The organism is Streptomyces sp. NPDC088252 (genome assembly GCF_044740965.1).
In the GTDB taxonomy this organism is placed as follows: domain Bacteria; phylum Actinomycetota; class Actinomycetes; order Streptomycetales; family Streptomycetaceae; genus Streptomyces.
In genome coordinates, this window is the sequence record NZ_JBIURS010000001.1 from 27802 (window position 1) to 85472 (window position 57671).

A 57671-nucleotide genomic window follows, 5' to 3' on the forward strand; every position below is an offset into this window, starting at 1 on the left:
CGTGGGGGGGGGGGGGGGGGGGGGGGGGGGGGGGGGGCCGGGGGGGGGGGGGGGGGGGGGGGGGGGGGGGGGGGGGGGGGCCCCCCGCCCCCCCCCCCCGCCCCTTGTCGTCGGACGGACGTGACCGCGGGCCGAGGCCCCGTCCCGTCCCGGGGCTGTGGGGGAGCGGGTGCTGCCGCGGCTGCGGAGCCGCGGCAGCGGTGCTTCTACCGCTGCCACAGGGTGAGTTCGGTGAAGTAGTCCGGCAGATCGTTGGTGCTGCGCCTCTCCACCTTGGTGATCTTCAGCATGGCGAGATTGCCGTCGGACGTCACCGTGCACAGGCGGGTGCCCACCGGGAGGGTCTGGCCGCGCTGGAGTTCCTTCTCCCTGATCTCGGACGGCAGGACGTCGGACTGCGAGCCCTGAAGGCACTGTTCGGGGGTGGCTCCGGCGCTCTTGCCCATGGGCGTACGGAAGGTCCAGCTGCCGCCCAACACCTCGCTCAGCTCCAGCTCGTCGTCGCTGTCGGTGAATTCGCTGGGGCCCGAGATCCGTGGTTCGTCGAGATCGACTCCGATGACACTCGGCTCGGCGGGTGCCCGCAGCGCGAACGGCCGGTCCTTGAAGATCACCTTGTAGCTGCTCTGCTGCGCGGACGATCCGGACGAGGGGGAGCCCGACGGCTTCGGATCGGATTCGGGATCGGAATCCGGGGCCGAGGGCCGGTCGCTGTGCTTGACGTCGGCGTTCGTGCTGTCGCCGCCCTTGTCATTGCCGCGGGTGGCGATCACCCATGTCCCCGCGACCAGCAGCAGCGCGACCCCGGCGGCCGCCGCGACCCGCAGCGGCTTCCGGGACTTCAGGGCGGGCGCGGTCGCCGGAGCCGGGGCGGGCACCGGCGGCGGCACGGTGGGGTGGCCGGGCTGCGGCGGGGTGTGTGGCGTGGGCGGCTGGTGGGGCAGGGTCGTCGCGAATCCGGTCTGCGCACCCGGCGGCACCGGGTCGGCGGGGGCGGTGGCGCCGGTGCGCGACGGGCCCGTGCCCGGCGGGTAGGTGGGCACCGCCGCCGGGTCCGTCGCCGGCTGCGGGGGCAGTTGCGCTGCCTGCTCGCGGCGGGCGATCTCGGCGGCGAGCGGCTCCGGCAGCCAGTCGGCCGATTCGCTCAGCGGCCGTCCGGCCGACTGCTCGCACAGAGCGGCGAGTTCGGCGGGGGTGATGCGTGCCCGCGGGTCGGCGGCCAGGCAGCGTTCCAGCAGTGGGCGCAGCTCCTGCGGATAGCCGTCGAGCCGCGGCGGCCGGTGCTCGGTGTTGGCGATCTGGGCGGCGACGGTCATCGCCCCGCCCGCTCCGTACGGATGGCGGCCGGTCGCCGCGAGCGCCGCGATCAGACCGAGCGAGAAGGCGTCGGTGGCCGGTCCGACCGGCTCGCCGAGGGCGTGCTCGGGCGACATGAACTGCGGGGTTCCGATGAGCCCGCCGCTGCGGGTGAGCTGGGTGGCGTCGGCGGCGCGGGCGATCCCGAAGTCGATGACGTACGGACCGCTCGCCCCGAGCAGGATGTTGCCGGGCTTCAGATCGCGGTGGACGACCCCTGCCGCGTGGATGGCGGTGAGCGCCAGGGCCGTGCAGCCGATGAGTCGGAAGACCGTGGGCAGCGGCAGCGGCCCGTGGTCCGTGAGCGCCGAATGCAGCGACATGCCGGGCACGAACGCCGAGGCGAGCCAGGGCTGTCGGCCGGAGGTGTCGTGGTCGACCACCGGCACCAGGTGATAGCCCTGCACCCGGCGGGCGGCCTGCACCTCCTGCTCGAACCGGCGGCGGAATTCGGGATCGTCGCCGAACTCGCGGCGGATCAGCTTCAGTGCGACAGCCTGGCCGCCGCGGGTGTGCGAGAGATAGACGGTCCCCATGCCGCCCTCGCCGATGCGGGCGAGCAGCCGGTAACCGGAGGTCTCGCGCGGATCGTCCGGTCCCAGAGGTGTGAGTATGTCGCCCGTGCCGGTACTGATGGGAGCCTCCCCGCTCGCGTGACCGAAATCCGACCGGATGGAGCCTACGATAGGTGGCGGGCCGTCAATTCACCCTTCCCGGTCGGGGCTTCTTCGGATCGGGCGGGGCCGGCCGGCGGCCATCGGATCACGCACGGTCGGCACATAGGTGGGGGTGTACGAGGACGGGCGGGGCCGCGTCGCCGTCTCGATCCGTGCCACGGCCGACGCCACCGGGCCCGGCAGCCAGCAGGTGAACTCCCCCTGCCCCGGACCGTCGTCCCCGCCGAGCGCCTCCCGGCACATCCGGGCGACCTCGCGGGCGGCGGGGCGCTCCTCGGGCCGGGCGGCCAGACAGTCTTCGAGCAACTGCCGCAGCGGCCGCGGGTGATGGTCCAGGCGCGGGGGTTCGCGGTCGGTGCCCGCGATCCGGGCGGCGACCGCGAGACCGTGGCCCCGGCCGTACGGATGCTGCCCGGTGGCGGCCTCGGCGGCCAGCAGCCCGAGCGCGAAAACATCGGATATGGGGGTGAGGTCCCGGCCCAGCGCGTGCTCGGGCGACATGTACTTCGGGCTGCCGATCAGCCGCCCCGCCGTGGTGAGGGTCAGGGCACCGGCGGCCCGCGCGATCCCGAAGTCCAGCAGCCAGGGGCCGCTCGCGGCGAGCAGCAGATTGCCGGGCTTGATGTCCCGGTGGATGACCCCGGCGGCGTGGACGGCGTCCACCGCGCGGGCGAGGGCGCCGGTCAGCCGGAGCACCGCGTCCGTCGGCAGCGGCCCGTGCGCGCCGAGCACGGCGTCCAGCGGCAGCCCGGGGACGTAGTGGGTGGCGAGCCAGGGCCGCGGCCCCTCGACGTCATGGTCGACGACGGGCACCAGGTGGTATCCGGAGACCCGGCGGGCCGCGGCCACCTCACGGGCGAACCGCACCCGGAACTCCGCGTCCCGCGCGTACTCCCGGCGGATCACCTTCAGGGCGACGGGGTGGCCGCCCCGGGTGTGCGAGAGATAGACGCTGCCCATCCCGCCCTCGCCCACCCGGGCCCGGAGGGCGTAGCCGGAGATCTCCCGCGGGTCGTCCGCCCGCAGCGGTCCCGGTACGCCGTCCTGCATGTGTCCCCCTGGGCCGTGTCCGTGAAGTCCCGCCTGCCCCGAGGCGGTTCGAGCGCGAGCCCGTTGTGCGGCAGGGGACTTTATCGCCCGCCGCTACGACCTACTTCTTGCCGGTGAACCTCTCGTACGCGGCCACGACCTCGTCCGCCGGACCGTCCATCCGCAGCGTCCCGGCCTCCAGCCAGATCGCCCGGTCGCAGGTCTCGGTGATCGACTTGTTGCTGTGACTGACCAGGAAGACCGTGCCCGCCTCCTTGCGCAGCTCGACGATCCGTTCCTTGCTGCGGCGCTGGAACCTGGCGTCGCCGGTGGACAGCGCCTCGTCGATCAGGAGGACGTCATGGCTCTTGGCGGCCGCGATCGAGAACCGCAGCCGGGCGCCCATGCCGGAGGAGTACGTCCGCATCGGCAGGGTGATGAAGTCGCCCTTCTCGTTGATGCCGGAGAAGTCGACGATGCCCTGGTAGCGGTCGCGGATCTCGGCCCGCGTCATGCCCATCGCGAGGCCGCCGAGGACGACATTGCGTTCGCCGGTCAGATCGCTCATCAGCGCCGCGTTCACCCCGAGCAGCGAGGGCTGGCCCTGGGTGTGCACCCGGCCCTTCGTCGCGGGCAGCAGGCCGGCGATCGCCTTCAGCAGCGTCGACTTGCCCGAGCCGTTGGAACCGATCAGACCGATCGCCTCGCCCTTGTGCGCGGCGAAGCTCACTCCCTTCACGGCGTGCACCTCGCGCACCCCCGGGGCCTGCCGGCGCGAGACGATCCGGCTGAGCGCCGAGGTGGCGCTGCCCTTTCCGGTGCGGGCGCCGTTGACCTTGTACGTGATGTGGACGTCGTCCACGACGACGGTCGGTACCCGTTCGTTGATGTCGGTCACGTTGTCAGCCACGTCCGTACCGCTCCTCGGCCTGCCAGAAGTACACGAATCCGCCCACCCCGCACACGAGTGCCCAGCCCGCGGCGATCGCCCACACATGCGGCGGCAGATGGGACGCGCCGAAACTGTCGATGAGCGCGAACCGCATCAGGTCGATGAAGACGGCGGCCGGATTGCACTCCAGCATCACCACCACGAAGTGCGGAACCCGGTCTCCCGCGAGCATCCTGTCCACGCTCCACATGACGCCCGAGGCGTACATCCAGGTGCGCAGGATGAACGGCATCAGCTGGGCGACGTCCGGCGTCCGGGCGGCCAGCCGCGCCACCACCATCGAGACGCCGGTGTTGAACACGGCCTGAAGGAACAGCGCCGGAACCGCCAGCAGCCAGGACGGCCTGGGGAACTGCCCGAACCCCACCAGGATCAGCACCAGCGCGCCCAGCGAGAACAGCAGCTGCTGGAGCTGCTGGAGGGCGAGTGCGATCGGCAGCGAGGCGCGCGGGAAGTGCAGGGCCCGTACGAGACCCAGGTTGCCGCTGATCGCGCGGGTGCCCGCGGTGATCGAACTGCTGGTGAAGGTCCAGATGAACACGCCCGTGACGAGGAACGGAACGAAGTCCTCGATGTTGCGCTTCGTGTTCATCAGGACGCCGAAGATGAAGTAGTAGACCGTCGCGTTCAGCAGCGGGGTCATGATCTGCCAGATCTGGCCGAGCTTCGCCTGGCTGTACTGGGCGGTGAGCTTGGCGGTGGCGAACGCCGTGATGAAGTGCCGCCGCCCCCACAGCTGCCGGATGTACGCGCCCAGGGAGGGCCGGGCCCCGCTCATGGTCAGGCCGTGGCGGGCGGCGAGCGCGGCGAGCTCACCCGGCGCGTACACCGGGAGGAGAGCACCGGCGGGGGTGTCGGCCGGGGCCGCTGGGGTTGTTGTCTGGCTCACCACGATCGCTTTCGACGGGAGGGCGGGAACGCGACGACCGACGGGACGGAACCGTATCGTCGCAACGCCGAGGGTAGGGCGCATCCGCGTCGCAACGCAACCGTTTCGTCGTTACGGACTATGATTCGGCCATGACCACCGACCCGGGAACCCGCCGCCGTGTCCCCGCCGGAGCCGCCGTGCTGCGCGAGGACGTCACCGATGCGATTCGCAGCGCCGTCTTCGAGGAGCTGGCAGCGGTGGGCTTCGCCCGGATGTCGATCGAGGGCATCGCCCGGCGCGCGGGCGTCGGCAAGACCGCCGTCTACCGCCGTTGGAAGTCCAAGCTGGCCCTGGTCCTCGACCTGGTCTCCGCCGTCGCCGTCCAGGGCATGCCGGCCCCGGCCACCGGTTCGCTGTACGGGGACGTCCGCGCCGTACTGGAGCTCGCCTCCTACGCCCTGCGCCATCCCGTCGCCTCGCAGGTCATCCCGGACCTGCTGGTCGAGGCGGCCCGCAGTCCGGAGATCTCCGACACGATCAAGGCCGCCCTGCTGGACCCGCAGCAGGGCATCGCCGCCGTCGTCGTGCGGGACGCCGTGGCGCGCGGCGAACTGCCCGAGGACAGCGACCCGGACCGCGCCCTGGACCTGATCGTCGGCCCGCTCTACTGGCGGCTCGCCGTCGTCCGTTCCCCGCTGCCCAAGGGCTACCTCGACGACCTGGCGGCATCCGCGGTCGCCGCGCTCAAGAACCGGTCCGGCTGAAGGATCACGGGACAGCCCTCGGGAAGCCCGGCAGGGCGGGAACCCGGGCCGGGCGGGTCCTACCCCTCGGCGAGCAGCCGGTCCGCCACCCGCGCCGCCGCCCCGCCGTCGTCCAGGTCGCAGAAGTCCCGGCGGAAGCTCTCGTACGCCTCCGCATGCCATGCCGCGGACGCGGCCAGCGTGCCCGGGTCGCGCAGCGTCGCGGCGATCTCGTCCGTGCCGACGAGCAGTGGACCCGGCGCCCGCGTCTCGAAGTCCAGGCAGAATCCGCGCACCGTGTCGCGGTAGTGCTCCAGGTCGTAGGTGTGGAAGAGCATCGGGCGGCCCGTGTGCGCGTAGTCGAACATCAGCCCGGTGTAGTCCGTGACCAGCACATCGGCGATCAGCAGCAGTTCCGCGGCGGCCGGGTGTGCCGACACGTCCCGGACGCCGTGCCCCTCGGGCACGCTCCCGGTCACCCTCGGGTGGCGCCGCACCAGCAGGGTGTGGCCGTCGGCGAGCGACCGTGCCAGGGCGGCCAGGTCGAGCGCCGGATCCCAGCGGTAGCGGGGCCGCCCGCCTCCGGTGCCGGGCGGTTGGGCCAGCTGGTCACGGTAGGTCGGCGCGTACAGCACGACCTGGCGGCCGTCCGGGATGCCGAGCCTGCGCCGTACCCGCTCGGCGGTCTTGGCCCGGTCGGCCGCGAAGAGCAGATCGTTGGCCGGGGAGCCCGCCTCCAGGACCTCGCCCCCGTAGGCCAGCGCGCGGCGCAGCAACGGGGTGGAGCGGCGGCTGGGGGAGACCAGGACGGACCACTGGGCGGCCCGGTGCGGCAGCGAGGCGAGCTGGTGGTGGTCGGCGTACAGGGTGCCGCCCAGGTCCGTGCCGAAGCGGCCGAGCGGGGTGCCGTGCCAGGTCTGCACGACGGTCTGGCCGGGCCGTCGCTCGAACCATTCGGGCAGCTGGTCGGCGGTGACGATCCGGCGGGACCGCGCAAGCGCCTCGTACCAGTCGGCGCTGTGCTCGATGACCGGGACGGCGGTGGCCGGGGTGTGCCCGTGCAGCCCGTCCGTGACCCAGAGGTGCTCCGACTCCACTCCCCGGCGCACGAGTTCGGCGTGGACGGCGCGCGGCGAGTCGCCGCCCGTGTAGAGCACGGCGTCCCGCAGCGGCAGCGCACGCCGGGCCGGATAGTACGTCCCGCGCAGTTCGGCCCCGCGGTACGCGCCCCGCTCGGGGACCGCGAGCACCGACCCGGCCTGTACGGTCAGCCGGTCGCCGAACCTGCGGTCCAGGGCGAACTCCCGGCGGGGCGCGGGGGCCGTGCCGTCCGCGCCGGTGCGGTGGAGCGGCAGCCGGGTGCCGAGCGCGGTCAGCACCCGGACCGGCCGGCCGCCCAGATACGCGTCCCAGCGGCCCTCGTGCAGCCCCGCGGCCACCGAGGGCGCGAGGAACGCGGTGAAGCGGCGCCCCTCGCAGGCAGCCGCGCAGGCCCCCTCGCCAGGCCCTTCGGACGCCTCTTCGAACGTCCCGTCGGACGCTCCGGCGCCGGCCGCGCCGTACGCCCCGGCGCGCGGCTCCTCGTGCGTGACGGGGACCGTCACCGTCACGCGCAGCGCCTCGTGCCGCAGTACGAGCCGGTCGTCCGGGCCGTCGTCCTGCCGCACTCCCGCCCCGGCCCCGGTCATCCCCTCCATCCGCAGCGCCCCCTCCGCCGTCCACGCGGCCCCGTCCACGAACGGCTGCCCGCTCAGGTCCAGCACCAGTTCGCCCGCCGCGTCGGCCACGACCGGCGGCGCCGCCTCCGGGGCCGCGGCCAGCGGTACCCGCGACCCGTCCGCCAGCACCAGCCGGGCCCGCCACCGTCCGCCCGGCTCCGGCTCGACCTCGCGCGGCGCCCGGTGCGGTGCCGGTGAGGCGGCTGCCATCCCGGCGAGGTCGGCGAGCGGAATCCGTACCGTGAAACGACCATCCGCCCGGCACTCGACCGGGTGACCGAACTCCTGGTCCCGCACCCCTTCGCAGGTCAGCACCAGGGCCTTCGGCCGGGCGCTCCCGTACAGCCGGCCGGTCAGCTCCAGGTCCTCGCCGATACGGCGGTCCTCGCACCGGGCCGGCAGCTGGGCCAGCGTCAACCGGAGCCGGCCGCCCAGGTAGTCGAGCACGGCCCGCCGGCCGTCGCCCAGGTCATGGACCAGCGGCTGGACGGCCCCCGCCTCCACGGCGCGCACGGCCACCCGGCGGACCGTGCCCTGAGCGGCCACCATCATGCCCACCAGCCAGCCGCCGGGCCGCAGCCGGCGCGGGTCGAGTGTGAGCTCGAAGCCGGAGTGGTCGTAACTGTGCAGCTGCTGACCGGAGTCGATGGTCGCCTCGGGCGAGGGGACGTTCCGTACCGGCACCGTCCGCAGCTGCTGGCCATGGGTCGAGCGGACCATGCCCACCTTCAGCGACTGACGCGACGACGCGGCCGGCAGATTGCGGATGTACGCGTATCCGCGCAGCCGCAGCTTCCCGTCGTCGTCCCACCGCGCCTCCAGCAGCCGGGCCACGGCAGGGAGATCGGCACGGGCCGGCCGGGTGCTGACAGGGACGCCGGGGAATCCGGCCTGCCGCCGCCCCGGCACGCCGCCGACCATGAACGTTCCGGTGCCGTTCGCCCGTTCGAAGGCGAGCACGGAGAGCAGCTCCGCGAGCCTGCGCTCCTTCACCAGCCGCCACTTGATCCGCAGCTCCGCCGGCAGCTCGTGCGCCACGGCCCGGCCCGATCTGGCCGGCCCGTCCATCCGTTCCATCCGGTCCAGGAACGCCCCCGCGCCCGCCATGAACGCGTCCCGGTACTCGGGCCCGCCCATCGTGAGCCCCTCCAGGAAGTACACGAAGTCGTCGCGCAGGCACGAGAGGTCGTAGCGGCGCCGCGCGGCGCCGTTGGCCATCCCGCCCCTGCCCGCCAGGAACGCGCTGACCTGTTCGCACGCCGAGATCCGGTCCCGTACGCCCCGGACATCCGTACGCCGCCGGGTGATCGACCCCTCCCGCACCCGCCAGTAGTAGACGTGCTCGTGCAGCACGTCGACCGAGCCCGCCAGGAAGTGCGCCGGGATCATCACCGGGGTGTCCTCGTAGAGCTTCCCCTCCGGGAAGGCGAAGGCGTGCCGGTCCCAGAAGGAGCGCCGGAACACCTTGTTCCAGGCGACCCGGTCGGCGAGCAGCCGAGGATCGCGGCTGATGTGGGTGCGTGTCCGGGTGGCGGTCAGCCAGCGGTACTGCCAGGCCTGCTGCCGCCCCCGCTCGTCCAGCCGCCACACATTGCCGGTCGCGAGGTCGGAGCCGGTGGACTCCAGGGAGGCCAGCATCCGTTCGTAGGCGTCGTGGACGACGACGTCGTCGCTGTCGACGAACGCCAGGTACGGCACGTCCGCCGTGGTGTGCCGTACGCCCGTGTTACGGGCCGCGCTCAGCCCGCCGTTGGGCCGGCGGACATAGCGGAAGCGGCGGTCGCGGGCGGCGAAGGCCTGGGCGACAGCGGTGCTGCCGTCCGTCGAACCGTCGTCGACGAGGACCACCTCGATGTCGGTGACCGACTGTCCGGCCACCGACCGCAGGCAGTCCTCCAGACAGTCCTCGACGTTGTGGACGGGGACGACGACACTGAGGCGCGGCTTCATGTCCGGTCAACCGGGGCGGACGCCCCCGGTCACCGGCACTGCCCCGAACGGGTGAACAGGCGATTCGGCGCGCGGTGAGTGCGCGATTACGCTCGGCTGCCATGCTCCTCAGTGTCGTCGTGCCCGTCCACCGCGCTCAGGGATATCTCCGGGCCACCCTGGAGTCCGTGCTCGGCAGGGCCGGCGGCGGACCGGAACTGCTCGTCGTCGACGACGGGTCCCGGGACGGCAGCGCCCGCATCGCCGCCGAGTTCGCGGCGCGCGACCCGAGGGCCAGGGTGCTCACCCTCCCCGGGCACCACGGCGCGGGCGCGGCACGCAACGCCGGGGCGGCGGAGGCGCGCGGCCGGTATCTGCTCTTCCTCGACGACGACGACCTGCTGCGACCGGGCGCCCTGGAAGCGATCGACGCACTCCCGGCCGGGAGCGAGCCGGACGTGCTCCTCCTCGGACACGACCGCGTCGACTGGTGGGGCGACGTCACGTCCCCGGAGCCGGTGCCCGACGCCTTCTCCACCACCACCCCGCGCCTCTTCCGCCGCGCCTTCTGGACCGCGCACGGCCTCCGTTTCACCGACGGTCCGTACGAGGACGTCCTCCCCGTCCTCCGCGCCACCCTCCTCGCCTCCGACGCCGGCACGCTCGCCACCCTCGACCGGATCTGTGTCCGCCACCGCGTCCGCCGCACCGGCACCTTCGCCACCACCCCGGGGCGCCGGCACTTCGCGATCCTCGACGCGTACGAACGGCTGCTCGCCGAGACCGGCCACGACCCGCGCGTCCGGGCGGCCCGCACCCGCCATCTGCGTGCCGTCCTCGCCGACCCCGGCCGGATCGCCCCCGAGGACCGCGCCGCCTTCCACCGCGCCGCCGGCCTCCCCGGCGGCTACGCGGTCGAGCGGGCCCGGGAGGCCGCCCGCACCGGCCGCGCCCGCACCCGGGCCGTGCTGCTCCGTCGGAGGAAGACGCTCCGCGCCCGCGTCATGCGCGCCGCGTACCGCATGGACCTGCACCGTCCCCTGGACCCCCGTCTCGCGGTGTACGGGGCCTACTGGAACCGGGGCGTCGCCTGCAACCCGGCCGCGATCCACGCCAAGGCCCTCGAACTGGCCCCGCACATCCGGGGCGTCTGGGCCGTCTCGTCCCGTCATCGCGATCGCGTGCCGCCCGGCATCCCGTACGTCATCGAGGGCTCGCGCGCCTACTGGCGGGCCATGGCCACCGCCACGTATCTGATCAACAACTCCAGCTTCCCCGGCGGGTTCACCAAACGCCCCGGTCAGCGCTACCTCCAGACCCACCACGGCACCCCGCTGAAGACCATGGGCCTGGACCAGCGCCCCTACCCGGCCCTCACCCACGGCATCAGCTTCGAGAGGATCGTCGCCCACGCCGACCAGTGGGACTTCTCCCTCTCGGCCAATCCGCACACCACCGAGATCTGGGACCGGGTCTATCCCTCCGGCTACGAGCACCTGAACCTCGGCTACCCGCGCAACGACATCTTCTTCACCGCCACCGCGGAGCAGACCGCCGCGATCCGCCGGCGCCTCGCCCTCCCCCCGGACCGGACCGTGCTGCTGTACGCGCCCACCCACCGCGACTACCGCAAGGGCTTCGTCCCCCACCTCGACCTGGACCGGCTGGCCCGCGAACTCGGGCCGCAGTACGTGGTGCTGGTCCGCGCGCACTACTTCTACGGCCGCTCGGCGGGGCTGGGGAACGCCCGGGTGATGGATGTGACCGGACATCCGTCCGTCGAGGAACTCTGCCTGGTATCCGACGCGTTGATCACCGACTACTCGTCGCTGATGTTCGACTACGCCTGCCTGGACCGCCCGATCATCAGCCACGCCCCGGACTGGGCTGCCTACCGGGCCTCGCGCGGCACCTACTTCGATCTGCTCTCGGGCCGCCCCGGCGACACCCCGGGCGCGGTCGCCACCACCGAGGACGAACTCCTGGACCTGTTCGGGACGGGCGAGTGGTGCTCGGCGCGGACGACGGAGCTGCGGGCCGCGTTCCGGCGGCGCTTCTGCCCGTACGACGACGGGCACGCTGCCGAGCGCGTGGTGCGGCGGCTGTTCCTGAGCGACGCGAGGTAGACCCGACCGGCAACGCGGCGCGAGCGATGTCACCCGTTCGGGAGAGACCGCAACCGGTGACCCCCGGCCGTCCCCGGGGTTGAGCCGTACGGACAACCAGGCCCCGATGAACGGACGTGCCCAACATGCCGCCACGGCTCAGTGTCGTCGTACCCGTCCACAACGTCGAGCTCTATCTGACGGACTGCCTGAAGTCCCTCGCGGAGCAGACCATGGCCGATCTCGAAGTGGTGATGGTCGACGACGGGTCCACCGACAACAGCGCGGCCCTGGCAGCCGCGTTCGCCGCGCAGGACGGCCGGTTCCGGCTGGTGAGCCAGGAGAACGGCGGACTGGGGCACGCCCGCAACACCGGGGTCCGCAACAGTGATCCGGACGCCCGCCATCTCGCCTTCGTCGACAGCGACGACGTACTCCCGCCGCGCGCGTACGAACTCCTCATCGGCGCCCTGGACGAGACGGGTTCGGACTTCGCGTCCGGCAACGTGCTGCGGCTGCGGGCCTCCGGCAGGCTCCAGCAGTCACCCAACTTCCGCAAGCCGATGGCGACGACGCGGCTGCGCACCCACATCTCGCGCGACTGGGACCTCGCGGCCGACCGGATCGCCTGCAACAAGGTGTTCCGCCGGTCCTTCTGGGACGAACACGCCTTCGCCTTCCCGGTCGGCGCCCTGTACGAGGACATCCCGGTCGTCCTGCCCGCCCACTTCCTGGCCCGCTCCGTCGACGTGCTGAAGGACGCCGTGTACCACTGGCGCGACCGGGAGGGCTCGATCACCACCCGCCGCGCCGTCGTCCGGGGCGTCCAGGACCGGGCCTCGCACGTACTGGGCGTCTCCACCTTCCTCGACGAGCACCGCGGCGCCGCCGACAAACGGCAGTACGAGGCGCACGTCCTCGCCCATGACCTCTGGTACTTCATGGAGGCCCTGCCCGACGGCGACGAGGAGTACCGGCGCGCCTTCCTCACCTACGCCAACGAGTTCACCGACCAGGTCGACCCCGCCGTCCTGGAGGCGCTCCCGCTGCGGCTGCGGCTGATGTGGCACCTCGTGCGCGAGCGGCGGACCGAGGAACTGCTGGCGCTGCTCGCCTACGACAAGGCGGAGCCGGGCGCGTTCGCGGTACGGGGCGTGCGGCGCCGCAGCGCCTCCTTCCCGGCCCTCACCCGGCCGGTGCCGCGCCCGGTGCTGCGGGTCACCGACCGGGACCTGCCGCTCACGGCCCGGCTGCGGGACGCCCGCTGGCGGGACGGCAGGCTGCACCTCAAGGGGTACGCGTACATCCGGAACCTGCCGGCCACCTCGCGCGGCAGCGAGTTCCGGGCCGGGTGGCTGCGGGCGGGACGGCGGCACGTGGTGCCGCTCCGGCTGCGCACGGTCGTCGAGCCCGAGGCCACCGCCCGGTCCCGGCAGAGCCTGCACGACTACGACCGGTCCGGCTTCGAGACCGTCATCGACCCGGCCAGGCTCCGCATCGACGCGGGCGGCAGTCTCGAACGGCTCACCTGGCGCCTGGAGATCGGCATCGCCGGGCACGGCATGCTGCGCCGCTCAAGCCTCTCGACGAACGAGGCGGCCGCACCACCGCCCGTGCACCGGCCCGACGGCGACCACCGGATCGTGCCCGCCTTCGACGGCGGCAGGCTGGTGCTGCACGCCGAGCGGATCGACGCCCGCTTCGAGACGCACCGCGCGGGCGACACGGGCGACGGCGACGCCACCGTGGTGATCGACGGGATGATCCGCGACCGCCTCGGCGCGGGGCCGCTGCGCCTCGCGTTCACCCACCGGGCCTCCGGGACCTCCTTCGACCGTCCGGTGACCGTGCACGAGGGGACCGTGCCCTCGGCGGCGGGCTGGCGGCGCTTCACCGCGGACGTCCCGCTCGGCGCCTTCGCCGACGCCCGGCCGGGAACGGGAGAGGGGGCGGCGCCCGCGCAGGTCTCCTACAGCCTGCATCTCGTCGGCCCGGACGGCCGCCGGACACCGATCGATGTGCCGGGGCCCGTCCTGCCGGGCCGCTACCCGCTGGGCCGGCACGGCGACGAGCGGCGCGAACTCGGTCTCACCGCCGGCCCCCGGGGCAACCTGCTGATCAGCGACCGCACCGTACAGCCGGCCGTCGACCTGGCGACCTGGACGGAGAACGGGCAGCTCCTCCTGGAGGGCACCTACCCGGGCGACCCGGACCGGCCCGTCGAACTGGTGGCCCGGCACAGCGGGCACGGCGAGGAGGCCGTCTTCCCCCTGGCCCTCTCCGGTGCCGCCGGATCACGCCGGTTCGGGGCGGTGCTCCGGCCGGACGCCGTCGAGGTGCCCGGCGGGGAACTGCCGCTGGGCGAGGGCCACTGGTACCTCTTCCTCCGCGAGAAGGGCGCGCGGGACGACACCGGCGGCACCCCGCTGCGCATCCCGGCCGCCGCCCACCGCACCCTGCCTGCGGCCCGTACCCTCGCGGGCCGGAGGTACGTCATCGAACGGCGCTTCCACGACCAGTTGCTGATCGACTGCGCATCGGTCCTCACCGCCGCGGAACGCGGTCCGCGCGGCAAGCGGCTGCTGCGCGAGGCGTACCGGGGCCGGCGGTCCGTGCCGCTGCGCGACACCGTGCTGTACAGCAGTTTCGACGGCCGTCAGTACTCCGACTCGCCGCGCGCGATCCATGAGGAAGTGGCCCGGCGGGGAACCGGGCTGGAGCAGCTGTGGGTGGTGCGCGACCAGCAGGCCCGGATCCCGGAGGGCGCCACGGCCGTCGAGCACGGCTCCGCCGCCTGGCACGAGGCGCTGGCGAGCAGCCGTCACATCGTCACCAACACCCAGCTGCCGGAGTGGTTCGAGCGGCGCGAGGGGCAATGTGTCGTCCAGACCTGGCACGGCACCCCCCTCAAGCGCATCGGTCTCGACCTCGCGGGTACCGCGCGGGCCAACGCCGCCTATATCGCCACCATCGAGCAGCGCGCCCGCCAGTGGAGCCTCCTGGTCTCCCCGAACCGCTTCTCCACCCCCGTCCTGCGGCGCTCGTTCGGCTACCGGGGCGAGGTCCTGGAGTGCGGCTACCCCCGCAACGACCTGTTCCACGCCACGGACCGGACCAAGGTCGCCTCCGCGGTGCGCGAGAGGCTCGGCATTCCCGAGGGCAGGCGGGTCGTGCTCTACGCGCCGACCTGGCGCGACGACCGGCCGCGGGGCGGCGGCCGCTACGCCCTCGACCTGCGGCTCGATCTGGCCGTGGCCGAGCGTGAACTCGGTGCGGACACCGTTCTGTTGGTGCGTCGGCACTATCTGGTGACCGACCATCTGCCGGACAGCGGCAGCGGCTTCGTCCGCGACGTCTCGCGCTACGGGGACGTCGGTGAGCTGATGCTGATCAGCGACGCGCTGGTCACCGACTACTCCTCGCTGATGTTCGACTTCGCCCAGACCGGCCGCCCGATGCTCTTCCACACCTACGACCTGGCGCACTACCGCGACACCCTGCGCGGCTTCTGCTTCGACTTCGAGACCCGCGCCCCCGGCCCCCTGATCCCCGGCTCGGCCGGACTCGTCGAGGCGCTGCGCGACCCGGAGCGGGCCACCAGGGGACACGCGCAGGCGTACGAGGCGTTTCGCCGGGACTTCTGCGACCTGGACGACGGACACGCGTCGGCGGGGGTGGTCGACCGGATGCTCCGGGAACCGGTCCGGCCCTGATCCGGCCCCGGCCCGCCGGGCCCCGGCCCATGCGGACCGGCCGGTCCCGGCGGCGGCCTGGCGATGCCACCACGCCCCGCTTGAACCGTTCGAGTGATTCATGAATTCGGACGTTTGCGCAGATGCCCAGGGCATGGAAGTCGCGATCCATATAAGTGTGGTTATCGGTGCGTTGTCCGGCGCCTTCGGGTTGCTACGTTCTGCTTTCATGGGTATCCGAATGAGGTGCGAAACCTGGGGCGTGCGGCGGGCAAGAGCGGTGGTGCTCACCGCCGCGGCCGTCGGTCTCCTCACCCGAATGCTGATCGCGGCGAACATGCCGGGCCCGGCCGACGTGCGAATTTTTCACGGTTTCGCCAAGGCCGTCGTGCGATACGGCCCCATTCGGATTTACGAACAGCCGCTGCCGGGGCTGCCCGTCTACAATCATCCGCCACTGGCCGGCTGGATGCTTCTCGGTCTGAACGACCTCTCCGAACTCGGAATCCCGTTCGGAACGCTGATCAGATCACCTGCCTCGATCGCCGACTTCTTCTGCGCGCTCGTCGTGTTCGAAATCATGCGCCGGCGTGGCTCCGTCGGCCTGGCGGTCGCCTGCGGGGTGGGCGTGGCGCTCAGTCCCGTACTGATCGCCACCTCCGGCTATCACGGCAACACCGACGCGGTGGCCATCACCTTCGCCCTGGCCGCCGCCCATCTGCTCGTGGACCGGAAGTCCCCGCTGGCCGCCGGGGTGAGCGCCGCGCTCTCGATCAGCGTGAAGTTCATCCCGGTGGTGGTGATCCCGGCGCTGTTCGTCGTCGCGCTGCGGGCCGGCCGGCCGGTGCTCATCCGCTTCACCGCCGGGTTCGCCGCCCTGATCGCCCTCGTCTGGGGGCCGGTCCTGCTGACCGTGCCGGAGAACCTCAAGGAGAACGTCCTGGAGTACGCGGGCGGCAGCTACCGCCTCTGGGGCATCGTCCGGTTCGCCGATGTGCTCGGACTGCCCCAGTCGTTCATCGCCTTCGTCCAGGGCGAGGGCCACTTCCTCTTCGTGCTGGCCTGTGCGGCGGCCGGGGTCTGGCTCGCCCGGCTGCGTCCCGCGCAACTGCCCGTGGTCGTCGGCGTCACGATGGGCCTCCTGCTGCTGCTCTCCACCGCTTCGGCCCTGCAGTACCTGACCTGGGCCGCCGCCGGGCTGTTCGTCGTCGGGTTCTGGGAGGGCGCCGCGTACAGCTGTCTGCTCGGCGTGACCGCGGTCCTCGGCTACCAGGGGCGCTCCGCCGTGCGCTGGAGCGAAACGGTGCTGCACTTCGGCGAGGCCGGCTGGTTCGTCCTTGCCGTCGGCCTCGTCAGCGGAATCCGCAAGATCCTCGCCGCACCGCCGACCGTGCCGCCCACCGCCGGGCGGGCCGCGGTCATGGCTCCCCGCACCTCGCGGCCCACCGGTTCCACCGTCAACTGACCGTCTCCCCCTCCGAGCACCGAGCACCGAGCACAACTGGAGAACGCCCCGTGAAGGAAAGCCCGAGCCCCAGGATCGGCATCCTGGTGGTCGCGTACAACGCCGAGACGACGCTGGAGAGGACCCTCGACCGCATTCCGGAGGACTTCCGGTCCAAGGTCGCCGAGGTCCTCATCCTCGACGACGCGAGCCATGACGCGACCTTCACCGCGGGCTGCCGCTGGTCGCAGACGGAGGGAATGCCGCGGACCGTGGTGATGCGGCACACCAAGAATCTCGGATACGGCGGAAACCAGAAGGCCGGATACGCGCTGGCCGCCGAACACGGGCTCGACATCATCGTGCTGCTGCACGGCGACGGGCAGTACGCGCCGGAATTCCTGCCCGACATGGTCGCACCCATCGAACGCGGCGAATGCGAAGCCGTGTTCGGCTCCCGGATGATGAAATCCGGATCCGCTCTCAAGGGCGGCATGCCGATGTACAAATGGCTCGGCAACCGCATTCTCACCCGTTTGGAGAACGCCCTCCTCGGCTCGCAGCTCACCGAATTCCACTCCGGGTACCGCGCCTACAGCGTCGCGGCACTCAAGAAGCTGCCGATCCACCGGAACACCGACGCCTTCGACTTCGACACCCAGATCATCGTCCAGCTGCTCAACGAGGGAATGCGGATCAAGGAGATCCCCGTCCCCACCTACTACGGCGACGAGATCTGCTACGTCAACGGCATGAAGTACGCGAAGGACGTGGTCAAGGACGTCCTCGAATACCGGCTCGCCGTCAAGGGATTCGGCACCTGCGCCTGGATCCCCAAGCCCGTCGAGTACGCGTTCAAGGAGGGCGACGGTTCCTCGCACGCGGTCATCCTGGAGAAGATGCGCAGCCTCCCGCCCGGCCGGGTCCTCGATCTCGGCTGCTCCGGCGGCCTGTTCGCACAGCGCCTCGAAGCCCTCGGCCACGAGGTGACGGGCGTGGACTACGTCGAGGTCCCCGGCGTACGCGAGAAATGCACCCACTTCCACCTCGCCGACCTGGAGGAGGGCCTGCCCGCGGGGATCGGCGCCGACTTCGACTACGTGGTCGCCGGCGACGTCATCGAGCACCTCTCCCGCCCCGAGCGGGTGCTCGCCGAGGTCGCCACCGTGCTGCGGCCGGGCGGCCATGTGCTGCTCTCCGTACCGAACTTCAGCCACTGGTACTCAAGGCTGCGGGTGGCGCTCGGGGTCTTCGACTACGACCGGCGCGGCATCCTCGACGAAACGCATCTGCGCTTCTTCACCCGGGCCAGTCTGCGCCGCACGGTCAGGGCCGCGGGCTACGACGTCCTCCATGTCGCCTCCACCGGGGCCCCGTTCTGGGCACTGCTCGGCGGTGGACCGCTTCCCGCGGTCCTCGGCGGGGTGTCGAAACTGCTCACCCGGATCCGGCCGACGCTGTTCGGCTATCAGCACGTCGCACTGCTCACCCCGCACGCGGCCGAGACGATCATCGCTGGAGAGCACGTCGATGTACAGGACATCCTCGACCGACAGTACGTCCATGCCGACCGGGTCGGCGTCTGAGGCCGACGTCCTCCGTCCCGCCCCCGCACCTTCGTCCGCGACCCCGGTCGTCGCAGTCAGGAGCAAGGTCTTGACCCTTCCCAGTCTGATGCTGCTGCTGTTCGCCGTGTTCTCGTCGGCGGGCGGCCAGATCATGCTCAAGCACGGGATGAAGGGCGCCGCGGCCGCCGCCGCGCAGGGCGGGGGATCCGTCGTCCTGCGTGCCGCGACCAGCCCCTGGGTCGTCCTCGGCCTGGTGGTCTTCGCGGTGTCGGCGCTCGCCTGGATGACCACCCTGGCCAAGGTGCCGCTGTCCATCGCCTACCCGTTCAACGCTCTCGGGTATCTGCTGATCGTGCTGGCCGGCGCGACCGTGCTGCACGAACGGACCTCGATGTGGACCTGGGCCGGCTCGCTGCTCGTGGTCGTCGGGCTCGTCACGGTGATGGCGGGCCAGCAACGCTGAGACCGCGTCGGCGGACGGACCTCGTCCTCAGGCCCGTCCGCCGACCGGCGCCGCTTCCCCCAGCAGCACCTGCCGTACCACCCGTTCCGCGGCGCGCCCGTCGTCGTACGGGCAGAACCGGGCCCGGAACGCGGCCCGCCGCGCCTCGTTCGCCGGACTCCGCCAGCTGCCGTCGAGGAGGATCCGGGCCAGCTCCTCGGTGCCGGTGGAGACCGCCCCCGGGGTGTCGCCGGGTCTTCCGGACAGCAGATCGAAGCAGACCCCCCGGACCGTGCGGTACGTCTCCCAGTCGGGGGCGTGCACCACGATCGGACGGTCCAGATGGGCGTAGTCGAACATGACCGACGAGTAGTCCGTCACCAGCGCGTCCGCCGCCAGGCACAGCTCCTCGATCCGCGGATGGTCGCAGACATCGAGGAGCGAGGGGTGCTCCGGCAGCCCGGCACCCTCGTAGAAGTAGTGGGCGCGGACCATCACCACGGTGTCCGGGCCGAGCGCCTCGCAGAGCCGGGCCAGATCCAGCCGGCTGGTGAACGCCGCCTCGTAGTCGCGGTGCGTCGGCGCGTACAGCACGGCCCGTTGCCCGGGACGGATGCCGAGCCCCGCGCGGATCTCCGCGATCCGCTCGTCCGTCGCCGTCGCGAAGACGTCGTTGCGCGGATACCCCGCTTCGAGGGACCGCGCGGCGCCCGGGTAGGCGCGGGCCCACACCTCGGTGGAGTGGGGATTGGCCGAGACGCTCCAGTCCCACCGGTCGACGCGCTGGAGCAGCCGGTCGAAGTTCAGCCCCTGGGCCGCCGCCGGATAGTCCTGCTGGTCGAGCCCCATGATCTTCAGCGGCGTGCCGTGATGGGTCATCACATGGATCTGTCCGGGCCGCTTGACCAGGTGATCGGGGAAGTTGACGTTGTTGAAGAAGTACGTGGCACGGGCCATCACCTGCCAGTAGCGGCGGGTTCCCGGCACCACGTGGTCGATGCCCCCGGGCAACGAGTCGACGTGGTTCCTCGCCACCACCCACACCCCGCGCACCTGCGGGGCCAGCTCCCGGGCCTTGCGGAAGACGGCCTCCGGATTGCAGCTCACCCCGCGATTCCAGTACGCGGCGTAGACGGCGAGCCCGGGGTCCAGCGGAAGCCTCCGCTGCCACCAGTAGTAACGCGTGGACAGGGTGCGCCTGGCCCGTGCCCGGACCGCACCGGGGGCGGCCCGCAGGCTCCGGCGCAGGGCCAGGACCGTGTCGAGGGCAGCGAGCGCGACGTACCGGCCGTCGCCCATCAGTCTCGGCCGCAGCCCCTTGGCACCATCCGGGAAGCGGTGCTCCTCGGGCCGGTGCGCCCGGTGGAAGGCCGCCACGGACCGCACGTAGCGCCTGCGTCGCCGGGTCACCGACAGGTACCCGGCGAGGAGCTCCGAGGCCGCCCGGTCGAAGAGCAGGGCCCGTACGGGACGCAGTGGCGGCCGGTCCCGGACGAACTCCATCAGACCGGCGTACGCGTCGACGAGCCGGTGCGGTGCGGTGCCGTCCGCCGGTTCGGGCCCGTCGGCCTCGACGGGCAGACCGCGCAGGCCGCGGTGCTCGACGCACGCGATGGGGAGCACGGCGACGGATCCGGCCGCGGCGAGGGTCTGGACCGCGTACATCCGCTCCCCGTGCCGCCCCGGTCCGAAGACCAGCTTCTCGCCCTCGTGAAGAGTGCGGCGCACGGCGCGGTTCCAGGAGACCGGTGCGATGTCCAGGAGATCGGGATGCCCGGCGAGGGTGAGCCGGTCCTCGGGCAGCGTGCGGAGCAGCTCCAGTGACCGGGTCGGCCGGGGGCGGCCCCGGAACGGCCGCCGGTGATGGCCGAACAGCAGCAGTTCGGGGTCACCACAGGCCTCCAGCCGGTCTGCGACGGCCCGCAGGGCGCCCGGCAGCAGGACGAAGTTGCCCTCCAGGAACAGGAGATAGTCGCCGACGGCCCGCTCGACCCCGGCGTTGCGCCGCCCGCCCTGGCCGGCCCCCGACGGCAGATGGACGGCCTGCACCCGGCGGTCCCGTGCGGCGAACTCGTCGAACAGCAGCCCCGATCCGTCCGGCGCGCCGTCGTCGACCCCGACCACCTCGATGTCCGTGAACGACTGGGTGAGCACCGATTCCAGGCACTCGCGCAGCTGCCCTCGGGCGCGGCGGACGGGGATGACGACACTCAGCCGGGGCATGCGGGCTCTTTCTCGGGCTCGGTTCTCGGGGCGGGCAGGGGGGTACGGGGAGGAGCGCGGTCAGGGGAGGTTGGTGGGCCGTGCCCCGGCGAGACCGAGGCCCGTGGAGGCCTGCCGGTCCCCGGGGAGCGCGGCGCGGGCGGGGACCGGGACCCGTGCCGGGTCGCCCGCCGCCGGTGCGGGCCGCCGCAGCGCCGGAGGGATCACCGGCGGATGCACGGCCGTCTCGCCCAGGAACACCCGGCGTACCACCCGCTCCGCCGCGTACCCGTCGTCGTACGGACAGAAGCGCTCCCGGAACGCCTCGCGCCGCTGGGCGGAGCGGGTGCCGCACCAGTGGCCGGTCGTGAAGACGTCCAGCAGCTCGGCCTCGCTGTACGCGATCGCGCCGGGCGGGCAGGAGTGCAGGTCGAAGTAGGTGCCGCGGGCCGCTTCGTACGCCTCGCGGTCGCCGCAGTGGATGACGACGGGCCGGTCCAGATTGGCGTAGTCGAACATCAGCGACGAGTAGTCCGTGATCAGCGCGTCGGAGGCGAGCGCGAGGGCCTCGACGGACGGGTGGCCGCTGACGTCGACGACCCGCGGATGCGGCTCGCGGACCGACTGGGCCCCGTACGAGTAGTGGGCGCGCGCCAGGATCACGAAGCCCGGACCGAGGGCCCGCGCCACGCGTGCCAGATCGAGCACGGAGTGCTGATCGCGCCGGTAGTCGCGGTGCGTGGGCGCGTACAGCAGGGCCAGGGTGCCCTCGGGGACACCGATCGACTCGCGCAGCCGCGCCACGTCGTCGGCGGAGGCCCGCTGGTAGATGTCATTGCGCGGAGAGCCGTACTCCAGCGTCGCGCAGCTCGCGGAGGCCGACGGATAGGCCTTCTCCCAGACGAGGGTGGAGTGCCGGTTCGCGGAGAGGGAGAAGTCCCACTTGTCGACATTGGCGAGCAACTGCCCGAAATCGGTCCCGCGGGCGGCCGCCGGCCGGTTCTGAAGGTCCAGTCCCATGGTCTTGAGCGGGGTGCCGTGGTGGGTCTGGAGCAGCACCTGGCCGCGCCGCTTGACCAGCCGCCGGTCGAAGTTGACGTTGTTCACCAGATAGCCGGAGCGGGCCAGCGCCCGCCAGTACCCGTACGTCCCGGGGGTGATGCTGCGCGTCCCGGTGGGCACGGTGTGCGCGTCCTCGGGGCGGCAGATCCAGGCGGTCCGCAGGCCGGGGACCAGCTCGCGGGCCTTCGCCTCGATCGCCGCCGGGCTGCAGGTGTAGCCGCGGTGCCAGTACGCGGCGAACACCGCCCGGTCCCTCTGGACGGGCAGCCACAACTGGACGCGGTAGTACGCCTGGAGGGCGGCGGCCCGCAGTACCCGGCGGACGGCCGCGGTGCCCCTCCGCAGCCGTCTGTGCAGCAGCTGCGCCGCCCACAGCGCGCGGTAGGTACGGCGCGCGCCCAGCCGGATCAGGCCGTGGCGCAGCCGGGCGCGGTGCGGGGCGGGGGCGCCGGGGGTGCGGTAGCGGCCGCAGTGGGCGCGGGCACGGCGGAAGAACTCGGCATGGCTGCCGCGCGGCAGCCTGCCCCGGGTGGTGAACACCGTGCAGAAGTGGTCGAGCATCCTGCGGTGGATCACCGGCCGCCAGGGCGCGAGCCGGGGGTGGGAGTCGATGAACGCGAAGACCCGGTCGTACTGTTCGAAGATGTCGAAGTGCTTGCGGCTGGTGGTGGCCAGGATGTTGCCCTGGCGCCGCTGCCGGTAGCCGACGCACACCCGGTCGAGTACCGCGATCGAGCGGGCGGCCATCAGCACCGGGTAGGTCCAGGGCGTGTCCTCGTAGTAACCGGACGGGAAGGCGAACTTCCCGGCCTCGACGAACTCGCGGCGGTACGCCTTGTTCCAGACGACCATCAGGACCTTCAGCAGCCCCGGCCGGTCGGCGAGCGTGAAGGTGGCGGGGCCGGTCTGGGAGAGGTGCTCGGCGAAGGTGTTGCGCACGCTCTCGCCCGTCCAGTACGTACGGGCGTAGTCGTAGACCACGACGTCGGGTTCCCCGGTCTCCTCGATCCGGTCGGCGACGGCCCGCAGTGCGCCGGGGGCGAGGGTGTCGTCGCTGTCCAGGAAGATCAGGTAGTCGCCGGTGGCCTGCGCGATCCCGGCGTTCCGGGCCCGGCCCAGGCCCACGTTCTCCGGCAGGTGCAGGGCCCGCACCCGGCCGTCGCGGGCCGCGAACTCGTCGATGACGGCGCCACAGGCATCGGGTGAGCAGTCGTCCACCGCGATGAGCTCGAAGTCCTCGAACGACTGGGTCAGCACCGAGTCCAGGCTCTCGTGCAGATACGCCTGAACCCGGTACGCGGGCACGATGACACTGAACCGGGGCACAACACATCCATGGGTCGTTCGCAGCGCGGGCGGGCGGTCCGCAAACGGCCGATGGAGTGACGGAGTTACGTCAAAACGTGGCAAACCTGTGAAAGTGCAGGTGGGGTGGCCCTGTTGCGGTGAACAGGACCACCCCGTGTTGACGTACGACTGTGCGGCGTACTACTTCACCGCGCCCGCCATCACGCCGGAGACGAACTGGCGCTGGAAGGCGAAGAAGACCGCCAGCGGAATCACCATCGACACGAAGGCGCCGGGCGCCAGCACATCGATGTTGTTGCCGAACTGCCGCACCTGCTGCTGCAGGGCCACGGTGATCGGCGGGGAGCCGGAGTCCGCGAAGATCAGCGCGACCAGCATGTCGTTCCACACCCAGAGGAACTGGAAGATCCCCAGAGAGGCGATCGCCGGACCGCCGAGCGGCATCACGACCCGGGTGAAGAGCCGGATCTCGCCCGCTCCGTCGAGCCGTGCCGCCTCCAGCAGTTCCCTCGGGATCTCCGCGAAGAAGTTCCGCAGCAGGAAGATCGCGAAGGGCAGACCGAAGGCCGTGTGGAAGATGACCACGCCGAAGGTCGTCTCGAAGATCCCGACCGCGCCGAAGAGCTTGGACACCGGGACCAGAGCCACCTGGACCGGCACCACCAACAGCGCCACGACCACCAGGAACCACCAGTCGCGACCGGGGAAGTCCATCCAGGCGAAGGCGTATCCGGCCAGTGAACCGATCACGACGACCAGGACGGTCGCCGGGACGGTGATCATGACCGTGCTGAGGAGGGAGTGGGTGATGGTCGAATTGTCGAGCAGTCGGGAGTAGTTGTCGAAGGTGAGCTGGGAGGGGGCCGTGAAGATCTTCCACCAGCCGCTCGACGCGATGTCGTCCGCGCCGCGCAGCGAGGAGAGCAGCAGCCCGACGGTCGGCATCAGCCAGAACAGGCCCACCAGGATGAGGAAGACCCGCATCACGCCGCCGCCGGCGCGGGCGGCGATGCGCGCTCCGAGGGACCGCTCGGCCTTCACCGGTGCGGTACCGGCCGTCGTGCTCGCGGTCGTGGCCGAGGCTGTCGTCATCGGCGCCCCTCCTTCCGGATCCGGCGGATGTTGACGTACATCACCGGGAGTACCAGCAGCAGCAGGAGTACGGCGATGGCGCTGCCGATCCCGAGGTCGGCGTCCGTGCCGAACGAGGAGCGGTAGAGCTGGAGCGCCAGCACGTTCGCGTCGGCCAGCGAGGAGCCCGGTGAGATGATGAAGACCAGGTCGAAGACCTTCAGGACGTTGATCATCAGCGTGACCAGCACCACCGAGAGAACGGGCGCGAGCATCGGCACCGTGATCCGGCGGAACACCTGCCACTCGTTCGCGCCGTCCACCCGGGCCGCTTCGAGGAGTTCACGCGGCAGACCGGCCAGCCCCGCGGCGATCAGCACCATCGCGAACCCGGCCCACATCCAGACGTAGGAGCCGATGATCGCCGGTGTGACGAGCGTCGGGCCGAGCCACTCGACCCCGTTGTACGGCTCATTGAAGTTCGACGCGGGCAACCGGAGTTCGGCGCCGTCGGCCGAGGCGGGCAGGGTGAACCTGCCGTCCGCGCCCGCGGTCGCCGAGGCGACCACCTTGCCGTCCTTGACCGCCTCGACCTCGATGCCCTTGAGCCCCAGCTCCTCGGCGTCGATGACATTCGGTCTGCCGCCGCCGCCCTTGGTGAAGTCGAGCCACGCGGTGCCGGTGATCTTCCCGGACTCCGCCGCGGCGGCCTTCGCCGGCTTCGCGTCCGTCGGCATCGTCGCCGGAGCCACACCGACCAGCGGCAGTTGGACCGGCTGTCCGGCCCGTACCGGCGCCTTGGTGACGAACGAGCCGCCGCCGCCCGCCTTGAGCGGATGGACGGGCAGCGGATGTGCCTTCGGATAGCTCGCCGACTCGGCGAACGTGTCGTGCACACCCACCCATACGGCGTTGGCGACCCCGCGCTCCGGGGCCTGGTCGTACACCAGCCGGAAGATGATGCCGGCGGCGAGCATGGAGATCGCCATCGGCATGAAGACGACCAGTTTGAACGCCGTACCCCAGCGGATCCGTTCCGTCAGCACCGCGAAGATCAGCCCGAGGGCCGTGGAGACCGTCGGCGCGAACACGACCCAGATCGCGTTGTTCTTGATCGCCGTACGGATGGTGTCGTCGGTGAACAGCGCCTTGTAGTTGTCGAATCCGGCGAAGCCCGTGCCCGCCTGGTCGAAGAACGACCGGTACACGGAGTACACGATCGGATAGACCACGAGCGCGCCGAGCAGTACCAGCGCGGGCGCCAGGAAGAGCGCGGCGATGATCCGGCGGGTGCCGGTCACACTCCTGCGTCCGCGCCCCGGGCCACCGGCCGGGGCATCGGACGGCCTCCTGGGCGCGGGTACCGACGGCTGTCCGGAGGGTTGCTTGTCGGCGGGGGGCACCGCGTCGGCGCCCCCCGCTGCGGCTGTCGTCATCCCGTCAGCTCTTGTACGCCTTGGCCGCGTCGGACTCCAGCTTCGCCTGGGTCCCCGCGATGTCCTTCGGGTTCTTCAGGAAGTCCTGGAGGGTCTTCCACTCGCCCTTCCCGGGCGTCCCGCCGAAGGACTGCGGGGCCTGGTCGGACATGTCGAACCGGACCGCGTCACCCGCCGAGATCAGCGCCTTCGCCATCGTGCGCTGCACCTCGTTCGGATACGCGGCGGCGTCCAGGGCCTTGTTCGGGGAGATGAACCCGCCCTGTTCGGCCATGATCCTCGCCGCGTCGGTCGAGGCCAGCCAGGTCAGCAGGGCCTGGGCGCCCTTGCCGTCCTTCAGGGCCACCGCCGCGTCGCCGCCCGTCACGACGGGGGACTCGGCGCCGACCGCCGGGAACGGGAACACCTTGGCGTCCGTCCCGATCTTCGCCTTCGTCTGCGCGATGTTGACGGCCACGAAGTCGCCCTCGTAGACCATCGCGGCCTTCGGCTGGTCTCCGCCGGTGAAGGTCTGGGTGACCGAGGCCGGGAACTCCGTCTGCAGCGCACCGTCGGCGCCGCCCGCGATCAGTGACGGCTTGCCGAAGAGCTGCGCGAGCGTGGTCAGCGCGTCCTTGACGGAGGGGTCCGTCCACTTGATCTTGTGCTGGGCCAGCTGGTCGTACTTCTCCGGGCCCGCCTGGGAGAGATAGATGTTCTCGAACCAGTCGGTGAGGGTCCAGCCGTCCGCGCCACCGACCGAGACCGGGGTGACACCCGAGGCGGAGACCGTCTCGGCCGTCGCCAGGAAGTCCTTCCAGGTCTTCGGCTCGGACGCGCCCGCGTTTTCGAACGCCTTGGCGTTGTACCAGATCAGGGACTTGTTGGCGGCCTTGAAGTAGACGCCGTACCGGGTGCCGTCCACCGTGCCGAGGTCCTGCCAGACCTTCGAGTAGTTCTTGTCCAGCTGGGCCTTGGCCTCGGGGCCGACCGGCTTGGCCCACTTCTTCTGCGCGGCCTGCTGGATCGCGCCGACCTGCGGGATCATCGCGACGTCCGGCGGCTGACCTCCGGCGATCTTCGTACCGAGGAAGTTGACGATCGGGTCCTGGGCCGGGACGAAGGTGACCGTCGCCCCCGTGCGGTTCTCGAACTCCTTGAGGACCTTGACGAAGTTGGCCTGCTCGGCTCCGGTCCAGACCGCCGCGACCGAGAGCTTCTCGCCGTCCAGTTTCGGCAGGGCGACGCTCGACGAGCCCCCCTTGCCGTTCCCGGAGCTCTTTTCCGGCTTGCCCTTTCCGCTGCCACCGTCGTCGCTGCAACCGGTGAGGGCCAGTGCGCCGATGGCGCTGAACACCACGGCGGCCCTGCTGATCCGAAGGGTTGTGCGCATAGCTTCCCCGTCTCTCACATCGTCGTGTGCGCACAGTCCTACGCCCGGTGCACGGGGGCCGCAATACCGCTCCCTGCGTCAACTCCATGATCGTAATGGGCTCGTGACGTCATGTCATTGCATGTACGGACCAGGCGGACCTCAGGAGCGGACGGGCCCGAACGGGGCTATCGGCTCCGCGTCGACGGACCGGGCCGCCCGCTCCAGCGCACTGGCGAGCAGCGCCAGGTCCGTCGGGCCGTTGCCCAGCTCCCGGACCGGGCGCCGGGTGGGCGGATCGCCCATCCGCTCCCACTCCAGCGGCACGACGGTGGGGCGCAGCGTCGCCGTACGCGGAATGCGTCCCGTCACCCGGCCGCCCTGGAACGGCGTCACCCGCCCGTCCGGATGACCGAGGCGGCCACGGCCGGGCGCCGGGTCCTCCGGCGAGGGCGGGACGACCGGCGCGTCCAGCACGATGCGCAGCCGGGCCCCGTGGGTCAGGTCCGTGTCCTCCGTACGGTCCGGGCGGGCGGATGTCGCGACCAGGTGGACGCCGAGCCGGCCGCCCTCCCGGGCCACGGCCTCCAGGGCCCGCACGACCGAACCGGCGGCCGGGCGGCCGGGACTGCCGAGCGCCGGGGCGACCAGCGCGTCGAAGTCGTCGACCAGGACGACGAGCCGGGGCAGCGGGGAAGGCCCGGGTGCCACGGACGGCGTCGCCGCGGGCCGCAGCCGGAGCGTCCCGCTCATCGCCGAGTCCACGTCGCCCCGCTGCTCAGCGGCCGTCGGCGGACGCTGACCGACCATCCGCTGCGCCACCTCGTGCCGATGGTGCCACTCGGTGAAGTCGTACGAGCCGAGCAGTTCGGCCCGCCGCTTCAGCTCACCGCCCAGCGCCTGCGCGAACTCGCGCATCCGCACCGGATCGGAGGCCACGAGGTGGGCGAACGCGTGCGGGAGTTCGGCGCACGGGCCGAGGCTCTCGCCGCGCTCGCCCCCGGCGCCGTCGACCAGCAGTATGCCCAGCAGGTCGGGGCGGGCGGCCGCGGCCAGTGAGGCGGCGACGGCCCGCAACAGCTCCGTACGTCCGCTGCCGGGCGGCCCCTCGATGAGGAGATGGGGGCCCTCCTCCGCGAGGTCCACACCGACCGGGCCCCGGGGACCGGCCCCGAGCACCACGAACGGCCGCCCGGCGGCCACGGCGGCGGTGCCTCCGGCGGGGGCGGCGGCGGGCGTGCCCGTGCCGGTGTCCGCGGCCACGGCGGCACGTCCGGCCGACGCCGCACCCTCGGCGGTCCGCGCCGCGATCCGGGGCGTGTCGCCGCCGCGCGGTCCGCTCACCCGGTTCGGGGTGTGCGCGGACCCGGCGGAACGGGGGCCGTCGGCCCTCTGGGCATCTCCACCGCCACGGAAATCCGACCCGGCAACGGTGCGGGAGCCCGGAGTGTCCCCGGGCGGTCCGCCGTAGTGGCCGCCGCCGACCCGGGGGGCGGCGGTGCCGGGGTACGGGGCGCGCCCGGAGCCACGGGTGTCGTGGGTGTCGTCGCGCGCCAGGCCGTGGCCCGGTGTGCCGACGTGCGTGGCGGTGTCGCTGCCGGGATACGGGGTGCGGCCCGAACCGGGGCCGTATCCGCCCACACCGTCCGGCGCCGAGCGCTGGGCGCCCACGCGGGGGGTCGCGCCGCGCGGGTGCTCCGTACGGCCCGAACCGCGGGCGTCCGCGTCCGTACCGCCACCGGCCGCACCTCCCGGCCCGCCCGTCCAGCGGCCCGAACCGCGGACCGTGGCGCCGGGCTGGTCGTCCGCGGTGGAGGCCCAGCGGGCCATCAGGGAGGCCGGGGTGGCGCGCGCCAGGCCCAGCTCGTCCAGCAGCCGGGCGGTCGGCGGGAGTGCGGCCGACGCGGGCCGGCCGTGGGACGTGGCCGAACCCTCCGCACGCAGCGGGGCCAGCGCCCGGCCGAACCGCTCGGCCCAGTGCGCCGACACCGCGTCCACCGCGGCGACCGTGCCACGGCCCGCGGCCCGGCCGTCCGCGGCACGCAGCAGTCGCAGGGCCGTCGCCACATCGCCGCTCAGCATCGCCACCGCCCCGCACTCGCGGAACGCGATCGAGGCGTGGCAGGCGGCCTCGTACGTCGCCGCGACCGGTGAGGTGGGCGTGGCGGCCGGGGTCTCCGCCAGACAGATCAGATGGATTCCGGCGGCCGAGCCCGCGGCGGCCAGCCGGGCGGTGGTCTCGCGCAGCGCCGCCGAACCGGGGTCGCCGTCGACGATCACCACGGTGTAGGGCCCGGTGTACCGCCCGGCGGCCTCGGCGACCGTGCTCCGGTCCAGGCTCGCCCAGCCGGGCCCGAGCGGCCCCTCGTCCAGCCGACGCACCAGCTCCGTCGTACGGGCGACGGCCTGCTCGCGGTCGTACGCGAGGAGCAGTCGGCAGTCCTGGCCGTGCATCGGCCGCAGATGGGGCAGCCAGCCCAGCCAGGCCCACTCGCGCCTGCGCTCGTCCGTGCCGCGCGCGCGGTCCGTGCTGATCAGCACGATCTCCAGATCGGCGGGGGAGTGCAGTGCGGCGAGCTGCGCCACCGTCGAGCGGGCGAGTCCGGCCAGCCGCGTCCGCGGCCCGGCGAGCCCGAGGGAACCGGCCTCCCGCAGCCCGACGGTCACCGGCACGGCGGGAAGCCCGGCCCGGTCCGTCGTGCCCAGGCGCACCACGAGCGCCTCCGGGTGCGCGGTGCCGCGCTCCCAGAGCCGCGGGCCGGGGCCGAGCGCGGTCAGCAGCACGGCCGCGGGGTCGGGCCAGATGCTCGACGCGGCGGACCCCGGTGGCGCCAGGGGGTCGGTGGACGGATACGGCGGCCCTGCCTCCCCCGTCCCGTCGGGTGTCGCCTCGTGGACCGGCTCGCCCTTGTTGCCCGCGAGTCTGCGGGCCCAGGCGCCTATCCCGCCCCGCCGGGGCGACTCCTCGCCCGCGGACCGGGGGGAGCGCTCGGCGGGGGACCGGCGGCGGGGGTCGGTGTGCCCGCCGTCACCGCTTCCGTACGCGTGAGGGGCGTCGGTCCCTTCCTGGGGGGCGGGCCCGGAGCCGGGGGAGACGGACTGGGCGTACGCGTGACCGGAGCCGTACGCCTCGGGGTCGCCATCGGCGCCGGCCGTGCCCGCCGTGCCGGACACCCGAAGATGCCCCTCGCCGTCCGGGGCCGTCGCCAGCGTCGGCGTACGGGCGCCGGAGGTCAGCCGGAGCGTGGACTCGCCGAGCCGCAGCAGCGCGCCGGGATCCAGGCGGACCGGGCGGTCGCGGACCTCCGCGCCGTCGAGCAGGGTGCCGTTGGTGGAGCCCAGGTCCGCGACCGAGACCAGGCCGTCCGCCGAGACCGTCACCGCGCAGTGCAGCCGGGACACGTCGGGGTCGTCGAGCGGGACGTCCGCGTCGGCGGAGCGGCCGATCCGGACCCGGCCGCCGTGCAGCAGATGGACACCGCCCGCGTCGGGCCCCGCGACCACGTGCAGCTGCGCCGGGACGGAGTCGTCCGCCACCTCGTCCTCGCCCGGGACCTGGAGCGAGAGCACCGCTCCGTCGACCAGCGGGGGCTCACCCAGCGCGCATCGCTGCGCGTCCAGCCGCTCACGCCCGGCGAACAGCACCACCGCACCGCTGCCGAGCGAGCCGTCGGGCCCGGAGACCGCCGCCGCCAGGGGGGACGCCACCGTGGCGAGCGCCGTCCCCGACGGGGCGGTGACCAGCACGTCGCAGGCGCGCGCCGGGGTCTGGCCGCTGCGCGGCGCGAGGACGGTCAGCCGGATCTGCATCGCCGTCAGCGGTCCCTTCTGCGCGGGGCGCCGGGCAGGGGAAAAGCCCTGTGATTCCCCCCACCCGACACGGACGCGTCGTCCGGTACAGGTTCGTCACGTGCCGCGGGGCTCCCGACCCCACAGTCCCGTGCTGAAGGCATCCTCGCACCTGCCACTGACAACACGCCCGGGGGTCACCGCTGAGTGATCTTGAAACGTCTGCTGTGCGCCCATAAGTGCCTGCTTGGAAGGTTCTTCGCGGCGGAACCGTTCCGGCAGAGTGTCCGAAACGATTCGTCGTACGGGTGTGCGGCAACCATCGGCCCGATGTGAGCGTCTTGTTCCGTGTCCGGTCCGATATCTCCCCAGGAGACGTCCGGGCCCGGTGGGTGCCACCGGCGACGATCACCGGGCGGACCGGCTCGACCCCGCCGGCCGCCCCGCGCCGGGGTCTGCCGACGGACCGCCGTCCGTCGTGCGGGCCGGGCGCCGCACGGCAGCCCTCCGGGCGGCGACGGCAGTTTGACGACAGGCCCTAGAGTGGGCCGGAACTCCCGGGCCGATCCGGGAGCACCGCAAGCACCACGATCAGCAGGGAGCGCATGACGTGCGGCCGGTAGGCAGCAAGTACCTGCTCGAGGAGCCGCTGGGACGCGGCGCCACGGGCACCGTCTGGCGTGCCCGCCAGCGGGAGGCCGCAGGCGCCGAGGCGGCCGTGGCCGGCCAGCCCGGCGAGACCGTGGCGATCAAGGTCCTGAAGGAGGAGCTCGCCAACGACGCGGACGTCGTGATGCGATTCCTGCGCGAGCGCTCCGTGCTGCTCCGGCTCACCCACGAGAACATCGTGCGCACCCGCGACCTGGTCGTCGAGGGCGATCTCCTCGCCCTCGTCATGGATCTGGTCGACGGCCCCGACCTGCACCGCTACCTGCGCGAGAACGGCCCGCTCACCCCGGTCGCCGCCGCGCTGCTCACCGCCCAGATCGCGGACGCGCTCGCCGCCAGCCACGCCGACGGCGTCGTCCACCGCGACCTGAAGCCCGCCAACGTCCTGCTCGACGAGCGCGACGGCGGGATGCGCCCGATGCTCACCGACTTCGGCATCGCGCGACTGGCCGACTCCCCGGGGCTCACCCGGACCCATGAGTTCGTCGGCACGCCCGCCTACGTGGCACCCGAGTCCGCCGAGGGCCGCCCGCAGACCTCCGCCGTCGACGTCTACGGCGCCGGCATCCTGCTGTACGAGCTGGTCACCGGCCGCCCGCCGTTCTCCGGCGGCACCGCCCTCGAAGTCCTGCACCAGCACCTCAGCGAGGAGCCCCGCCGCCCCACCACCGTCCCGGCGCCCCTCTGGACGGTCATGGAGCGCTGCCTGAGCAAGGACGCGGACCAGCGGCCCAGCGCCGAGAACCTGGCCCGCGCGCTGCGCACCGTCGCGGCTGGCATCGGGGTGCACGCCAGTGCCGCTCAGATCGCGGCGGCCGACGGCGTGGGCGCCCTGCTCGCACCCGACCCGGCGCCCGCGGCCGTTCCGCAGACGCCCGGTGCGGCCGACCCGACGCAGGTGCTGCCGAGCAACGCGGGCTCGTACGATCCGAACGCCGCGACCAGCGTCATGCAGCACGCCCCCGGTCAGGGCTCGGGCGGGCACGCCGACCCGACCTCGGTCATGCCGCCCGTACCGCCGCGCCCGGACGGCGCTCCGCAGTCCGAGGACCCGCACCCCTGGCAGTCCCAGCTCCAGGCGGCCCGTGACCGCAACGAGCAGACACAGGTCCAGCACCTCGACCCGAACCAGGACCCGCTGCGCCGCCGTCCCCAGCGGCCCCAGCCGCAGCAACGACAGCAGCCGCAGCAGCAGTACCAGCAGCCGCAGCAGCAGCAGTACCCCCAGCCCCGGCGGCAGCAGTACCAGCCGCAGCACCAGCCCCAACAGCAGTACCAGCGGCAGCAGTACGCGCCCCCGCAGCAGCCGCCGCCCCAGCAGCCTGCCCCGAGGCAGCCCCGCGAGCCCAGGCAGCGCAGCGCCAACCCGATGAGGATCCCCGGACTCGGCTGCCTCAAGGGCTGCCTGTTCACCCTGGTCCTGCTCTTCGTCGCGGGCTGGCTGATCTGGGAACTGACCCCGCTGCAGGACTGGATCGGCCAGGGCAAGAGCTACTGGCAGGCGATCAGTGACGCCGTCTCCACCGTGACCGACTGGGTCTCGAAACTGGGTGGCGGGAGCAGCGGCAGCGGCGGTTCCTGAGCAGCCGACGCATCATCAACTCTGTAGCCAAATCGACTTCTGCGGGCCAGTTTCCATCTCATTTCGCCCGCAGAAGTGAGGGTTGGCGCCATCCCGGGCACTCAACACCCCGATCGACGCGTAACTTTGTCGACCGGGGGTCATGAGCGACGGTCCATCGCCAGCCGCTGAGGGAGCAGTCTTGGCACGGAATATCGGCAGCCGGTACACCGCCCACCAGATCCTGGGGCGCGGCAGCGCCGGCACGGTGTGGCTCGGCGAGGGGCCCGAGGGCCCGGTGGCCATCAAGCTGCTCCGCGAGGACCTCGCGTCCGACCAGGAGCTCGTGGGCCGCTTCGTCCAGGAGCGCACCGCGCTGCTCGGGCTGGACCACCCCCATGTCGTCGCCGTCCGCGACCTCGTGGTGGACGGCAACGACCTGGCACTGGTCATGAACCTGGTTCGCGGCACGGACCTGCGCACCCGCCTCGACCGTGAACGCCGCCTCGCACCCGAGGCCGCCGTCGCGATCATCGCGGACGTCGCCGACGGCCTGGCCGCCGCGCACGCCGCCGGGGTGGTCCACCGTGACGTCAAGCCGGAGAACATCCTGCTCGACATGGAGGGCCCGCTCGGCCCCGGCGGCTCGCACCCCGCGCTGCTCACCGACTTCGGCGTGGCCAAACTGATCGACACCCCGCGCCGCACCAAGGCCAGCAAGATCATCGGCACGCCGGACTATCTGGCCCCCGAGATAGTCGAGGGCCTCCCGCCCCGTGCCGCTGTGGACATCTACGCCCTCGCCACGGTCCTGTACGAACTCCTCGCCGGCTTCACGCCCTTCGGCGGCGGACACCCCGGAGCGGTCCTGCGCCGCCACGTCACGGAGACGGTCGTCCCGCTCCCGGGCATCCCCGAGGAGCTCTGGCAGCTCCTGGTCCAGTGCCTGGCCAAGGCCCCGGCCTCCCGGCTGCGCGCCTCCGAGCTGGCGGCCCGGCTGCGCGAGCAGCTCCCGCAGCTGGCCGGCATCCCGCCGCTCGACGTGGACGAGCCGGACGCCGAACCGGAGCCCCGGACGTACGACGAGCAGCAGTACACCCCGCCCGAGGAGCCCCGCCGCCGCGGCGCGGTCCCGCTGGTCCCCGGATCGTCCACCGACTCCAACCGCGACACCCACACGAGCATGCGTGTCCCGGCCCCCGACGAACTCTCCGGCGGTCCCCGGGGTACGGCCAGGGCCCCGCGCGCTCCGGGCAGGCCCCGCCCCGGCTCGGCCCGCAACAAGTCCGCGGCGGTCCGCAAGCGCCGTCTGACGCTGGGCGCCGCGGCGCTGGTGCTGGTGGTCGCCCTCGGCGTCGGCGGCTGGCTGGCGCTGGGCGACGACGGCTCGAACGCGCCCGCACAGGACACGAAGAGCTCGGCGCCCGGAACACCCTGACCGGAGCGCCCCCACGGGGCGGTTCCCGACGGATTCCGGAGCCGGGCGGCCCGCTCGGCAGCCCTCGGCGGCAGGGGCCGCGGACGCTCCGCGCACCCGGTCACCGAGTCGTGATCATGCGGCCCGAGGAATGTCCGCGCCGACAGCCGTTACGCTGGACCCGTGGCAGTCGTCGATATTTCCGAAGAGCTGAAGTCCCTCTCCTCGACCATGGGGTCGATCGAGGCCGTCCTGGACCTGGATGCGCTGAGGGCGGACATCGCCGCGCTTGAGGAGCAGGCGGCCGCGCCCTCCCTCTGGGACGACCCGGAGGCGGCGCAGAAAATCACCAGCAAGCTTTCGCACCTCCAGGCCGAGGTCCGCAAGACCGAGGCCCTCCGCGGCCGGATCGACGATCTTGAGGTCCTCTTCGAGCTCGCCCAGGACGAGGGCGACGCCGATGCCCTCGCCGAGGCCGAGTCCGAGCTGGAGTCGGTCAGGAAGGCGCTGGACGAGATGGAGGTCCGTACGCTCCTCTCCGGCGAGTACGACGCCCGCGAGGCCCTGGTCAACATCCGGGCCGAGGCCGGTGGCGTCGATGCCGCCGACTTCGCCGAGAAGCTCCAGCGCATGTACATCCGCTGGGCCGAGCGGCACGGCTACAAGACCGAGGTCTACGAGACGTCGTACGCGGAAGAGGCCGGCATCAAGTCGACCACCTTCGCCGTCCAGGTGCCGTACGCCTACGGCACGCTCTCCGTCGAGCAGGGCACCCACCGGCTCGTCCGGATCTCGCCCTTCGACAACCAGGGCCGTCGCCAGACGTCCTTCGCGGGTGTCGAGGTGCTGCCCGTGGTCGAGCAGACCGACCACATCGAGATCGACGAGTCCGAGCTCCGCGTCGACGTGTACCGCTCGTCGGGGCCGGGCGGTCAGGGCGTCAACACCACGGACTCCGCGGTGCGCCTGACCCACCTCCCGACCGGCATCGTCGTCTCCTGTCAGAACGAGCGCTCGCAGATCCAGAACAAGGCGTCCGCGATGAACGTCCTCCAGGCGAAGCTCCTTGAGCGCCGCCGCCAGGAGGAGCAGGCCAAGATGGACGCCCTCAAGGGCGACGGCGGCAACTCCTGGGGCAACCAGATGCGGTCGTACGTCCTGCACCCGTACCAGATGGTCAAGGACCTGCGTACGGAGTTCGAGATGGGCAACCCGGAAGCGGTCTTCAACGGCGAGATCGACGGCTTCCTGGAGGCGGGCATCCGCTGGCGCAAGCAGCGGGAGAAGTAGGCGGGCCGCAGGGGCCTGTTCCTGTCCTGTTCCTTGCCTCTGTTTCCTGCGGCGGTGCCGGAATCCCCAAGGGTTCCGGCGCCGCCGTTTTCGTCGGGGGCGGTACGGAGCTGCTCCGAAAGGGAGTTGGGCCTCCGAGTTGCGCAGACGCCGTGGCGAGTGCGTCACAGTCGTGATTCTGAATGACGGTCAACTACGAGCAAACCGGTTCACATTGCCCGGAACGGCCTTGACGTAGTCCTTAACTCTGGACAGGGTGCTAGGGCAGCATGCGTATGTCTGGGACGGGTGTGAACGGGGGCGGGCGGTATGGCCACGACTCGATGTGGCGCCGTTCGGAGCGAACCCCGCAGAGCCGGGGCCCGCATATGGCTGCTCCACTGACGAGAACAGCTACTGGGGGTAGCAGCAGATGACCAAGAAGACGCGAGTACGCGTCGCGCGGATAGCCGCGGGTGCGGTGATCGCCGCAGGCGCCTCGCTCACCGCTGCCGGTGTGGCATCGGCCGTCGGCGTCGATGTCAACGTTGCCGGGCTGTCGGCCAACGCTCACGTCGACGAATCCGGTCTGGGGATCGACGCCGGCCTCACCGGGCCGTCGGGCGAGTCCGGGGGCGGCGACCCGGGCGGTGTCGACCAGGGCGGCACCACGCAGGGTGGCGACCAGGGTGGTGCCGGTGACCAGGGTGGTGCGGGCGACCAGGGTGGTGCGGGCGACCAGGGTGGCGCCGGTGACCAGGGTGGTGCCGGTGACCAGGGTGGTGCCGGTGACCAGGGTGGTGCGGGCGACCAGGGTGGTGCCGGTGACCAGGGTGGTGCGGGCGACCAGGGTGGTGCCGGTGACCAGGGTGGTGCGGGCGACCAGGGTGGCGCGGGCCACCAGGGCGGCACCTCCGGTAACGGTGGCACCTCCGGCAACGGCGGTACCTCCGGTAACGGAGGCACCTCCGGCAACGGTGGTACCGCCGGTAACGCCTCCTCCGGTACCACCGGTGGCGACGCCAACACCTGCACCGTCGACCTCGACGGTGCGAAGTGCGCGGACAACACCACCCCCGACTCGGCCGGCAACCAGCCGGTCGAGCAGGGCAAGGGCAAGGACGAGCTCGCCGAGACCGGTGCCGCCGAGACCACGTTCCTGCTGGTCGGCGCCGCGACGATGATTGCCGGAGGCATCGGCTTCCGGATCCTGCCTCGCCTGATGAACGGCCGTACGGTCGCCTAAGGGCCAGGTGCGCACAGAAGGGCCCGGGACGCCTGTCGGCATCCCGGGCCCCTCCGCGTACACGTACACGCTTTCGCAGGCGGACGGACGGCCTCGACCGCGCGCTCCGGTGCTACACGCTCTGGTGCGCCAGCAGTGCCAGCGCCCCCAGCAGCACCACGAGCAGGGCCACCAGCGTCACAGGGCTCAGTCCCGCGAAGATTCCCTGCCCTTGTTCCTGCTGCAGCCGCTCACGGCTGGCCCGGCACACGGGGCAACGGCCCTCGTTCACGGGCGCCGCGCAGTTTGCGCACACCAGTCGGTCATAGGTCATGCGCTTTCCTCCTCCCGCGCGGCGGAGCCGCATACGCCTTCACTCCGCACAACGCTCATGGAAACGCATCCGTTCCCCCTCCCACTGTGCCAGCTCGCGCGGATTTCGGCGCGGCCCGCCGGACATCACCCGATCTGTAGTGCTTCGGCCTCACTGTCGACCGGTGCCGTTCCGCCATAAAACACCCATCCTCGGACGCGCGCCTGCACGCCTCAGTCCGCTTCGCGTATGGTCACGCACACCTACTCCCGGCCGACCGTGGTGCATCCGTGATCCGATTCGACAACGTCTCCAAGACCTACCCGAAGCAGAGCCGTCCCGCTCTACGGGATGTGTCTCTCGATATCGAGAAGGGCGAGTTCGTCTTCCTGGTGGGCTCCTCCGGCTCCGGCAAGTCCACCTTCATGCGACTCATCCTCCGTGAAGAGCGCGCCAGTCAGGGCATGGTTCATGTTCTGGGCAAGGACCTCGCGCGCATGTCCAACTGGAAGGTGCCGCACATGCGCCGCCAGCTGGGCACGGTGTTCCAGGACTTCCGGCTCCTCCCCAACAAGACCGTCGCGGAGAACGTGGCGTTCGCGCAGGAGGTCATCGGCAAGCCGCGCGGTGAGATCCGCAAGGCGGTGCCGCAGGTTCTCGACCTGGTCGGCCTCGGCGGCAAGGAGGACCGGATGCCCGGCGAGCTCTCCGGTGGTGAGCAGCAGCGAGTGGCGATCGCGCGGGCGTTCGTGAACCGCCCCATGCTGCTGATCGCGGACGAGCCGACCGGCAACCTCGACCCGCAGACCTCCGTGGGCATCATGAAGCTGCTGGACCGGATCAACCGGACCGGTACGACCGTGATCATGGCGACCCACGACCAGAACATCGTCGACCAGATGCGCAAGCGCGTCATCGAGCTGGAGAAGGGCCGTCTCGTACGCGACCAGGCCCGCGGCGTCTACGGCTACCAGCACTGAGCATCGAGCACTGAAAGGACGCCATGCGCGCCCAGTTCGTCCTGTCGGAGATCGGCGTCGGCCTCCGTCGCAACCTCACGATGACCTTCGCCGTCGTCGTCTCCGTCGCCCTCTCGCTCGCCCTGTTCGGCGGCGCGCTGCTCATGCGCGAGCAGGTCAGCACGATGAAGGACTACTGGTACGACAAGGTCAACGTCTCGATCTTCCTCTGCAGCAAGAGCGATGTGACCTCCACGCCCAAGTGCGCCAAGGGTGCTGTCACCGCGGAGCAGAAGAAGGAGATCGAGGCCGATCTCCACAAGATGGACGCGGTCCAGACGGTCACGTACGAGTCGGCCGACCAGGCGTACAAGCACTACCAGCAGCAGTTCGGCGACTCGCCCATGGCGAGCAACATCACGCCGGACCAGATGCAGGAGTCGTTCCGGGTCAAGCTCCACGACCCGAAGAAGTACAAGGTCGTCGCCACCGCCTTCGCCGGCCGCGACGGGGTGCAGTCCGTCCAGGACCAGAGATCCATCCTGGACAACCTCTTCCAGCTGATGAACGGCATGAACGTGGCCGCCCTCTTCGTGATGGCGCTGATGCTGGTCATCGCGTTGATGTTGATCGTCAACACCGTCCGGGTGTCCGCGTTCAGCCGACGGCGTGAAACCGGCATCATGCGGCTCGTCGGCGCCTCCGGCTTCTACATCCAGATGCCGTTCATCATGGAGGCCGCGTTCGCCGGACTCCTCGGCGGCGTGCTCGCCTGCGTGATGCTGCTGGCCGGCCGGTACTTCCTGATCGACGGTGGCCTGGCGCTGCAGAGCAAGCTCAATCTGATCGACTTCATCGGCTGGGACGCGGTCTTCACCAAGCTGCCCCTGGTCCTGGCGATCGGTCTGCTGATGCCCGCCGTTGCCGCTCTCTTCGCGCTCCGCAAGTACCTGAAGGTGTGACAAGCGCCCCTGCGGCGCACGGTCAACCGGCCGTGCGCCGCAGGGGCGTTGTCCTAGACTCGACGCCATGTCGGGTCCCACGCAGTGTTTCGGGCCCCGCGGTGTGCGCCGCGGGGCGGCCCTGACCTTGGTCTTCGCGAGCGTGCTGGCCACCGCCGCGGCCACCGGCTCCCTGCCGCGCGGCGGTGCGAAGTCCTCGGAACCGGTGACCCGTTCCGTCGCCGCCACCCTCGACGGCGACGAGGTGGCCGCCGCCGCCGCGCGAGCCGTGGCCGACGGCAAGTCCGGCAAGAAGGCGGCCGAGGAAGCCGTCAGCCGCAGCGGCGACCGCTGGGGCGCGGTCTACGACGAGCGGCAGTACGAGGAGTTCGAGCAGGCCCTCGACGGTTCGTACACCGGCGTCGGGATCTCCGCCAAGCGCTCCGCCGACGGACTGGTCGAGGTGGCCCGGGTCCAGCCCGGCGGCCCCGCCGAGCGGGCCGGCATCGAGCCGGGTGACCTGCTCCGTACCGTCGACGGCCGTCGGGTCGACAAGCGCCCCGTCTCCGAGGTCGTCGCCCTGCTGCGCGGAGACCGTACGGAGGCGGCCGTCGGCACCACCGTCAGTCTGGGGGTCCAGCGGGGCGCCGCGCTGCGGACCGAGACCTTGCGGCGGGCCGAACTCACCACCGAGGCCGTCACCGTGCGGCGGATCGGACCGGGCCGTTCCGATTCCTCCGCGGCTGTACTGATCGAGGTCGACTCGTTCACCAGGGGCTCGGGTGCGAAGGTCCGCGACGCGGTCCGGGACGCACCGGCGCGCGCCGGGGTGCTCCTCGATCTCCGAGGCAACTCCGGCGGCCTGGTCGCCGAGGCCGTCACCGCCGCCTCCGCGTTCCTGGACGGCGGCCTGGTCGCCACGTACGACGTGCACGGCGAGCAGCGCGCGCTCTACGCGCAGCCGGGCGGCGACACCGTCCGCCCTCTCGTCGTCCTCGTGGACGGCGGCACGATGAGCGCGGCCGAGCTCCTCACCGGCGCGCTCCAGGACCGGGGCCGTGCCGTGACCGTCGGATCGCGCACCTTCGGCAAGGGTTCGGTGCAGATGCCCAGCAAGCTCCCGGGCGGTTCGGTGGCCGAGCTGACCGTCGGCCACTACCGCACGCCGGCGGGCCGAGGGGTCGACGGCCGCGGCATCACCCCGGACCTCGCGGTCGGCTCCGGGGCCGAGCGGCGGGCCGAGACAGTATTGAGTGGCCTCGGGGGTGGGTCGTAGTGCGAAAATGGCCGCACTATGGCTAAGGAAAAGGACACCGGGCGCAAGCTCATCGCGCAGAACAAGAAGGCGCGGCACGACTACCACATCCTCGACACCTACGAGTGCGGTCTCGTACTCATGGGCACCGAGGTCAAATCGCTGCGGCTGGGCCGGGCCTCGCTCGTGGACGGCTTCGTCCAGATCGACGGCGGCGAGGCATGGCTGCACAACATCCACGTCCCGGAGTACGTGCAGGGGACCTGGACCAACCACTCGGCCAAGCGGAAGCGCAAGCTGCTGATGCACCGGGCGGAGATCGACAAGCTGGAGTCGAAGTCCGGCGAGACGGGGCACACGATCGTGCCGCTCGCGCTGTACTTCAAGGACGGCCGGGTGAAGGTCGAGATCGCGCTCGCCAAGGGCAAGAAGGAGTACGACAAGCGGCAGACCCTGCGCGAGAAGCAGGATCTGCGGGAGACCAACCGTGCGATCTCGGCAGCGCGCCGGCGCCAGCGCAGCGCGTAGCCGGGAGCGTGCGTGCGGAGCCGGCGGCGGCTCGCAGGAATAGGCTGGCATCGTCGTGCGTTGGTCACGTACGATGGCACTGCACTCCACAGCGGGTGCATACATTGAAAACACAACATGGGGATGATCGGTTTCGACAGCGGATGTCGAAGCAGGGGAAGCGTGTCGAGGAAGCGGCAATGATCTCGTAAACCATATGTCGCAACCAATAATCGCCAACACCAAGCGCGATTCCTTCGCCCTCGCTGCCTAAGTAGCGACTTGCGAAGTGTCAGCCCGGGGGTGATCCCGACCCGGATCCTGGCATCATCAAGGGATCTAAACTTCTAGACCCGGTCACGGGGCCTGGAAGGAAATCAAACAGTGACTGAGCCCGTCGGAGACTTGTTCGCGTGATCTCCGGGGCCGAGAAAATCGCAGCGAACTGCACACGGAGAAGCCCTGATTCTGCACCGTTGGACGCGGGTTCGATTCCCGCCATCTCCACAATTCCCATGTGAACGAGGACCCCGTTGCCCACCGGCAACGGGGTCCTCGTTCTTGTGCCCGGAGTTGTCCCGCCCGGCATCAGCTCCGGGGGGCACGGACCCCGGCCCCCGCGATGATCAGCGCCAGCCCCGCCGCGCACATCGGTACGACATAGCCGGTCACCTGCCCCGTGTGCTCCACCATCCAGCCGCCGGTCGCCGATCCCACGGCGATCCCGCCCAGCAGTGCGGTCACGGCCAGGGTCATGCCCTCGTTCAACTGGCCCTCGGGAGTGAGGCGTTGTACCAGCGTCATCCCGGTGACCATGGTGGGGGCGGTGGCGGCACCGGCCAGCAGCAGCGCGCCGGCGAGGGCGAGCAGCGAATCGGTCGAGGAGGCGGCGAGCAGTGGCAGGGACATCAGCGCCGTCATGCCCGCCAGGCAGCCCAGCAGCCGGCGCCGGATGTCCGCGGCCGGGCGAAGCGATCCGTACCACAGCCCCGCCACACATGATCCGGCTGCCTGGAGGGCCAGGATCGCACCCCCGGCGTGGGCGATCGTGACGACCTCCATCGCGCCGAAGACCGCTCCGGTGGCCAGGAAGGCGGCGAGCAGGGCCGGCATGCCGGAGGCGCGGAGCGGGGAACCCGCGTGGGTACGGGGCGCCACCGGCGGTTCGGTGGCGCGTTGGGCGGCGAAGATCAGCACGCCGGTCATCAGCAGGATTGCCCCGACGAGTGTTCCGGCCTCCGGGAAGAGTGCCGCGCACAGCAGGGCGGCGAGGGCCGGGCCGAGCATGAAGCAGAGTTCGTCGACGGCCTGTTCGAAGGAGTTCGCGGTGTGCAGGGCGGCCGGGTCGCCCCGGTGCAGATGGGCCCAGCGGGCACGGGACATCCCGCCGGTGTTGGGGGTGGTGGCGGTCGCGGCGTAGGAGGCGAAGAGCGTCCAGACCGGGGCGCCGTAGTGCACGCAGAGCAGCAGAGCGATCGATCCGAGAACGGCGATCGCGGTGGCGGGCACGGCGACCCTGGCCTGCCCGTACCGGTCGACGAGCCGGGCCGTCCAGGGTGCGACCACCGCCGTGGCGGCGAGGCCGGTCGCGGTGACGGCACCGGCCAGGGCGTAGGAGCCGTGCGAACCGGCGATCATGATCACCGCGCTGACGCTGAACATGCCCATGGGCACCCGGGCGAGAAGGTTACCGGCCGTGAACGCACGCGCGCCCGGGGTGGCGAGCAGCCTGCGGTAGGGATTGGCGGACACGGGCCGGGCGGGGGCGGTCGCACGCGGGGCGATGACCAGCAGATCTCCGGAGACGGCGAGCAGGGGGGCGGCGGACGGGGTTCTCTCGTACGGCATGGCTCAACCCTCGGTGCGCGCGGCCCACGCGGTCCAACACCTTCTCCGTACCGATTGACGCACTTGTGTTGTAAATTCTCGCCATGGCTTCCTCCGCCGCCGACAGGGGCGCCCCGACGCATCCCCATACCGACCCCCGGCTGCTCCGTGCCTTCGTCGCCGTGGCCGAGGAACTGCACTTCACCCGTGCCGCGGCCCGGCTCTACCTCGCCCAGCAGGCGCTGAGCCGGGACATCCGCCGCCTGGAACGCGAACTGGGTGCGGAGCTGTTCGTACGGACCACCCGGCAGGTCTCCCTCACCACCGACGGCGAACGGCTCCTCCCGTACGCCCGGCGGGTGCTGGAGGCGCACGCCGATCTTGCCGCGGCCTTCACCGACCCCGCTGCCCGGCCGCTGTTCGTCGACCTCAACACCGACGGCATGACGGCCGCCCGGGTCCTCGCCCGCGCGCGGGAGCTGGCTCCGGGGTGCGAGCTGATGGCGCGCTTCGAGAGCGGGCTCACCTGGGCCGCCGGGGAGATCCTCGCCGGTCGGATCGATGTCTCCTTCGGCCGGGCCGCCGGACTCGACCCCGCGGTCCGGGCCCGGCTCGGCGTCCAGCCGGTGCGGTACGAGCCGATGGCCGTGCTGCTCCCCGTCGATCACCGTCTCGCCGCGCGCGAGGCCGTCGCGCTGGACGACCTGGCCGGTGAGACCGTCTACGCGGGCGCCGGGAACCCGCGCACCACGGAGTGGACGGATCTCGCTCGGCTGCTCTTCGCCGAGTGGGGCGTCGAACTGGCCCCACCCGTACCGCTCGCGATCGGTGCGGCCGAATTCCAACGGGTCACGGCCAAGTCGGGGCACCCGGTGCTGTGCATGGTCGACTTTCCGCCGTTGCCGGGCACCGTGATGCGTCCGCTGGTCCGGCCCGTACCGATCTCCCCGCTCCTGCTGGTCTGGCGCAAGGGGCTGCGTCACCCCGGCCTCGACGCCCTGCGCGAAGCCGCGGCCCGACTGGGTTCCGAGGAGGGCTGGATGGTGCGTCCCGAGGGGAGCTGGCTGCCGGAACCCGACGCGTCGCTCATGGCGGGGCCTGCCTGATCCAGGCGTCCGGAAGGGCGGATCAGGGAAGGGCGGATCAGGGAAGGGCGGACACCGGAAGCGGTCCGGACGATGGCGCGACGGAGGCCGGAGCGGCACGGGTTCGGGGCGGTGGAGGGACGGTATACCTTCGCCGGGCCGCACCCGGTCGGTGCCCGCACCTGCCGAGCCCCGGCTCGGCCGCGTCGTGGTGCGGGCGAGGTGCGATCATGACTGTTCGATGTCATGCGACGTAACGGGCGGGAAATACGGGTGAACCAGGTCTGTCACGCACCGTTGGCAGGCTCGGCCCTCGGCATCATCGGGCAGCAGCGGGACGAGAGCCGGGTAGACCACATGCACCAGGACGAACAGCACGGGCCACTCACGGGCTTCACCGTCGGGGTCACCGCCGCACGCCGCGCGGAGGAGTTCGGCGCACTGCTGGAGCGACGGGGGGCGGCCGTCGTGTACGCGCCCGCCCTGCGGATCGTGCCGCTCGCCGACGACGGCGAACTCCTCGCCGCCACCCGCCACATCGTCGACTCCGCCCCCGATGTGGTCGTGGCCACCACCGCGGTCGGCTTCCGGGGCTGGATCGAGGCCGCCGACGGCTGGGGTCTCGGCGGCCGGCTGCTGGAGACCCTGCGCGGCGCCGAACTGCTGGCCCGCGGCCCCAAGGTCAAGGGCGCCGTCCGGGCCGCCGGGCTGACCGAGACGTGGTCCCCCGCCTCGGAGTCCATGGCGGAGGTGCTGGACCGGCTCCTCGACGAGGGGGTGGCAGGCCGCCGCATCGCGCTCCAACTGCACGGCGAACCCCTCCCCGGCTTCATCGAACCCCTCCGCGCGGCGGGGGCCGAGGTCGTCGCCGTACCCGTCTACCGCTGGGTGGACCCCGAGGACATCGCCCCCCTCGACCGGATGCTCGACACCACCCTGGCCCGGGGCCTGGACGCCCTCACCTTCACCAGCGCTCCCGCCGCCGCCTCGCTGCTCGGCCGGGCGGAGAAGCGCGGGCTGCTGCCGGAACTTCTGGGTGCGCTGCGCGACGACGTTCTCGTGGCCTGCGTCGGACCGGTCACCGCCGTTCCGCTGCGGGCCCGCGGGATCGGCACCGTCCAGCCGGAGCGCTTCCGGCTGGCGCCGCTCGTTCAGCTGTTGTGCCATGAACTACCCGCCCGAGTGAGGGCGTTGCCGGTCGCCGGACATCGGGTCGAGATCCGCGGTCATGCCGTGATCGTCGACGGCGAGCCGCGCCCGGTGCCGCCCGCCGGAATGGCCCTGCTCCATGCCCTGGCCCGCCGGCCGGGCTGGGTGGTGGCCCGCGCCGACCTGCTGCGCGCACTGCCCGGCAGCGGCACCGACGAACACGCGGTGGAGACGGCCATGGCGAGGCTGCGTACGGCGCTGGGCGAGCCCCGGCTCATCCAGACGGTCGTCAAACGCGGTTACCGGCTGGCGCTGGACCCGGTGGGGGACAGCGAGTACGCGGATTCCTGAGAACCTCGCGGATGCCTGCGAGCCGCCAGGAACAGGGCACGAAGGAGCAGGGCGAGAGCAGCGGTGCACAGGACGGCCCGGACGGCGTTCCAGGCCACCCAGGCGCCCTCGAATCTCTCGCGCACGGCTGCGGGGTCGGCGATCCGCGCCGGATTCCCGGCGTGCGCGAGGGCGTTGTTCAGCGGGACATTGACGCCCGAGGTGAGCAGGAAGGCGACGGCGTACACGGCGAGGGCGGCGAGGATCCACAGGCGCGGGCCGGGGGAGCGGCGCTGCTGCCAGGCGGCGACCGCCGTGAGGATCAGCGCCCCGAAGAATCCGGCGAAGAAGACCGGGTTCTCGATGACGTCGTTGATGTTCTGCATGACCTCGATGAAGGTCCGGTCGTCGCTGCGCCCGAGGGCCGGCATGACCGCGCAGGAGAACACGTAGAACGTGCCCGCGACCAGTCCGGTGGCGACGGCGGCACCGCCGAGCACGAGGTGCTGCGGGGTGCGGGAGGGGCGCATGGGCCGAGTGGTTGTCATGTCTCCCAGTGAAGTGGCGAGGACGGTCCCGCTCCATCGCTCAGGCGCGCAGCTCCATACGCGGGCGTCCAGGACCGCACGGCGCTCGCGCCCCGCCCGCCGTCGCAAGGGCGGCTCGCAGGAACGGCGTCCGTTGCCGCCGGTGGGGTCTGCCGGGCGGAACCCGGCCGTTGTCAGTGCGGCTTGCTAGAACGGTCGCAGGCACGGAACGACGACCGGAGGGGGCCCTGTGGGTACCTGGGGCAGCGGGAATTTCGACGACGACACGGCGGCGGATCATCTGTCGGGCATCACCGGGCGGCTCGTCTCGGAGATCGAGGAGGCCATGGCCGGCGACCCGGTCGGCCTGGAGCCCGACGAGTACTGGGGCGTCGCCGTGCCGTGCAATGTCGAGCTGCTGTGTCTGATCGCCGAGCAGCACTACGTCGGCGCCACGGTGCCCGGGGCGGCGGTGGTCGAGCGCTGGGAGAAGACCTTCATGGACGTGTGGGAACGGACCATCGACGGTCTCGAACCCGAACCGGAGCACAAGGAGAAGCGGCGGGCGGAGCTGATCCGCACCTTCGACCGTCTGAGGGCTGTCCTGTCCGCGCGGGAGGCGGCGTGACCGTGTGACGGGGCCGGGATAGCGTGACGGGATGATCGATGACATCCACCGGCTCGACGCGGGCATACGGTTGCGTCCCGCCACCCCGGCCGACGCCGCCTCCCTCGCCGTGTCCCTGACCCGCAGTCGCGCGTACATGAGCCGCTGGGAGCCCGTGCGGCCCGACGCCTTCTACACCGAGCAGGGACAGCGGGAACGGCTGGCCGGAATGCTCGCGGACCGTGACGCGGGGCGGGCGATGCCGTGGGTGCTCACCGACGAACAGGACCGCGCGGTGGGCGGGTTCAACCTCACCGGCATCGTGCTCGGGCCCTTCCGCAGCGGAAACCTTGGTTACTGGGTCGATGTCGAGCACGCGGGCCGCGGCCTGGCCACGGCCGCCGTGGAGCGGGTCTGCGAAGTGGCCAGGGACGATCTGCGGCTGCACCGGGTCGAGGCCGGGACGGTGCTGGACAACGAGGCCTCGCAGCGGGTGCTCGCCAAGTGCGGCTTCGAGCAGTACGGCATGGCCCCGCGCTATCTGCACATCAACGGCGAGTGGCGCGACCACCGGCTGTTCCAGCGGATTCTGCACGACGGTCCGTCGCCGACGGGGTGACGGCCCCGGGCGGACCGACCGGCGCCGGTGATCCCGGACCGGCATCGTTCCACCGGGCGGGTGTGGGAGCGGAGGGGGTCCGCCCGGCGACGGGACGGAACGGCTACCGGACGTGCCCGGTGCGCAGCCGCACATGCCGGTGCCCGTCCAGCGGCCACGGCGGATGCGCGGGGACGACCTCCGCGAAGCCGTAACCGCTCTTCTCCGCGACCCGGCAGGACGCGTCGTTGCCCGCCTGGTGCAACAAGTCCAGCCGCACGAGCCCGTCCCCCGCGAACGCCTCGAACGCCCAGTCGGTGAGCGCCCCGAGCGCTCGCGGGGCGACCCCGCGGCCGCGCGCCCGTGCCGTCGTCCAGTAGCCGACCTCCGCGCCGGCGGAGCCCGGTGAGGGGTACTTGAGCGCCACGTTGCCGACCAGCTCGTCGTCGAGATCGCGATCGATCACCGCGAAACTGAAGCGGCTGCCGGATTCCCGGCCCTCCTGCTGCACCCGCAGCCAGTGCCGTGCCTCCGCCTCGTCCGTGACCCGCACGCGCAGCATGGTGCGCATCGCGGGATCGCGGTACGCCTCGATCAGGGCCGCCATGTCCTCGGGCAGCCAGGGCCGGAGCAGGAGCGGCCCGGCCTCCGGAGCGGCGGTACGGGGGTCGTTGTCCATCGGGACACCGTACGGGCCCCCGTCGGCGCGGACCCGTACGGCAGCAGGGGTTCCGGGGTGGACGCCCGAGGGGCACCCTGGGGGAGACCCCGATCGGAGACCCCGAGGCGGTGACCTACGCATGGCGGCGGGCAAGAGCTCGTACGACTGGCGGTTCGACTGCGGGCGCCCCTGCCTGGACCTGGTGGCAACAGGGATCGGCACCTCCGGCGCCTGCGAACTGCTCGACGGCGCCGAGCGGCTCGCCGACTGGCTGGTGGCCGCCGGACTCGTGCCGAGCGGCACCCACCTCGGCGCGGTGGACGACACCTGGGTGGTGCGCTTCCGGCAGTTGAGGGCCGGCGTGGAGCACCTGCTGACCGCCGAGCTCGCCGGCCGCAGAGCCGAGAGCGCCCTCGCACGGGTCAACGCGCTCGCCGCAGCTGCCCCTCCGGGACTGCGGGCCGTACGCGGCGGGAGCGGCACGCTGGTACGGGCCCTGAGCACCGATCCCGAATGCGGGGCGCTGCTGGCCGCTGTGGCCCGCGACGTCGTGGAGCTGTTGACCGACCCGGTGGCCCGAGCCGGACTGCGCCGCTGCGAGGGCGACAACTGCCGTCGGCTCTATCTGGACACCTCACGGGGCCGCCGACGCCGTTGGTGCTCCAGCGAGGTGTGCGGAAACCGGGAGCGGGTGGCCCGCCACCGGCGCAGAGCGGCCGCGGTGGCGCTCATGGACGCGGGCGCGTCCGGGGGCACGGGCGGGTCGAGGGACGTGGGTACGGCCGGGGACGCGGGCACGGAGGCCGATACTCCTGCGCTGCCGGACGCGGGGGCCGATGCCTGATCGAAATCCCCGCGAGTCATTTCGATACGCGCAGCAGGTGCGCGGCGGGCCCCCCTTCGCATAAGGTTGACGGCTGCCCAATGCACGTCAGAAGGGGGCCTCGGTGGCCGCGCAGGATGCCGCTGTCGATTCGTTGCGGGACCGGGAAATCGGTGTCGAGCAGGAACATCTCGACCGTGTCTACGACCGTCTCGAAGAGAAGATCCACGAGGCGGAATTTCTCATGGACGACGCCGTCAAGCGCGGCCAGGTCGGTACTCCGGGCGCGCTCGCGGAGCGCGACGCCCAGGTGTTCCGGGCCGGAATCCACCTCAACCGGCTGAACAGCGAGTTCGAGGACTTCCTCTTCGGAAGGATCGATCTGCTGCTCGGCAAGGACGGCGAACGCGGCCCGGACGGCGCGTACACCTCCGTCGAGCCGGCCGACGACGCCGTACGCGAGGACCATTCCGCCGACATCGCCGAGACGCTGCACATCGGCCGCATCGGCGTCCTCGACTCCGACTACGCGCCGTTGGTCATCGACTGGCGCGCACCGGCCGCCGCGCCGTTCTACCGGTCGACGCCGAAGGAACCGGGCCGGGTGGTGCGCCGCAGGGTCATCCGTTCCAAGGGCCGCAGGGTCCTCGGGGTCGAGGACGACCTGATGCGCCCCGAGCTGACCGCGTACCTGGGCGGCGACAAGCTTCCCGTCATCGGCGACGGCGCCCTGATGGCGGCACTCGGCCAGGCCCGCAGCCACACGATGCGCGACATCGTCTCCTCCATCCAGGCGGAGCAGGACCTGGTGATCCGGGCACCCGCCGCCTCCGTCACCGAGGTCTCGGGCGGTCCGGGCACCGGCAAGACCGCCGTCGCCCTGCACCGTGCCGCCTACCTCCTCTACCAGGACCGACGGCGGTACGCGGGCGGCATCCTCGTCGTCTCACCGACCCCGCTCCTGGTCGCGTACACCGAGGGTGTGCTGCCCTCGCTGGGCGAGGAGGGGCAGGTCGCGATCCGCGCGGTCGGCTCGCTCTCCGACGAGGCGGCCGGCGTCGAGGGCGCCACCACGTACGACGAACCCGCCGTCGCCCGGATCAAGGGCTCCTCCCGGATGCTCCAGGTGCTGCGCAAGGCGGCACGCGGGGCACTGGAGCAGCCCGGCACCCCTCACAGGGCCCCGGAGCCGGACGGCCAGCTGTTCTTCGGCGACGAGGCCGACGGAACCGACGGAACCGACCGGACCCCGGGCACCCCGACCCGGCTGCGGGTCGTCGCGTTCGGCGCCCGTGTCGAGCTGAACGCGGACGAACTGCACCGCATCCGGCAGTCCGTGCTGGGCGGCACCGCTCCGGTCAACCTGTTGCGCCCGCGCGCCCGCAGAATGCTCCTGGACGCCCTCTGGAACAAGTCCTCCGGCCGGGGCCGCTACACCGACCCCGAACTGGCCGCGGAGCTGCGCTCCTCCTTCGACGAGGACGTCTCCACCGAGACCCCCTTCCTCGACTTCCTGAACGCCTGGTGGCCCGAACTCACCCCGCGCGGGGTGCTCGCCGCGATGGCGGACGAGAAGCGGCTCGGCCGCTGGGCGCGCCGGGTCCTCAACCAAGGTGAGGTGCGCCGCTTCGCCCGCTCGTTGAAGCGGCTCGACAGCGAGGGGAACGGACCGCTCTCCGTGCACGACGTCGCCATCCTCGACGAGCTGCAGACGCTGCTGGGCACCCCGCACCGGCCGAAGAAGAAGCGCGACCTCGACCCGCTGGACCAGCTCTCCGGTCTGGAGGAGCTGATGCCGCAGCGCGAGGAGACCCAGCGCGAGCGGGCCGAGCGGCTGGCCGCGGAGCGTACGGAGTACGCGCACGTCATCGTCGACGAGGCGCAGGACCTCACGCCCATGCAGTGGCGCATGGTCGGACGCCGCGGTCGGCACGCCACCTGGACGATCGTCGGAGACCCGGCGCAGTCCTCCTGGTCCGATCCGGACGAGGCCGCCCGCGCGCGCGACGAGGCGCTCGGCAGCCGCCCGCGCCGCCGCTTCACCCTCACGGTCAACTACCGCAACCCGGCGGAGATCGCAGAGCTGGCCTCGAAGGTCCTGGCGCTGGCGATGCCCGGCATGGAGTCACCGGCCGCGGTCCGCTCCACGGGCGTGAAGCCACGCTTCGAGACCGTACGGGACGGCGATCTGGCCGCCTCGGTGCGCGAGGAGGCGCGGCGGCTGCTGGCCGAGGTGGACGGCACGGTGGGTGTGGTCGTCGCGATGAACCGCCGGGCCCAGGCCCGCGGCTGGCTCGCCGAGCTCGGCGAGCGGGTGGTGGCGCTGGGCAGCCTGGAGGCGAAGGGCCTGGAGTACGACGCCACGGTGGTCGTCTCGCCCGCGGAGATCGCGGACGAGTCCCCGGCCGGCCTGCGGGTGCTGTACGTGGCGCTGACGCGTGCGACGCAGCAGCTCACGGTGGTCTCCGGGAAGCGGGACCTGCCGGACGAGGACGGTGTCCCGGACCTGCTGAGGGACTGACAGGGCGGCCCTGGATCCGCTGAGGGACTGGGCGACGGCGTCGTCCCGCACCTGCTGAGCGACTGGACGGGCGGGCGCGGGCACCGCCGGGCGAGCGGATTTCCGAATCGACCCGTACTCCGGGAATCACTTCTGCGGGGTCTTTGTTAGCCTGGTGTCGGCACCGGCTCGATCCAAGCCCCCGGGCCCAACCTTCGTCGCTTCGAGCGACCACTTGCCGCGAGGCGAGCATGGCGGGTCGGTGCCGCTTGACCAAGAAGACAGACCCGCGTCACCTTCCGGTGGCGCGGGTCTGTTCTTGTTTACGGAGCGGGTCTGTTCTTGTTTACGGAGCGGGTCTGTTCTTGTTTACGGACCCGGCCGGATCCACGGAGGCGGTCGGGCCGGAAGCGATGAGGGGTTCCGCTGAAGCGGTCATCTCTCGTATGGTGGAAACTACTTTCCGAACAGTGGCAGTCATTACCGGCTACCGGCCAGTAGGTGCGACGATCGGGGAGCGTGTCCGAGGCGAGCGCCCCGGCCGCGCGGCAAAGAAGCTAAGGAAAGCGAAGGACTCGGCCATGGCAACGGCGCCCAGCGTCTCGTACTCGATGACGGTCAGGCTGGAGGTGCCCGCGAGCGGCACAGCGGTCTCCCAGCTCACCACGGCCGTGGAGTCCTCCGGCGGTTCGGTCACCGGCCTCGACGTGACCGCCTCCGGCCACGAGAAGCTGCGGATCGACGTCACCATCGCCGCCACCTCGACCGCGCACGCGGACGAGATCGTCGAGAACCTGCGCGGCATCGTGGGCGTCGTGCTGGGGAAGGTCTCCGACCGTACGTTCCTGATGCACCTCGGCGGCAAGATCGAGATGGCGTCCAAGCACCCCATCCGCAACCGTGACGACCTCTCGATGATCTACACCCCGGGCGTGGCCCGGGTCTGCATGGCGATCGCCGAGAATCCCGAGGACGCCCGCCGCCTCACCATCAAGCGCAACTCCGTCGCAGTTGTGACGGACGGTTCCGCGGTACTCGGCCTCGGCAACATCGGCCCGATGGCCGCCCTCCCGGTGATGGAGGGCAAGGCGGCCCTGTTCAAGCGCTTCGCCGGCATCGACGCCTGGCCGATCTGCCTGGACACCCAGGACGCCGACGCCATCGTCGAGATCGTCAAGGCGATGGCCCCCGGCTTCGCGGGCATCAACCTGGAGGACATCTCCGCACCCCGCTGCTTCGAGATCGAGGCGCGGCTGCGCGAGGCCCTGGACATCCCCGTCTTCCACGACGACCAGCACGGCACCGCGATCGTGGTCCTGGCCGCGCTGACCAACGCACTGCGCGTGGTGGGCAAGGGAATCGGGGACGTACGCGTCGTCATGTCCGGCGCCGGAGCGGCCGGCACGGCCATCCTGAAGCTCCTCATCGCCGCCGGCGTCAAGCACGCCGTCGTCGCCGACATCCACGGTGTGGTGCACGCCGGCCGCGAGGACCTGGTCTCCGCCGACGCCGATTCGCCGCTGCGCTGGATCGCCGACAACACCAACCCCGAGTCCGTCACGGGCACCCTCAAGCAGGCCGTCGTGGGCGCCGACGTCTTCATCGGCGTCTCCGCCCCGAACGTCCTGGACGGCGCCGATGTCGCCGCCATGGCCGACGGTGCGATCGTGTTCGCGCTCGCGAACCCCGACCCCGAGGTGGATCCGGCAATCGCTCGCCAGACGGCGGCAGTTGTCGCCACCGGCCGCTCCGACTTCCCGAACCAGATCAACAACGTGCTGGTCTTCCCGGGTGTCTTCCGCGGTCTGCTGGACGCCCAGTCCCGTACCGTCAACACCGAGATGATGCTCGCCGCCGCGCGTGCCCTCGCCGACGTCGTCGCGGAGGACGAGGTGAACGCGAACTACATCATCCCGTCGGTCTTCAACGACAAGGTCGCCGGAGCGGTCGCCGGTGCCGTCCGGGACGCCGCGAAGGCGGCGGGCGGTACTGTGACGGGCGCGGGGGAGCTCGGCTGACGCCGACCCTTCGCAGTACCCGCCGCGGTCCCTGCCGGCGTCCGGCCGCGGCCGCGGCACCCCACGTCGGCCCCGCGTACGGCGCGTCGCGGGTCGCGGCGCCCCAAACGCCCCTTTAGGGTGGGCGGGCGGCGCGTCCCGCAGAGCCCCGCATCCGCTGCGGACCGCTTTCGGGGAGTCGACGGAACGTCACCACGATGAGGCAGTGGTGCTTTTCGTGTGACTCCGGAGGGTGCCGGATTGGCTTTCCCGCCGCAGGTGGGGGCAGGATGCGTAATCGGGCGCGAGGGTCTGACGACAGACCCGGGTCCGGGGACTGTCCGAGGGCCCTGGCAGCATCGGCTTCGATCTCACGCCTCACAGGCAAGAAGAACACGGGAGTAACAACATGAACCGCAGTGAGCTGGTGGCCGCCCTGGCCGACCGCGCCGAGGTGACTCGCAAGGACGCCGACGCCGTGCTGGCCGCGCTCGCCGAGACCGTCGGTGAGATCGTCGCCAAGGGCGACGAGAAGGTCACCATCCCCGGCTTCCTGACCTTCGAGCGCACCCACCGTGCCGCTCGCACCGCTCGTAACCCGCAGACCGGCGACCCGATCAACATCCCGGCCGGCTACAGCGTGAAGGTCTCCGCGGGCTCCAAGCTCAAGGAAGCCGCCAAGGGCAAGTAAGCCCCACAGGCGCGACGAAGGGCGGTCACCCGACCAGGGTGACCGCCCTTCCGTGTACCGGCCCGAGAGGGCCCTTTCCGGGCCTCTGTCGCCAACGTGGACCCGGAGGGACGAACCCGGACCCTCCGGGGAACGCGGAACGGGGGCCCGGGGCAGCGCCCCGAACCCCCGTCAGCAGCCGTCGGCCGCCGGGTCTCAGACCAGCGCCCCGCCGGGCAGCTCCACCTTCGCGCCCAGCTTCTCCAGCTTCTCCATGAAGTTCTCGTAGCCGCGGTTGATCAGATCGATGCCGTGCACCCGCGAGGTGCCCTGCGCCGCCAGCGCGGCGATCAGGTACGAGAAACCGCCGCGCAGGTCCGGGATGACCAGATCCGCGCCCTGCAGCCTCGTCGGCCCGGACACGACCGCGGAGTGCAGGAAGTTGCGCTGGCCGAAGCGGCAGTCGGAGCCGCCCAGGCACTCGCGGTAGAGCTGGATGTGCGCGCCCATCTGGTTGAGCGCCGAGGTGAAGCCGAGCCGGGACTCGTACACCGTCTCGTGGACGATGGACAGGCCCGAGGCCTGCGTCAGGGCCACGACCAGCGGCTGCTGCCAGTCGGTCTGGAAGCCGGGGTGCACGTCCGTCTCCAGGGCGATGGCGTTCAGCGCGCTGCCCGGGTGCCAGAAACGGATGCCCTCGTCGTCGATCTCGAACGCGCCGCCGACCCGGCGGAAGGTGTTCAGGAACGTCATCATCGAGCGCTGCTGTGCGCCCCGTACGTAGATGTTGCCCTCGGTGGCCAGCGCCGCGGACGCCCAGGAGGCCGCCTCCAGGCGGTCCGGGATAGCGCGGTGCGTATAGCCGTCCAGCCGGTCGACACCGGTGATCCGGATCGTCCGGTCGGTGTCCATCGAGATGATCGCGCCCATCTTCTGCAGTACGCAGATGAGGTCCTCGATCTCGGGCTCCACGGCCGCGTTGGACAGTTCGGTGACGCCCTCGGCGAGCACGGCCGTCAGCAGCACCTGCTCGGTGGAACCCACCGACGGGTACGGCAGTCGGATCTTCGTGCCGCGCAGTCGCTGCGGGGCCTCCAGGTACTGGCCGTCCGCGCGCTTCTCGATGGTCGCGCCGAACCGGCGCAGCACGTCGAAGTGGAAGTCGATCGGCCGGCCGCCGATGTCGCAGCCGCCCAGTCCCGGGATGAACGCGTGGCCCAGCCGGTGCAGCAGCGGGCCGCAGAACAGGATCGGGATGCGCGACGAACCCGCGTGGGCGTCGATGTCGGCGACGTTGGCACTCTCGACATGGGTCGGGTCAAGGATCAGTTCGCCCGGTTCGTCACCCGGCCGGACCGTCACACCGTGCAACTGCAAAAGTCCCCGCACCACCCGCACGTCGCGGATGTCGGGCACATTGCGCAGCCGGCTGGGCCCGCTGCCGAGCAGCGCGGCGACCATTGCCTTCGGCACCAGGTTCTTGGCGCCTCTGACGCGGATCTCGCCCTCCAGCGGGGTTCCGCCGTGGACAAGCAGGACATCGTCTGTGCCGGTCATGAATCTCGCGTTCCGGAGTGGTCGGGCAGGGGGCCAAACGAAAGGGTAATGGCCCGCGCACCCCCTTCCGTAAGAGGTCGGGGGGTGTGCGAACGTCATGAATCCGCCACAACACGCTCTGCTTCCCGACTCTTGCGGAGGGTTACCGTCCGCAACGCCCCCGGGGCCGTGCGCTCTCCGTGCATCCATGCGCCCTGAGCTGCGCTCGGGCCCGTTCGGCGACCGGGCGGCCCACTTGGCCCCCGCGAGGGGTGAAGATGCGGGATCATTTCTGCCATGACCGAGGTGTCCTCGCTCACAGGGCGACTGCTCGTGGCCACACCCGCGCTCGCGGACCCGAATTTCGACCGCGCGGTGGTGCTGCTCCTCGACCACGACGAGGAGGGCTCGCTCGGCGTGGTCCTGAACCGCCCGACCCCGGTCGGCGTCGGCGACATCCTCACGTCCTGGGCCGGCCTGACGGGCGAGCCGGACGTCGTCTTCCAGGGCGGCCCGGTCTCGCTCGACTCGGCGCTCGGAGTGGCGGTCATCCCCGGCGACGAGGGCTCCTCGCCGCGTTCCCGTCCCCGCCCGAACAGCGGGGATCCCCTGGGCTTCCGCCGGGTGTACGGGGCGATCGGCCTGGTCGACCTGGAGGCGCCGCCGGAGCTGCTGGCCGCGGCGCTCGGCTCGCTGCGGATCTTCGCCGGATACGCCGGCTGGGGTCCCGGGCAGCTGGAGACGGAGCTGGCCGAGGGGGCCTGGTACGTCGTCGAGTCCGAGCCCGGAGACGTCTCCTCCCCGCGCCCGGAACACCTCTGGCGGGCGGTCCTGCGCCGCCAGCGCAGCGAACTGGCGATGATCGCCACCTACCCGGACGACCCGTCGCTGAACTGAAGCTCCGGGCTTTAAGTACCCTTGGCGGTTATGAGCACTCTTGAGCCCGAGCGCGGGGCAGGTACGGGGACCCTCGTAGAGCCGACGCCGCAGGTGTCGCACGGCGACGGCGACCACGAGCGCTACGCCCATTACGTCCAGAAGGACAAGATCATGGCGAGTGCCCTGGAGGGCACCCCCGTGGTCGCACTGTGCGGGAAGGTCTGGGTACCGGGGCGCGACCCCAAGAAGTATCCGGTCTGTCCCATGTGCAAGGAGATCTACGAGTCCATGGGCGCCGGTGGCGACAAGGACAAGGGCAAGGGCGGCAAGGACAAGAAGTAGTCCTGGGCCGTTCGGCCGCCACTGCTTCGGGCCCCCGGGGTGCGCGTTGACGCGCACCCCGGGGGCCCTTTGCGTTGCACGGGCTGCTCCCCCGGGTCACAGAGTGGTTGAGACCACTTGTCGGCGTCCGTACGCGCACCTACTCTCCTGCCAGTTGTGCAGAACGAAACGAGCGTTGCGTATATTGCAACGCCTATCGGGAGGGGTTCCGGATGAAGCTGTCTGCCCGAATTGCCGCCCCGGCCGCGGCGCTTGCGCTGGCGGGTCTCACCGCCACCGCCTGCGCGCCGCAGACCTCCGACACCGGAGCAAAGGGGGACGAGAAGACCGGCACGCTGCGTGTCTGGCTGTTCCAGGAGGTCGGCAACAAGCCCAAGGAGCGGGTCGTCGACGCGGCGGTCGCCGATTTCGAGAAGGCGCACAAGGGCGCGAAGGTCGAGGTCGAGTACATACCGGTCGAGACCCGCACCCAGCGGATCAAGGCGGCGTTCAACGACCCGAAGAGCGCCCCGGACCTCATCGAGTACGGCAACACGGACACCGCCGGATACGTCAAGGACGGCGGACTCGCCGACGTCGGTGCGGAGTTCGCCGCCTGGGACGAGGCCAAGGACACCGACCCGACCGCCAAGCAGTCCGTCACGGTCGGCGGCAAGATCTACGGAGCCCCGTTCTTCGTCGGCGTCCGCGCGCTGTACTACCGCACGGACATCTTCAAGGACTTGGGGATCGAGGCCCCCAAGTCCCAGGCCGAGCTGATCTCCACCGCGAAGAAGATCCACAAGAAGAAGCCGGATCTGTACGGACTGGCGGTCGGTGGCGCGTACACGTACGGTGCGATGCCGTTCATCTGGGCCAATGGCGGTGAGCTGGCCGACGACGACGGCGGTACGTACAAGGCGGCCATCAACAGCGACAAGGCCCGCAAGGGCATCGAGGCGTACACCTCGCTCTTCGGTGACGACAACTGCCCGGCCGCCAAGTGCGCGTCCATGGGCGGCAACGCCACCGTCACCGCGTTCGCCTCCGGCAAGGCCGCCATGGCGATCGGCGGCGACTTCAGCCACGCGGCCGTCGAGGCGGGCTCGGTGAAGGGCGCGTACGCGGTGGTGCCGCTGCCGGGTGTCACGGAGGGCTCCGTCGCCCCGGCGTTCGCGGGCGGGAACAACATCGGTGTGCTGAAGAGCAGTTCGCACCGCAGCCTCGCCGTGGACCTGATGAAGTCCCTGACCGGCAAGGAGACCCAGGCGAAGATGTTCGACGCGATGGGCTTCCTGCC

Annotated in this window: 41 protein-coding genes and 1 other RNA gene (1 of these 42 running past the window's edge); 26 read left to right on the plus strand and 16 right to left on the minus strand. The window is 71.7% G+C overall.

Translation table 11 applies throughout. The features are described 5' to 3' along the window. Positions 1 to 206: 206 nt before the first annotated feature. The 4 genes from ACIOHC_RS00115 to ACIOHC_RS00130 form a co-directional block, all read right to left on the minus strand. On the minus strand, positions 207 to 2030 hold the full coding sequence (locus ACIOHC_RS00115; protein ID WP_401841207.1) for a protein kinase: 1824 nt from the start codon (positions 2028 to 2030) through the stop codon (positions 207 to 209). A 30-nt stretch (positions 2031 to 2060) separates the two neighbouring features. Further along, positions 2061 to 3083 (minus strand): serine/threonine-protein kinase, encoded by a 1023-nt coding sequence (locus tag ACIOHC_RS00120; protein ID WP_401840719.1) that lies wholly within the window; start codon positions 3081 to 3083, stop codon positions 2061 to 2063. A 100-nt stretch (positions 3084 to 3183) separates the two neighbouring features. Continuing rightward, the gene (locus ACIOHC_RS00125) at positions 3184 to 4059 is read right to left on the minus strand and encodes an ABC transporter ATP-binding protein (protein ID WP_389638411.1); all 876 of its coding nucleotides are present in this window, start codon (positions 4057 to 4059) and stop codon (positions 3184 to 3186) included. Then, on the minus strand, positions 3965 to 4906 hold the full coding sequence (locus ACIOHC_RS00130; RefSeq protein WP_351073580.1) for an ABC transporter permease: 942 nt from the start codon (positions 4904 to 4906) through the stop codon (positions 3965 to 3967). Before ACIOHC_RS00130 ends, ACIOHC_RS00125 begins: the two co-directional genes overlap by 95 nt. Before the next feature lie 128 nt (positions 4907 to 5034). On the opposite strand from ACIOHC_RS00130, the gene ACIOHC_RS00135 reads away from it, so the two are divergent. Further along, the gene (locus ACIOHC_RS00135) at positions 5035 to 5649 is read left to right on the plus strand and encodes a TetR/AcrR family transcriptional regulator (RefSeq protein WP_351073578.1); all 615 of its coding nucleotides are present in this window, start codon (positions 5035 to 5037) and stop codon (positions 5647 to 5649) included. A gap of 59 nt (positions 5650 to 5708) precedes the next feature. Here the strand turns inward: ACIOHC_RS00135 and ACIOHC_RS00140 are convergent, their stop codons facing one another. After that, entirely contained in the window at positions 5709 to 9296 is a 3588-nt protein-coding gene (locus ACIOHC_RS00140; RefSeq protein ID WP_389638409.1) for a CDP-glycerol glycerophosphotransferase family protein, read from the minus strand. A 101-nt stretch (positions 9297 to 9397) separates the two neighbouring features. On the opposite strand from ACIOHC_RS00140, the gene ACIOHC_RS00145 reads away from it, so the two are divergent. The 5 genes from ACIOHC_RS00145 to ACIOHC_RS00165 all read left to right on the plus strand — a co-directional run bounded on the left by ACIOHC_RS00145 (position 9398) and on the right by ACIOHC_RS00165 (position 18547). Next, complete coding sequence (locus ACIOHC_RS00145) at positions 9398 to 11401, plus strand: CDP-glycerol glycerophosphotransferase family protein (protein WP_351073575.1); 2004 nt, start codon at positions 9398 to 9400, stop codon at positions 11399 to 11401. A gap of 125 nt (positions 11402 to 11526) precedes the next feature. Continuing rightward, positions 11527 to 15093 carry a bifunctional glycosyltransferase family 2 protein/CDP-glycerol:glycerophosphate glycerophosphotransferase gene (locus tag ACIOHC_RS00150; RefSeq protein ID WP_351073611.1) on the plus strand — a complete coding sequence of 1189 codons (3567 nt, stop codon included), beginning with the start codon at positions 11527 to 11529 and terminating at the stop codon, positions 15091 to 15093. Positions 15094 to 15334: 241 nt separating this feature from the next. Continuing rightward, positions 15335 to 16537: a hypothetical protein gene (locus tag ACIOHC_RS00155; RefSeq protein ID WP_351073573.1), complete on the plus strand. Its 1203-nt coding sequence runs from the start codon at positions 15335 to 15337 to the stop codon at positions 16535 to 16537. A 50-nt stretch (positions 16538 to 16587) separates the two neighbouring features. Further along, a complete protein-coding gene (locus ACIOHC_RS00160; protein ID WP_351073571.1) occupies positions 16588 to 18102 on the plus strand; it encodes a bifunctional glycosyltransferase/class I SAM-dependent methyltransferase in 1515 nt (504 codons plus the stop codon). Between the two features lie 70 nt (positions 18103 to 18172). Next, complete coding sequence (locus tag ACIOHC_RS00165; protein WP_351073569.1) at positions 18173 to 18547, plus strand: hypothetical protein; 375 nt, start codon at positions 18173 to 18175, stop codon at positions 18545 to 18547. 27 nt (positions 18548 to 18574) lie between these two features. Here ACIOHC_RS00165 and ACIOHC_RS00170 read toward each other — a convergent pair whose 3' ends face one another. The 6 genes from ACIOHC_RS00170 to ACIOHC_RS00195 form a co-directional block, all read right to left on the minus strand. Then, positions 18575 to 20749, minus strand: coding sequence for a bifunctional glycosyltransferase family 2 protein/CDP-glycerol:glycerophosphate glycerophosphotransferase (locus ACIOHC_RS00170; protein ID WP_351073567.1), 2175 nt, complete (start codon positions 20747 to 20749; stop codon positions 18575 to 18577). A 60-nt stretch (positions 20750 to 20809) separates the two neighbouring features. Next, positions 20810 to 23116 (minus strand): CDP-glycerol glycerophosphotransferase family protein, encoded by a 2307-nt coding sequence (locus tag ACIOHC_RS00175; protein ID WP_401840724.1) that lies wholly within the window; start codon positions 23114 to 23116, stop codon positions 20810 to 20812. 162 nt (positions 23117 to 23278) lie between these two features. After that, positions 23279 to 24190 (minus strand): carbohydrate ABC transporter permease, encoded by a 912-nt coding sequence (locus ACIOHC_RS00180; RefSeq protein WP_365689111.1) that lies wholly within the window; start codon positions 24188 to 24190, stop codon positions 23279 to 23281. Continuing rightward, positions 24187 to 25605 (minus strand): carbohydrate ABC transporter permease, encoded by a 1419-nt coding sequence (locus ACIOHC_RS00185; protein ID WP_401840726.1) that lies wholly within the window; start codon positions 25603 to 25605, stop codon positions 24187 to 24189. Before ACIOHC_RS00185 ends, ACIOHC_RS00180 begins: the two co-directional genes overlap by 4 nt. 4 nt (positions 25606 to 25609) lie before the next feature. Next, a complete protein-coding gene (locus ACIOHC_RS00190) occupies positions 25610 to 26977 on the minus strand; it encodes an ABC transporter substrate-binding protein (protein WP_389638405.1) in 1368 nt (455 codons plus the stop codon). A 141-nt stretch (positions 26978 to 27118) separates the two neighbouring features. Then, entirely contained in the window at positions 27119 to 30766 is a 3648-nt protein-coding gene (locus tag ACIOHC_RS00195) for an FHA domain-containing protein (protein ID WP_351073557.1), read from the minus strand. Positions 30767 to 31355: 589 nt separating this feature from the next. Between ACIOHC_RS00195 and ACIOHC_RS00200 the strand changes: the two genes are divergently transcribed. The 4 genes from ACIOHC_RS00200 to ACIOHC_RS00215 all read left to right on the plus strand — a co-directional run bounded on the left by ACIOHC_RS00200 (position 31356) and on the right by ACIOHC_RS00215 (position 36907). Then, a complete protein-coding gene (locus ACIOHC_RS00200) occupies positions 31356 to 32996 on the plus strand; it encodes a serine/threonine-protein kinase (protein ID WP_401840729.1) in 1641 nt (546 codons plus the stop codon). A gap of 181 nt (positions 32997 to 33177) precedes the next feature. Next, entirely contained in the window at positions 33178 to 34413 is a 1236-nt protein-coding gene (locus ACIOHC_RS00205; RefSeq protein WP_351073553.1) for a serine/threonine-protein kinase, read from the plus strand. Positions 34414 to 34575: 162 nt separating this feature from the next. Then, positions 34576 to 35682: a peptide chain release factor 2 gene (gene prfB / locus ACIOHC_RS00210; protein WP_072489181.1), complete on the plus strand. Its 1107-nt coding sequence runs from the start codon at positions 34576 to 34578 to the stop codon at positions 35680 to 35682. Between the two features lie 412 nt (positions 35683 to 36094). Next, positions 36095 to 36907, plus strand: a complete 813-nt coding sequence (locus tag ACIOHC_RS00215; protein WP_365689118.1) for a hypothetical protein — start codon at positions 36095 to 36097, stop codon at positions 36905 to 36907. A gap of 112 nt (positions 36908 to 37019) precedes the next feature. Here ACIOHC_RS00215 and ACIOHC_RS00220 read toward each other — a convergent pair whose 3' ends face one another. After that, entirely contained in the window at positions 37020 to 37220 is a 201-nt protein-coding gene (locus ACIOHC_RS00220) for a hypothetical protein (RefSeq protein ID WP_351073547.1), read from the minus strand. 269 nt (positions 37221 to 37489) lie between these two features. On the opposite strand from ACIOHC_RS00220, the gene ftsE reads away from it, so the two are divergent. From ftsE to ssrA, 5 genes are all read left to right on the plus strand, one after another. Continuing rightward, positions 37490 to 38179: a cell division ATP-binding protein FtsE gene (ftsE, locus tag ACIOHC_RS00225; protein WP_148018939.1), complete on the plus strand. Its 690-nt coding sequence runs from the start codon at positions 37490 to 37492 to the stop codon at positions 38177 to 38179. A 23-nt stretch (positions 38180 to 38202) separates the two neighbouring features. After that, positions 38203 to 39120, plus strand: a complete 918-nt coding sequence (gene ftsX, locus ACIOHC_RS00230; RefSeq protein ID WP_351073544.1) for a permease-like cell division protein FtsX — start codon at positions 38203 to 38205, stop codon at positions 39118 to 39120. A gap of 67 nt (positions 39121 to 39187) precedes the next feature. Then, positions 39188 to 40375 (plus strand): S41 family peptidase, encoded by a 1188-nt coding sequence (locus ACIOHC_RS00235; RefSeq protein ID WP_365689121.1) that lies wholly within the window; start codon positions 39188 to 39190, stop codon positions 40373 to 40375. Positions 40376 to 40393: 18 nt separating this feature from the next. Further along, entirely contained in the window at positions 40394 to 40882 is a 489-nt protein-coding gene (smpB, locus tag ACIOHC_RS00240) for an SsrA-binding protein SmpB (protein WP_351073540.1), read from the plus strand. 119 nt (positions 40883 to 41001) lie between these two features. Beyond that, positions 41002 to 41371: a transfer-messenger RNA gene (ssrA, locus tag ACIOHC_RS00245) on the plus strand. Positions 41372 to 41449: 78 nt separating this feature from the next. Here ssrA and ACIOHC_RS00250 read toward each other — a convergent pair. Beyond that, positions 41450 to 42709 carry an MFS transporter gene (locus ACIOHC_RS00250; protein ID WP_351073538.1) on the minus strand — a complete coding sequence of 420 codons (1260 nt, stop codon included), beginning with the start codon at positions 42707 to 42709 and terminating at the stop codon, positions 41450 to 41452. Positions 42710 to 42792: 83 nt separating this feature from the next. Here ACIOHC_RS00250 and ACIOHC_RS00255 point away from each other — a divergent pair, with 83 nt between their 5' ends. Next, entirely contained in the window at positions 42793 to 43794 is a 1002-nt protein-coding gene (locus tag ACIOHC_RS00255; protein ID WP_351073536.1) for a LysR family transcriptional regulator, read from the plus strand. Positions 43795 to 44130: 336 nt separating this feature from the next. Beyond that, the gene (locus ACIOHC_RS00260) at positions 44131 to 45273 is read left to right on the plus strand and encodes a uroporphyrinogen-III synthase (RefSeq protein ID WP_365689259.1); all 1143 of its coding nucleotides are present in this window, start codon (positions 44131 to 44133) and stop codon (positions 45271 to 45273) included. Here the strand turns inward: ACIOHC_RS00260 and ACIOHC_RS00265 are convergent. Then, positions 45222 to 45800 (minus strand): anthrone oxygenase family protein, encoded by a 579-nt coding sequence (locus ACIOHC_RS00265; RefSeq protein ID WP_365689124.1) that lies wholly within the window; start codon positions 45798 to 45800, stop codon positions 45222 to 45224. The genes ACIOHC_RS00260 and ACIOHC_RS00265 overlap by 52 nt on opposite strands. A gap of 229 nt (positions 45801 to 46029) precedes the next feature. On the opposite strand from ACIOHC_RS00265, the gene ACIOHC_RS00270 reads away from it, so the two are divergent. Further along, positions 46030 to 46407, plus strand: a complete 378-nt coding sequence (locus ACIOHC_RS00270; RefSeq protein WP_365689126.1) for a DUF4259 domain-containing protein — start codon at positions 46030 to 46032, stop codon at positions 46405 to 46407. A 31-nt stretch (positions 46408 to 46438) separates the two neighbouring features. Further along, positions 46439 to 47005 carry a GNAT family protein gene (locus ACIOHC_RS00275; RefSeq protein ID WP_365689127.1) on the plus strand — a complete coding sequence of 189 codons (567 nt, stop codon included), beginning with the start codon at positions 46439 to 46441 and terminating at the stop codon, positions 47003 to 47005. A gap of 103 nt (positions 47006 to 47108) precedes the next feature. On the opposite strand, the gene ACIOHC_RS00280 is transcribed toward ACIOHC_RS00275, so the two are convergent. Further along, positions 47109 to 47663: a GNAT family N-acetyltransferase gene (locus tag ACIOHC_RS00280; RefSeq protein ID WP_389635944.1), complete on the minus strand. Its 555-nt coding sequence runs from the start codon at positions 47661 to 47663 to the stop codon at positions 47109 to 47111. 121 nt (positions 47664 to 47784) lie between these two features. Here ACIOHC_RS00280 and ACIOHC_RS00285 point away from each other — a divergent pair, with 121 nt between their 5' ends. The 4 genes from ACIOHC_RS00285 to ACIOHC_RS00300 all read left to right on the plus strand — a co-directional run bounded on the left by ACIOHC_RS00285 (position 47785) and on the right by ACIOHC_RS00300 (position 53656). After that, entirely contained in the window at positions 47785 to 48489 is a 705-nt protein-coding gene (locus ACIOHC_RS00285; protein WP_389635942.1) for a CGNR zinc finger domain-containing protein, read from the plus strand. Between the two features lie 103 nt (positions 48490 to 48592). Next, positions 48593 to 50989 carry a HelD family protein gene (locus ACIOHC_RS00290; RefSeq protein WP_389635941.1) on the plus strand — a complete coding sequence of 799 codons (2397 nt, stop codon included), beginning with the start codon at positions 48593 to 48595 and terminating at the stop codon, positions 50987 to 50989. 560 nt (positions 50990 to 51549) lie between these two features. Beyond that, positions 51550 to 52986 (plus strand): NAD-dependent malic enzyme, encoded by a 1437-nt coding sequence (locus tag ACIOHC_RS00295; RefSeq protein WP_401840738.1) that lies wholly within the window; start codon positions 51550 to 51552, stop codon positions 52984 to 52986. 388 nt (positions 52987 to 53374) lie between these two features. After that, positions 53375 to 53656 carry an HU family DNA-binding protein gene (locus ACIOHC_RS00300; RefSeq protein ID WP_003968811.1) on the plus strand — a complete coding sequence of 94 codons (282 nt, stop codon included), beginning with the start codon at positions 53375 to 53377 and terminating at the stop codon, positions 53654 to 53656. A 195-nt stretch (positions 53657 to 53851) separates the two neighbouring features. Here ACIOHC_RS00300 and murA read toward each other — a convergent pair whose 3' ends face one another. Further along, positions 53852 to 55192 carry a UDP-N-acetylglucosamine 1-carboxyvinyltransferase gene (murA, locus tag ACIOHC_RS00305; protein WP_365689133.1) on the minus strand — a complete coding sequence of 447 codons (1341 nt, stop codon included), beginning with the start codon at positions 55190 to 55192 and terminating at the stop codon, positions 53852 to 53854. A gap of 276 nt (positions 55193 to 55468) precedes the next feature. On the opposite strand from murA, the gene ACIOHC_RS00310 reads away from it, so the two are divergent. The 3 genes from ACIOHC_RS00310 to ACIOHC_RS00320 all read left to right on the plus strand — a co-directional run. Then, on the plus strand, positions 55469 to 56068 hold the full coding sequence (locus ACIOHC_RS00310; RefSeq protein ID WP_351073518.1) for a YqgE/AlgH family protein: 600 nt from the start codon (positions 55469 to 55471) through the stop codon (positions 56066 to 56068). Between the two features lie 30 nt (positions 56069 to 56098). Further along, the gene (locus tag ACIOHC_RS00315) at positions 56099 to 56392 is read left to right on the plus strand and encodes a DUF3039 domain-containing protein (protein WP_351073516.1); all 294 of its coding nucleotides are present in this window, start codon (positions 56099 to 56101) and stop codon (positions 56390 to 56392) included. A gap of 212 nt (positions 56393 to 56604) precedes the next feature. After that, positions 56605 to 57671 carry the 5' portion of an extracellular solute-binding protein gene (locus ACIOHC_RS00320; RefSeq protein WP_351073515.1) on the plus strand. 238 nt of this gene lie beyond the right edge of the window, so 1067 of the gene's 1305 nt are visible here — the first part of the coding sequence; the start codon lies at positions 56605 to 56607; the stop codon falls past the right edge of the window.

Coding starts and splice junctions, on each gene's coding strand:
- ACIOHC_RS00120 (WP_401840719.1), bottom strand. CDS start 3,083: ATGCAGGACGGCGTACCGGGACCGCTGCGGGCGGACGACCCGCGGGAG.
- ACIOHC_RS00125 (WP_389638411.1), bottom strand. CDS start 4,059: ATGTGTGGGCGATCGCCGCGGGCTGGGCACTCGTGTGCGGGGTGGGCG.
- ACIOHC_RS00135 (WP_351073578.1), top strand. CDS start 5,035: ATGACCACCGACCCGGGAACCCGCCGCCGTGTCCCCGCCGGAGCCGCC.
- ACIOHC_RS00140 (WP_389638409.1), bottom strand. CDS start 9,296: ATGAAGCCGCGCCTCAGTGTCGTCGTCCCCGTCCACAACGTCGAGGAC.
- ACIOHC_RS00145 (WP_351073575.1), top strand. CDS start 9,398: ATGCTCCTCAGTGTCGTCGTGCCCGTCCACCGCGCTCAGGGATATCTC.
- ACIOHC_RS00150 (WP_351073611.1), top strand. CDS start 11,527: ATGCCGCCACGGCTCAGTGTCGTCGTACCCGTCCACAACGTCGAGCTC.
- ACIOHC_RS00170 (WP_351073567.1), bottom strand. CDS start 20,749: ATGCCCCGGCTGAGTGTCGTCATCCCCGTCCGCCGCGCCCGAGGGCAG.
- ACIOHC_RS00180 (WP_365689111.1), bottom strand. CDS start 24,190: ATGACGACAGCCTCGGCCACGACCGCGAGCACGACGGCCGGTACCGCA.
- ACIOHC_RS00185 (WP_401840726.1), bottom strand. CDS start 25,605: ATGACGACAGCCGCAGCGGGGGGCGCCGACGCGGTGCCCCCCGCCGAC.
- ACIOHC_RS00190 (WP_389638405.1), bottom strand. CDS start 26,977: ATGCGCACAACCCTTCGGATCAGCAGGGCCGCCGTGGTGTTCAGCGCC.
- ACIOHC_RS00195 (WP_351073557.1), bottom strand. CDS start 30,766: ATGCAGATCCGGCTGACCGTCCTCGCGCCGCGCAGCGGCCAGACCCCG.
- ACIOHC_RS00215 (WP_365689118.1), top strand. CDS start 36,095: ATGACCAAGAAGACGCGAGTACGCGTCGCGCGGATAGCCGCGGGTGCG.
- ACIOHC_RS00220 (WP_351073547.1), bottom strand. CDS start 37,220: ATGACCTATGACCGACTGGTGTGCGCAAACTGCGCGGCGCCCGTGAAC.
- ftsX (WP_351073544.1), top strand. CDS start 38,203: ATGCGCGCCCAGTTCGTCCTGTCGGAGATCGGCGTCGGCCTCCGTCGC.
- ACIOHC_RS00235 (WP_365689121.1), top strand. CDS start 39,188: ATGTCGGGTCCCACGCAGTGTTTCGGGCCCCGCGGTGTGCGCCGCGGG.
- smpB (WP_351073540.1), top strand. CDS start 40,394: ATGGCTAAGGAAAAGGACACCGGGCGCAAGCTCATCGCGCAGAACAAG.
- ACIOHC_RS00250 (WP_351073538.1), bottom strand. CDS start 42,709: ATGCCGTACGAGAGAACCCCGTCCGCCGCCCCCCTGCTCGCCGTCTCC.
- ACIOHC_RS00255 (WP_351073536.1), top strand. CDS start 42,793: ATGGCTTCCTCCGCCGCCGACAGGGGCGCCCCGACGCATCCCCATACC.
- ACIOHC_RS00260 (WP_365689259.1), top strand. CDS start 44,131: ATGCACCAGGACGAACAGCACGGGCCACTCACGGGCTTCACCGTCGGG.
- ACIOHC_RS00265 (WP_365689124.1), bottom strand. CDS start 45,800: ATGACAACCACTCGGCCCATGCGCCCCTCCCGCACCCCGCAGCACCTC.
- ACIOHC_RS00275 (WP_365689127.1), top strand. CDS start 46,439: ATGATCGATGACATCCACCGGCTCGACGCGGGCATACGGTTGCGTCCC.
- ACIOHC_RS00280 (WP_389635944.1), bottom strand. CDS start 47,663: ATGGACAACGACCCCCGTACCGCCGCTCCGGAGGCCGGGCCGCTCCTG.
- ACIOHC_RS00285 (WP_389635942.1), top strand. CDS start 47,785: ATGGCGGCGGGCAAGAGCTCGTACGACTGGCGGTTCGACTGCGGGCGC.
- ACIOHC_RS00295 (WP_401840738.1), top strand. CDS start 51,550: ATGGCAACGGCGCCCAGCGTCTCGTACTCGATGACGGTCAGGCTGGAG.
- ACIOHC_RS00300 (WP_003968811.1), top strand. CDS start 53,375: ATGAACCGCAGTGAGCTGGTGGCCGCCCTGGCCGACCGCGCCGAGGTG.
- murA (WP_365689133.1), bottom strand. CDS start 55,192: ATGACCGGCACAGACGATGTCCTGCTTGTCCACGGCGGAACCCCGCTG.
- ACIOHC_RS00310 (WP_351073518.1), top strand. CDS start 55,469: ATGACCGAGGTGTCCTCGCTCACAGGGCGACTGCTCGTGGCCACACCC.
- ACIOHC_RS00315 (WP_351073516.1), top strand. CDS start 56,099: ATGAGCACTCTTGAGCCCGAGCGCGGGGCAGGTACGGGGACCCTCGTA.